We start from the raw sequence: 57,671 nt of genomic DNA, 5'->3' as shown, positions 1-57,671 counted from the left end.
CGGATTGCCGACTCAATTCTGGACGCTATCTTGGAACAAGATCCGGCGGCGCACGTTGCGGTAGAGACGTTTGTCACGACCGGGCTGGTTCATGTTATGGGTGAAGTGACGACCGAGGCTTACGTAGAGATTCCCCACATTGTGCGTCACGAGATTGCCCAGATTGGCTACACGTCCTCGGAGATTGGCTTTGATGGTCGCAGCTGCGGCGTGATGGTGTCCTTGGGGCAGCAATCCCCGGACATTGAAGCGGGCGTCAGCCATTCCCTGGAAGTACGTCAGCGGCCCGAAGCCTATGACCCCCTGGAACAGCAAGGCGCTGGTGACCAAGGGATTATGTTCGGATATGCTTGCGATGAAACTCCGGATTTGATGCCGATGCCGATTTGGTTGGCGCATAAACTGTCCCAACGCCTGGCTCAGGTGCGTAAAGAGGGGATTGTTTCCGGATTGCGTCCTGATGGCAAAACCCAGGTGTCGGTTGAGTACGAGGACGGGGTGCCACGCGCCCTGTCGACTATCGTGGTTTCAACCCAGCATGCCCCGGATCGCACCCAGGCGGAACTGCACGCCATGGTCAAAGCGGAGGTCATTCGCCCGGTACTCGACCAGTTGGATATTGAGCTGGACACGAAGGACGCGGAAATTTTGGTGAACCCCTCGGGCCAGTTCATTATCGGCGGACCCGCCGCGGACTCCGGTTTGACCGGTCGCAAGATTATTGTGGACACCTACGGGGGTATGGCGCGTCACGGGGGAGGGGCCTTTTCCGGTAAGGACGCCTCAAAGGTCGATCGTTCGGCCTCTTACGCTTTGCGTTGGATAACCAAGAATATTGTGGCGGCTGGTTTGGCAAAGCGTTGCGAGATCCAAATCGCTTATGCGATTGGACGAGCTAACCCGGTGTCCCTGTCAGTGGAAACGTTCGGGACCGGTGTCGTGCCAGATGAGGAACTGGCCGCGGCGATTCGTGAGACTTTCGATTTGCGTCCCGCCGCCATCATTCGGGATTTGGATCTGACCCGTCCGATTTTCCGCTACACCAGTAACTATGGCCATTTTGGGCGTGATGGCTTCAGTTGGGAAGAAACCAATCGGGCGCAAGCTCTCAAGGATTATTTCCAGTAAAACCGGCTGTAGGGGCTGGTTTTGGCCCCGACTTCCGGGACGAAATGGCAACTGCCGGATTTTCGTATTCGGGGTATGAGTTGTAATTAAGTCGTGTTTGCTGAACCGATATTGCCACTGGACGATTTCGCACCTCCCGGACCGCGGGCGGTGCAGGTCGATGGTGTGGAAAAGCCCGTGGCGGCGGTTCTGCTCAACACGTTTACCCCCGCTTTGTCCCGGCCTCTTGACTTCCTGATTCCCCCAAAGCTCGATGCTGCGGCCGCTCCGGGGGTGTTAGTGAAAGTGAAAGTCGGGACAAAACGCTACACCGGTGTCATTGTGGAGCGTAAAGACAGCACCGACTGGCAAAAACCGCTGCGGGAAATCGAACGCACTTTGGGCGACCTGCCCCTGTTGGACACTTCCACCTTGGAACTGCTGGAAAACGTCTCACTCTATTACGGGACTGGACCCTCCTCACTGCTGCGTTACGCCCTGCCGGAGCGGCGCGTCAAGGTGGAACAGGCCTTTTCTACCGACCCTCATCAGTGGGATACGACCGCGGTCACAGTGGCGCCACCGGAGCGAACGACCTGGGCGCGTTATGCCGGGGGCGCCGAGTTCTACTCTGAACTGTGTCGGGGACACCACCCTCGTGCCGTGGTCAGTGCGCTACCGCTGGGGAACAATCCGCATTTCCAACCATCTTCGCGGTTTCAGCCCATCGCCGAGTTAGCGGCGGCGGCCTGGGCTAACGGGGAACAATCCCTGGTGGTGATGCCCACGGTAGAGCAAGCCGATGAAGCCTACCTGTATCTGCGTGACTACTTTGCCAACTCGGACCAAGTTGTGCTGTATACCTCGGACATTCCCACTGCCGCCTCCTATGAAACGTTCTTGCGCTCCCGTTTCGGTACAGCCGCGGTGGTGGTTGGTACCCGCGGTGCGGTGTTCTTACCGTTGGCGCGTCCCGGTTTGTTTTACCTCTGGGACGACTTGGCATGGTCGCTCAGCTCGGACATGTTCCCGAACTTTTCTGCCCGGCAAGTCCTGCTGATGCGTTCCCAGCTGTGCAGCACCGCGCTGGTGTTGGCCCACTATTCGGTCAACGCGGGGGATTTGCAGCTGGTGACCCGCCACTTTGCCCGCGGTTTGGCTCCCCACCGCGATGTTTTGCGCCAGTGTTCGGGACGCTTTGAATTTCTCAGCGAGGATGCACAGCTGGCAGAAGGCATGACAGGGACGATGCTCCTGCCCAATGCCGCTTTACGCCTGGTGCGCCAGGGTTTGAAATCCGGTCCGGTTTTGGTGCTGGTGCCTCCTGATGGCGCGTTTTCGGTCGTGAGCTGTGCAAACTGCGGCGCTAACGCAGTGTGCGAAGTGTGCGGTGGACCGTTGACTTTCCAGGGTTCCCGGCTGGTTTGCACGCGCTGCGGCAACGTCCCCACCAACTATGCCTGTCCGAACTGTGCCAGTATGAAAATGCGCGGGCGACACCTCCAGTCACGCACGGTAATTGATGACATTGGGCGGTCATTTTCCGGAGTGCCAGTGTTGGTTTCCCGCCCTGGAAAAGGCCGGGTTGGCCTCATCGATGGAGCATCGCGCCTGGTCATAGCCCATCCGGGGGGCGAACCTTTCGCCGTGGGCGGGTACGAAGCCGCGGTTATCCTACGGGCTCACATGTGGGCTAATCGGACCGCCCTGTGGACTGTCCAGGAAGTCATGCGGCAATTTCTGGCAGCCGGAGCTTTGGTGAAACCTCAGGGGCGCATCTTGGTGACGAACCGGATTGACCCGCGTCTGGAACAGGCTCTGGTACGGTGGGACCCCTGGGGCTTCGCCGCCTTAGACCTGCGGGAACGCGAAACGGGACACTTTGCCCCCGCGTGGCGCACGGCTTTGTTGCAGGGGCAATCCCTGGGTGCGGTGTTGGCTTTTCTGCGCCAGAGATTTCCTGAAATCACGGTATTCGGCCCGGTTCCAGCACGGGATAACCCCGCTCTGAGCACTGCGTTCGTGTCTGTGGCGCTGCGAGACAGTCAGGATTTCGGGCGGGCGCTGCGCGTGGTGGAACTGCAAAATGCTCGGGAGCGAAAATCCGGCAGCGATGCCCTGCGCATCGTAGTAGATCCCCCAGATCCAGCCGGTCAAATCGGGTAGACCCCGCCTTCACCTCGAAAAACCCCAGTTGAACTTAGATAGGATAGTTTGTATGCGTATTGTTTTTGCTGGTTCTCCCCAGGCTGCCCTTCCCGTATTGACATACCTTGAGCAATCTGCACACGACCTGGTGGCGGTGCTATCGCGTCCCGATGCGCCCTCCGGCCGGGGTCGGAAACTAGCCCAGTCACCGGTTTCCAATTACGCGGCCCAGCATGACCTGATGCTCTATCAGCCGAAAACCCTTAAGAACAATACAGAAGCCGCCACTTTTTTGCGTGACCTCCAGCCTGATTTGGGTGTCATCGTGGCTTACGGAGCGATTTTGCCGGCTGACATTTTAGAGATTCCCAAATTCGGGTGGATTAATATCCATTTTTCCCTGCTGCCTCGGTGGCGGGGCGCCGCCCCGGTACAGCGTGCTCTCCAGGCGGGGGACACCCACACCGGTGTCACGGTCTTTCAACTCGAACCCGCTTTAGACACCGGTCCCATTTACGCGACCTGCTCTTATGTGGTGCCGGAGTCGGCGACAGCGGGAGACATATTGCTCGAACTCGCCGAACTCAGCGTCAGACCTCTGGAACAAGCCCTGACCATGATTGAACGGGGAGTAGCCCCGGAACCGCAAGCGGACACCGGTGTCACCTATGCGCCACCTTTACACCCGTCGGAAGGCGAAATCGACTGGTCCGCGCCGAACGACACGATTGCCAACCACATTAGAGGATTCACACCGTCTCCCGGCGCCTGGACGATGTGGCAGGAATCCCGCATGAAACTCGGTGTCCTGGAGTCGAATCCGCCTGTGACGATGCCTATCCCGCCTCTGGAACCCGGTCAGATTTTTACCACTCGTCACGAAGTCTGGGTCGGCACCGGTTCCGCACCCGTGTGCTTAGGCAACGTAGCTCCCGCTGGGAAAAAACCAATGCCGGCTGAGGCTTGGGCACGCGGAGCCCACCTGGAAAGTAGTGCGAGGTTTACGACTTCGCGCTCGATGGGGGGTCAGGAGTGAACCATTCAGGGGGCGCTTCCGCGGGCAAATCCGGCTCGCGACGCAACAGCGCGAAAGCCGGGGGTGCAGCTCGAAATTTTCGGAACTCCCGCACCGGTTACACCTATCGGAGCAAAGCCCGACGCGACCCCGCTCGTGACGTCGCTTTTCAAGCCTTACGCCGCGTCGACCAAGACCATGCTTACGCCAATCTGGTGTTGCCCGGATTGATTGAGCGGGCGCATTTGCATCGGCGTGACGCGGCTTTTACCACCGAGCTGGTGTACGGGACATTGCGGTTACAAGGGCGCTACGATGCCATTATCGGACTGCTCAGCGACCGGGATGTTGCGGATTTAGATCCGGAGCTGCTCACGGTGCTGCGGATGGGGATTCATCAAATTCTCCAGATGCGGGTGGAAGACTACGCCGCGGTAGACACGATGGTTGACCTGGCGCGCGACCGTCTCTCCGCCGGCCCTGCTGGGATGGTAAACGCGGTGCTGCGCAAGGTTACTGAGCACGACCTATCCTATTGGCTCGATGCCATCACCTCGGGACTGACCGAGGAAAAAGCCTTGAGCCGAGCATTTTCCTATCCGGAATGGATAGTGTGGGCACTGCGCGATGCTCTGGTCGCTAACGGCCGTGATGCTGCTGAACTACCGGGACTCCTACACGCGCAAAACCGTCCCGCTTATGTGACGCTGTGTGCCCGACCGGGTTTCATTACCGCTGATGAGCTGGCGACTGCAGCTGAGACCTATCTTGATGCCAATACTCGTTTGGGAGAACTCTCTGACTGCGCGGTGGTGCTTTCCGGAGGCGACCCGCGGCGACTGCGGGCTGTTGAGCGGGGCTTCGCCGGGGTCGAGGATGAAGGCTCGCAGCTGGTCGCCAAAGTTTTGGCTGCAGCACCGGTGCCCGGGGTGGAGCGTACTTGGGTCGATTTGTGTGCCGGACCCGGCGGGAAAACTGCGCTGCTGGCGGGGTTGGCTAGCTCGCGTAGCGTTTCCGTCATCGCTAACGAGGTTTCGCCGCACCGGGCTGAACTGGTGCGTGCCTCCACGAAAGCATTTCCGGACCAGACAGTGCAGGTTTTACAGGGCGACGGACGCGATTTTGGAGAACTTCATCCGGGCAAAGCCGATCGGGTCCTCGTGGACGCACCATGTTCGGGCTTGGGCTCGCTGCGGCGCCGTCCCGAAGCCAGATGGAATAAATCCGCCACCGACCTGAAGGACCTGACCGCCCTGCAACAAGTTCTGCTGCAATCCGCGTTACAAACGGTTAAGCCTGGGGGTGTGGTGGGATACGCGACTTGCAGCCCGCATTTGGCCGAAACTCGCCAGGTGGTGGAAAGCGTGGTAAAGAATCGCGCGGATTTGCGGGTGCTGGATGCCCCCGCCGTGGCACGAGACATTATCGTCAACCCGGAACATGACCTTGGGGCGGGGCCTTATCTACAGCTGTGGCCTGACCGTGACGGTACCGACGCCATGTTCCTGGCCCTGATTGAAAAGTTGCCTGATTCCCAGGAATAAATCCTAGTTAAAACCGTCCGAAGCTCATCGCGGAATTAGACAATAGAGGAAAGAAGGGAACCGATATGAGCCTTAAGATTTACCCCTCCGTGCTGAATTGCGACCAGATGCATTTCGCCCAGGCGCTGCAGGACATCAAGAGCGCCGACGGGGTTCACCTCGACATTATGGATAACCACTTTGTGCCCAATCTGACGTGGGGACTGCCAACCGCCACGGCGGTGTTGAACGCTACCAGACTACCGGTTGACGCCCACCTGATGATAGAAAATCCAGACCGTTGGGCTTTGGAGTACGCCAAGGCCGGCTGCGCCATTGTCTGTTTTCACCTGGAAGCCTCGAAAGCACCAGTACGAACCGCTGACGTGCTGCACAGTTTAGGCGCCAAAGCCGGGATTGCGTTGAATCCAGCCACTCCGGCCAGCTCCATCAAAGACATTTTGGGTCGTTTTGACCAGGTCACGGTCATGAGTGTGGAGCCGGGCTTCGGCGGGCAACAGTTTATCCCCGAGGTGTTGCCAAAGATTCGCAAGCTGCGCAATTATGCCGAAGATGCCCGCTTGAATCTCGATATCGAGGTTGATGGAGGCATCAACGAAGAAACCTTGCCCCTCGTGATGAAAGCCGGAGCAAACGTGGTGGTGGCCGGGTCCTACGTGTTCAAACGTAAGCCCGAACAGGCTATTGCCACGCTGCGCACCATCGGCGCTACCTCGCCCGCCCATTAGCCTCATTAACCCCCTGTGGGATTTGACCTCAGTGGGCTATCGAGGGTCTATACTGGAAGTAGCTCTGGGGGCTGTGTAATTCAGCACCGGCGGTAAAGTCCGCGACCTCGTGTCCGCACGAGTTGAATCGGTGAAATTCCGATACCGACGGTTATAGTCCGGATGGGAAGAGCCGCACGTCCACCGCGCCTGTGTATGTTTACTGAGGTGTTGGTGAGCGTTCATCTTTCTTTGCCCTGGGCTGTCCAATGAGGTGACAAACCGAAAGGGGTGAAGATGTCAATGAGTCAAAACCGGGCACCGTCAACGGTTAACGCCGTTCCTGATTCCCGGCCGCTCAATGTCATTGCCCCGCTCGCTTTGGCGCTGCTCATTGTGGCAGTCTGGTTCCTCGCGACGAGTTCTGGAAACATCCCGACCTTTATCTTGCCGCGTCCCAGTGACGTAATGCAGTCCGGTGTGGAGTTGTTGAGCGGCAAAACGTTCTGGCCTTACCTGGGCAACACGTTGCTGGCAGCGACGGGAGGAACCGTGTTGGGGCTGCTTGTGAGTGTGCCGCTTTCATTTGCGATTCATCACCTGCGTCTGCTCAACGCGGCGGTTCAACCGTTTCTGGGGGCTTCCCAAGCGGTTCCGGCGGTCGCGCTGGCGCCGCTGCTGTTGATTTGGCTGCCGACGCCGCGTCTCGCCATCGCGGTGTTGTGCGCGCTGATGGTGTTTTTCCCCATTTTGGTTTCCACCACCGTGGGTTTGCATCATTTGAACGCCAGCATTTTGGAAGCTGCCAAACTCGATGGTGCCGGAACCTGGGACTTGCTGAAATACATGGAGTTTCCGCTCGTGTTGCCATCCCTACTGGGCGGCATTCGCAACGGCGTGACCCTGTCCATCACCGGAGCGGTGGTGGGCGAGATGGTCATCGGCGGACGCGGCATGGGCACCCTGATTACCCTGCAGTCACACAACGTGGATACACCCGGCATGTTCGTGAGTTTAATCATGATCTGCACGGTGGCCGCGTTGATATATCTGGGGGTCTATCGCCTGGAGCGTCATTCCAAAACGGTAAACGCAGTTTAGCTGCGTCTCAAAGAAAGGTTCACCAGATGTCGCATCGTTTTATCAGGTCCCTAGCAGGATTGGCTGTCAGTGCCGCGGTCTTGGTCGGTTGTGCTGCCGGCTCCACTGCGGAAAAGGGGAGTTCTGCTGGGTCTGCCGGTAGTCACGCCGGGGCGGACCGGGCGGTCACAATCGGTTTGACGTATATCCCCAATGTTCAGTTTGCGCCGTTCTATGTGGCGGCCCAAGACCGGCTGTTTCGTTGGGACGGAGGTGGGGGAGTTAGTCAGCAGCCCGTTAACCTGCGTCATCACGGCGCCGATGAGGGACTGTTCAACGCTCTTTTGTCCCACAAGGAAGACTACGTGGTGGCGTTCGCTGACGAAGCGGTACAGGCGATATCCGCGGGTATGGATTTGTGTGTCACGGGTATTCTGTACCAAAAATATCCGGTGGAAGTTATCGCGACCAAGCAGTCAGGGATTACCTCCTGGCCGGATTTGAAAGGAAAAACTATAGGCGTACCGGGCCGCTTCGGTTCGAGCTGGTTTGGTTTCCAGGCGGGTTTACAGCAGGCGGGTTTGAGCCTTGATGACGTGAAAATTTCGGAAATCGGATATACCCAGCAGACTCAGATGGCCACCGGGAAAGTCGATGCGGTGGTGGGATTTTCCAATAATGACCTGGTTCAGTTCCAGTTGGCAGGGCTGGATGTGACCGAGATTCCCCTGCCGCCAAATCTGCCGTTAGTAGGTGCCGCCGTGGTGACGACTGGCGAATGGTGCAAAAACGAAGATTCCGTGAATGAGGGTGTCATAGACGCCATGGCCCAGGCCATCAACAGTATCCAACAGAATCCGGAAAAAGCAGTGGAATACACGAAAAAGTATGACCAAACGCTGAACACTGCCGCCTCCTTGCAGGCTGCCCGGAAAGTCAACTTGGCGACGCTGGAGTTGGAGCATCTGCCCAACTACGACCCGGCTGACCCCGGACGCTCAGCCGCACCTGACCCGCAAAAGTTTAAGGCGATGATTGCCCTTTTGGGTGAGGTCGGGGCGTTAGACGACAAAGTTGACCTCAGTTCTTTGGATCAGGCAGGTTTGGAAAAAATCGCTAGGCCGTGGCAATCCCTGCACGCCAAGTCGCCCGCCACAAAGTAGATTCAGGACATTTCGCGGGATTCGGGTGGTACAGACCCGAATCCCGCTCCGCATTGTTAAAATAAATCCAGAACACCGCACTCGCGTATGTAGTTAGGAAAACCTTATGACAACAATGGAACAGGACAGCGCGCAACTCCCGGCCCAACCGCCTCGTGAAACGGATAAGCAATTCCGAGCCGGGTGGACGCTGACCAAGAAATTGCTGATGAATGGGGTTATCACAATTTTTTCAGCTTGCATGGTCGCCGGTTCCACCACCGTGTTCCTGATCTTGATTGCGCGGGCTTTGCAAAAAGCCGGCGCTACAGACACAAACCAAGCCACGGTCAAAGCTCTAGCTGAAGCCCAACACCTGTTGAACATCGGAATCGTGGTGGTCATCGTCACCGTCATATTGGCCTGCATTTTCGTGATGACCCCCATCGTGGTGGTCATTATCCAGGTCACCCGACAGATTAAAACTTTGAACGCTTCGGTGGAAGCTTTGAGTGCCGGGAATTTCACCGTTTTGCCCAAAGTTATGGGCGCCGACGATTTGGCGGGAATGTCGTGGAAGCTGCGACAAGCTATCCGGGTTTTGGCGGAAACTATGGGCACGGTGAAGGCGGCCTCCGATAACGTTGATAGGGCATCGGGAGAGCTAGGCGTGACTTCCGCTGATTCCAGCCAAGTCGCGCAAAACACTTCCGAAACTTTGGAACAGGCTTTGACGAAGACCGAGATGTCACGTCAGGCTTCTGCTGGGGCTGATGAGTCCCGCATGGAGCTGCAAAAAGAGATGGTGACGATACGCCACGCCACCGAGATTGCCGCCGGTCTTTCTGACGATGCGGTGCAGGCTGTGGGGCAAGCCACCGCCTGCGTTACGGCTTTGAATCAGGCGGCCGACGAAATTTCTTCCGTGGTAAAGATAATTGCGGACATAGCCGAACAAACGAACCTGTTGGCGTTGAATGCCACCATCGAGGCGGCGCGCGCGGGAGACGCCGGGAAAGGTTTTGCCGTGGTGGCTGACCAGGTTAAGAGCCTCGCTACTGAAACCGCGGGCGCCACGCACGAGGTCGAAACGAAAGTCACCTCTATTCAAGATTCGACGGTGCAGGCGGTACAGGAGATTGAAAGCATCTCGCGGGTGGTCGAAGAGATGGCGCAGGTCCAGGTACAGATTTCCGATTCCTTGAGCGCTCAGGACACCTCCGCAACGCATCTCATGGAATCGTTGACCCAGATGAATGAATGCGTGGGACAGATGACCGAGCTGATGCACACGGCGGTGACGCTGTCCGAACAGAACGCCAGCACCGCGGGTGAGGTTTCCAGTACTGCAGCCACGTTGGCTCACCAGGCCAAGGGATTGGATACGTTGGTCGGAAAGTTTACTTACCGAACCGCCTAGGACCCTCGCGGTCAGGACAGAGATTTTTAAAACGGGGCGAGGTTGCATACTCTTAGAGAGTGAATAATTTTGAAGACCTGTACCAGATTATTGTGAGCCGAAAGAACGAGCGCCCGGAGGGGTCCCGTACTGTTGAGGAGCTCGACAGGGGAGTCCACGGCATCGGCAAAAAAATCGTTGAGGAAGCCGCCGAAGTGTGGATGGCGTGCGAATACGAATCGGACGAAGCGGCTCAGATTGAGATGTCCCAGCTCATCTATCACTTGCAGGTCATGATGGTAGCGAAAGGCTTTACGCCCCAAGACATTTATCAGCATATGTAGACCGGCGTTGCCCAAAGTCCGAATCCGGAACGACCCGGAAACCAGTCAATAACAGCTTGAGAAGAGGAAGTGTCAGCCATGTTACGAATCGCGGTGCCGAATAAAGGTTCGCTGTGTGAACCGGCGGTCACGATGTTAAAAGAAGCAGGGTATAAAGTGACCCGGCGCGGACGCGAGTTGACGATTATCGACAAGGGCAATGATGTCGAGTTCTTTTTCCTGCGTCCGCGTGATATCGCGGTTTATGTCGGTTCCGGGGTCGTGTCCTGCGGTATCACCGGGCGGGATTTGTTAATTGATTCCGGGGTCGCCGCGGTGGAATATCTTGGCTTGGATTTCGCCCGCTCTACGTTCCGGTTTGCCGGACCGGCGGGTCAGTTCCACGATTTAGCGGACATTCAGGGCAAACGGGTGGCGACCTCCTATGACCTGCTGCTGAAAAAGTTTCTCGATGAACACCAGATTTCCGGGGTTCGCGTGGTACACCTGGACGGCGCGGTGGAGTCCTCCGTCCAGTTGGGCATCGCTGATTTGATTGCTGACGTGGTCGAAACCGGTTCCACGCTACGGGCTGCCGGTTTGCAAACCTTCGGGGAGCCTTTGCTGGAGTCGGAAGCCCTGCTAATCACTGCCGCGGGCCAAGAAAACCATGCTCAACTGCAAACGTTGGCGGCTCGCCTGCGGGGTGTGATGGTGGCGCGAACCTATGTACTGATGGATTACAACGCGCCTTTCGCCCAGCTTGCAGACCTGTTGGCGATTACTCCCGGCATTGAATCCCCAACAATTTCCGATCTGGCTGAGGACACTTGGAAAGCCGTGCGGGTCATGGTGAAAGCCACAGACGTGAACCTGATTATGGATCGTCTCTATGCGGCAGGGGCGCGCGGCATCCTGGTGACTGACCTGAAAGCCTGCCGGTTGTAGGGCCGTTGCGGCGTCAGCTACGCGGAGCTCGGGTCGTCGTTTGAATTCTTCGCTTCGCGGACGGGCACGGTCGCGCCGTAGGCTCCCGCCGCCGCCGCCGCGAGGAAAGCGGCGGGGTCTTCACTGAGGGTTCGCCCCATTGTGGAAAGTTTCACGGGAAAGGCTTCCAGAGCTGCGTAAAGTCCCGTGGTGGGTTGGTCGATGACCCGATGGTGTTCTTTCAACAGGCTCAGTTGGGAAGTCACCAGGGGAGAGAACGTTCCTTTCGGGTCGGCTAGGGCCTTTTCTACGGGATTGTCGAGGTCGAAAACCGGAAGGACCACGTCCAGCGGGGGCAGCCCCATCCAGGTCAGCATGGTCAGAGAGTGGTGCGAAATGCCGTAGTGTCGGGGACGCGCGTCTCCGCTGGACATCCGCAGTACCGCAATGGGATGACCGTTTAACGCCGAAGCTGTATGCAAAAATTGCGCCCCGTCAACCCCAGAATAGCCCCAACGAGTGCCGGTACCCAGGTTGCCCGGACCTTGGGACACAATGACCGCATCGGCCTTGACCACCTCGGACGCCACGAACAGGGCGGACGGAAAACTGACAGCCTCGTAATCACCACCAAAGCACTGCCCACAGGTGATGGTGGCGGCTAAACTACCGGACTCGCGCAATTGGGCTACGGTACGGGAATACGCCAAGGGCAGAGCGCCGCCATCAGTTTGAATATAGACCAGACGGGCATGCGGGCTGTGGTGCAGGAATCCCACTACGATAGCGGGCAGAGCCGAATGTAAATCTGTCACCAAGACGGGAAGTTCATCCAGGTTATCCGCCGAACGCAACAGGGAATGATAGGGACTGTCCGGTTCATCGGCACCCAACACGACCTTTTGATGTGGGGTGTAGCGAGCCTTTACCAAGTGACCGGGATTAGGTAATTCGTCTGCCGGCAGGCGGGTTTCGTTAGCCAGAACCATAGCTTCTCCGCCGGTACCCAAGGCTTTCGCCAGAGGAGAAACTTCAATCTGGATGATATCGCCGGGCTGCGCAGCTCCGAGCAGCTCCGGGTAGCAGATGGCTCGGCATGTATCGCCAGGCTGGAAACTCACGGCGGGGCCAGTTTCCTGGCGGGGGGGAGCAGCCACGATTTCGCAGCGCAAAACCTGATGTGGGGTCTGGCGCTGCACTTCCAGAACACGTGCTTTGCGAATCATCACGCGTTAAGCATAACCGCTTCAAACTGGAGTCCAGACCAATCCCGGAAGTCCGCCGCTATAATTTTTCTATGCACCAGGCACCGAGCGAACCCGACATTTTCGATGAAGATGACGATTATGAATGGCGCGATAACCTTCTCAGTGACACAGCTCTCGCCTCCGCATCAAGGCGCTACCAGGGGCTTTTAACGATTTTCTATCGAGAAGCCCGCCCGCTCACTTATGACGAAATCTACGCTGCCTATACTGCCACCATCGGACCGTACTTCCCGGCTCGTTCCAGCGGTGATGACTCGGCGCAGTCGCATGAAAATTACAGTGTCAAAATCCGCAACGACATCAAAATCCTCAACGAAATCCTGGGCGATATCATCGTGGAAGATAAACACAATAATGTGGGAACGGAACATCGATACCTGCTCCGCCCCGATTCGTGCCGCCCCACGCTATCTTTTGATGCTACAGAATCAGTATGGGTCCACCTGGCGCTGGGATTATTAGAAGGGGACTTTACCCAAATTGATTCTCACGTCCGTTCCGTGAGCGACATCGACCCTGACAATCCACTCGAAGTCCAGTCTCAGGTGCTCATTTCGCGTGTGACCCAAGACATTTTTCGCGCTATCGCCGCGCACCAGTTCATCGAATTCGATTACCAGGCCGGCTACGGCGAATCCACGCATCGACAGGTGCGCCCCACAATGATGATGCTGTCACGCGGATTTTTTTATGTCCGCGGTTTTGACGAAAAACGCCAAGGTTTTCGAACATTCAAGCTATCCCGCCTCAGTAATCCGGTTGTGACAGAGCGAACCTTCGACGCTACGGAACACGTGGAATCTCCGCGCAACGTTTCTCTGGAGAGTCCACTGGAACAGGTTATCTTTGTTGCAGATCCCGCAAAAGCGTCGGAAGCAGTCATGAACGCGGAACTCATTTGTGAGCATTCCGATTTGCCCCGCACCGGACCGGAACTGGGCTTGACTGGGCTAGACTGGGTTCCTTCCGGATGGAATCTGTATCGGGCGAAACGACCTGATTTCTATACCTGGAGCCGTCTGGCCGCCGAAGCAATGACCTACCTGGTGGTGCTCGACCCCCCGAAACTTGTGACAGCGACCGTGCAGGCGGCTCAGAATCTCACTGAACTGAGCCTGACGGAGGGCGAGTACGAAACTGGGCGGCTCAAGTTTGACGATTTCACTCCGCGCAGTACCGGTGTTTCTATCGATAACCAGACGCGCGTGACGACCGAATCCCTGGCAGTGATGACGTTTATCTTTAATGCGAGCACGCAAGGCAACACCTGTACGGTAGATGAACTGGCTAAACACTTCGGCCTCAAACCTCAGGACATCAAAAATATTATTTGGGATTTCTTGGACTTGGACGCGGTCGCCAGCAACGATAAATCTGACTATGACAGTTTCCTGCCCTCGATACGCAAGGACGGGACTATTGAAGTCAACGGTTCGCGCAGTTGGGTGATGCCCCCGTTCTTTAGCGCTGACGAGGCGTTGTCCCTCCTGTTGGGATTGGAAGTCGCCAGTTATCTGGCCCCGTCGTCACAAGAGGCGATTGCGACCGCCCGTCTGAAGGTCGCCTCTTGGTTGGGGCAGGCGTATGAACTGACCGCTCCGCAGCTGGTGACGAACACGGTGCCGCCCTCAATCCAAAACTCTCTGGAGATGTTAAACCGTGCCATCGAACGGGGTCACACAGTCCTTTTCACCTACACGAACGCCAGCTGGGACACTGCGGAGCACCACGTGGCACCCCGGTCTGTCTATACAGACCGCTACCATGTGTATCTGGTGGGAGTGAACCTTGAAAAGAACAAGTGGCACAAGTACCGTCTGGATCGCCTCAGTGACCTGCGTGTCACCGCGGAGACAATTCCCGAAAAACTTCCGCAAAAACCGAGCTACAAGTACCAGACGATAGACCTGGAGCTGAAAAATCAGGCGAAATCCTACGTGGACACGATTCTTCACGCCCAGACGGTGGAACAATCCGCGACTACGTACCGGGTGCGTTTGAAAGTCAAAGATGCCGCCTGGCTGCAGCGGGTAATACAGATTCTCGCACCCGATATAGAAGCCATTATTGGTGGGCCCGCACAAGAGCCGGTGGTGGCGGCTGCTCGGAAGGTTGGAGCCGCGGCTTTGGTGCTCTACGCACAGGTCGACTCCGCACAGTCAGCTGAGGACAGGTAAGATTGAGCTATGAGTGTTCAGGGCATCGTGTGGCTCATCGCCGTAATTTGCGCCGTGATTATTTTTGTGGCGACTACAGTGTGGATTATTTATCGCGGGATACATCTCTATCGGACAGTTCGTGACATAGAACGGCCCGACGACGCCGCCGCGGAGTCGGTTCGCGAACCGGCCCGAAAGCCCGCACCCACGGGAGACCCCGCAACTTTGAGCGCAGCACGGGTGTCTCACGCCGAGGTGAAGCAGGCTCGCAAAGCCAACAAGCAGCGCCGTCTGAACGCCGCGCATGACCGCTGGGCGAGCTACGATTTGGTGGCGCCACGGCAGTAAACATCTGAAACTATGAGTCCCAAACGTCACCGTTACCGCGAAAGCCAGAAAGCCGCCGCGCGATTGGCGCAAACGGAAGCTAACGACGCTGCCAACCCCTCTCCTGCGCAGCGGTATCAGGCTTTCAAAGCAAACCAGCAATCCACGGAACTCTACGAGTTCCAAGCCCTGTTTGATTTCCCCCTGGACGACTTTCAAATTGAGGCTTGCCAGGTACTCGATAAGGACCAAGATGTCCTGGTCAGCGCCCCAACTTCGGCCGGGAAAACCATCGTTGGCCTGTACGGGATTTTCTTGGCTTTGCGCCAGGGCAAACGCCTGTTTTACACGACACCGATTAAGGCCTTATCTAACCAAAAGTACCTGGAACTGGTGGAGTTATTCGGTGGCGAAAATGTCGGACTGTTGACCGGCGACACCGCGATTAATGGTGACGCCGCCATTATTGTGATGACCACAGAAGTCCTGCGGAACATGATTTATGCCGCCGCACCGCTGGCAGACCTGGGATATGTCGTTATGGACGAGGTTCACTATCTCTCCGATCATTTCCGCGGGCCGGTATGGGAAGAAATCATTATTCACCTCGATGTAGCCGTGCGACTCATTTCTCTTTCCGCCACGATTTCCAACGCTAACGTGTTCGCTCAATGGCTTCAGACCCTGCGCGGTCCCACCACGGTCGTTTCGACCTCAGTCCGGCCGGTGCCGTTGAAACATTTTATGGTCAGTGCCTCGGGAGAAATCCTGCCCCTGTTCGCCAAAGGCGAGGTAGGCGGACATCTAAACCGGGCTCTGTTAGCACAAGCCGCCCAGCAGGTCATGCCGCGCCGCGGCCGCATGCCCCGCCGGATACGCGCGGACAGGCCCGCGGTAGCGCGCAGTCTGGAACAACAAGACCTGCTTCCGGCGATTGTGTTTATCTTTTCCCGGCAGGGCTGCAACGATGCTGCGGCGCAGGTGTTTGACGCCGGTTTACGCTTCACCACCAAACCGGAAGCTGACCAGATTCGCCTCGAGATAGAGACGAACCTGGCAGGTTTCAGCCAGGGCGACTTGAGCGCGATTGACGTTTCGAATTGGGAGGAAACCCTGGCCGCCGGTATCGCCCCGCACCACGCCGGGTTGCTGCCGATTCAAAAGCAGCTGACAGAATCTCTGTTCGCAAAAGGCCTGATTCGCCTGGTTTTTGCGACCGAAACACTAGCTCTCGGCATTAATATGCCCGCTCGTACCGTCGTCTTGGAATCACTAAACAAGTGGAACGGCCAGGAGCGCGCAAACCTGACGCCGGGTGAGTACACCCAGCTCACGGGTCGCGCCGGACGCCGCGGGATTGACTCGGTGGGGTACGCCCTGACCCTTATGGAAGTGAAGAATCCGCCACAGCTGCTGGCCAACCTGGCCAGTCAGCAAACTTACCCACTCCAATCAGCTTTCGTCCCGACCTTTAACATGGCAGCAAACTTGCTGGCCCGCACTACCTTGGAGGGTGCGAAGGAAACTGTCGAAAAATCTTTTGCCCAATACGTAGCGTTGGGAAGTTCGCGCAAACTGTTTTCACAGCTGCGTCGGTTTGAAGAATTGGCCGCGAATCAAGCAGGCGCGGCGAGCTGTGAGCGCGGGGATGTGCTGTCGCTATTGGACTTGATGAACGCCCTTTCCAAAACGGAAAAACAGGCCAAACAGCGGCGCCACAGTGGAGAAAACACCCCCGAGAACCAGCAAGCCGACCGCCGGGCTATCGAACAGGCCCGCGCCCAGATGAAATCCCACCCGGTCTACAGCTGTCCCGACCGAGACAAACACCTGGTGAAAGCCCGTCAGGCCGCGAAAAATCGGGAATCAGCCCAGATGACTCGCCAGAGGATTGAAAACCGCACCAAGTCCCTGGCTCGCCAGCTGGACCAAACCTGCCAAGTATTGCGCGAACTGGACTATGTTGATGATGATTTCCGTCTGCGTGACGCCGGAACCATGCTGCAATCGGTGTATAACGAGCGGGATTTATTGGTTGTGGAATGCTTGCGCCGCGGTGTCTTCGATGATTTGAATGTGGCGGATTTGGCGGGGGCGCTCTCCGTGTGCCTGGCGCAAAATCGTACCGGAGGATTGTCTCGCTTGATTCCCGCCGAGGCTTCCCCCAGCCTGGCCGCGGGCTTGGAATCCATGGCGCGGATTAACTTTGAAATCGCCACTCTGCAGCAAGAACACTACCTGGAGGCTTACCCGCCGTTGGAAACGGATTTGCTGCCCGGGGTCGTGGCCTGGGCGCGGGACGCCAACCTCGGGCAGTGTCTGGAACTGACCGGTATGAGCGCCGGGGACTTCGTGCGGGTCATTCGCCAGGTCATTGACCTCGCTGACCAGCTGCGCAAACTGAATCTCAATCCGGCCCTGCACACGAAAATCCGCAGCGTCATCAACCAGGTCAAGCGGGGAGTGGTGACGTGGGACTTCTGATAGCTCTGCCCCTGGCTTTCTTAGGGGGAGTGGCCGGAGCCCTCGCTTTTCCGCACTGGAATCTGTGGCCGTTACTGATTCCTTCCGTCATGATTCTGCTGGGCACTTTGCGCTGGCAGTACGGGCACGGCAAACTTGGGCGCCGGGTTCTGTTGGTATCCGCAGTGTGGGGGCTCGGTTTTTTCGCTCCGCAGCTGACCTGGACCGGGGTTTCCGCCGGTTCGTCCTTGCCGTGGATTGCCTTGACCATTCTCGAGACGCTGTTTATCTGTTTTTTTGCACAAGTGTGGGTGCGCGGTGAACAGGCCATCCCGCGGTTTCCCCGTTTGTTTGGGCTGGCGCGGCTGGTTTGGGCGCCGCTGGCTTGGGTCGGGGTGGAACAGCTGCGTGCCCTGCTACCTTTCGGGGGTTTTCCCTGGTCAAAACTTGCTTTTGCCCTGGTTGATACCCCGCTGTTAGCGTGGGCGCCGTGGGGCGGCAGTGCGCTGGTTAGCGGAGTCTGCGTGTTCATTGCCGCCGCCGCGCTGGAATTTCTGGGTCGACACAGCGGCTTGATGCTGCGTATTGTGTCGCTGGCCGCCCTGGTGGCTGCTGTCGTTTTTCCCACCTTGGTACACCCCGCGTTGCCCCAGATTACCGGGCATGTCACGGCTGCCGCAGTCCAAGGCAATACCCCGGGCCGTGACCCGCAAACAGCATTCGGAAAACGCTATGAAGTTCTGCAAAATCACGTGGATGAGTCTCTACGTTTGCGTCACCGGACCGCTCAACACGTCGACGTGGTGTTGTGGGCAGAAAACGCGGCAGACGTGGATCCACGCACCAGTCCTCGTGCCGCCTCGCTGGTGAACGAAGTCACCGCAGCCTTCCAGGCCCCACTTATCACCGGAACGTTGGGTGCCGGGGCGCGCGGACCGGGGGTTGCTAGCCTTGCCGGGAACGAAGTTGACACCACTTCCCTGCAGAACACCATCTTGGTGTGGGAAAACGGGGAGGCCCGAGACACTTATGCCAAGAAACACCTGGTTCCTTTCGGCGAGTATTTGCCCTGGCGCAAATTCTTTGCAACTGTCATTCCTACTTTCGCCGCCCTGGTTCCCACGGATCTGGTTGCCGGCGAAAGCGTGGCCCAGCTCGAGGTTTCGCTGTCCGGTCAAGACGTGCGCCTGGCCAGCCCGATTTGTTACGAGATTGCCGATGATGACCTGGTGCGCCAAGCGGTGACTGGCGCGAACTTCATCTACGTGCCGACATCGAATTCTTTCTTTGGTTCTTCCGATGAAGCTGACCAGCAACTTGCCATCGCCCGCTTTCGCGCCGCCGAACACGGTTTGGACACCATTCAAGTATCCACCATGGATTCCACCGCTCGGATTGATGCCCACGGCCAGATTGTAAGCCGGGTCATTCCGAACTTTACAGCCGGCAGTTTCGTTACAGATATTCCCCTGCGCAGCGGAACTACCCCCGCTACCGCCATCGGGGGACTGCTCGGGCTGGGATCGCTGGTATTGGTGGTTCTGGCTGCGGTTTTGCAAGTTTTATTAGCTCTGACAGAAAGTTGGAAACGTGGAAAACACTAATCTCAATGCGAAAACCGTTATCGCCATCCCGACTTATAACGAACGAGAAAACCTGGAATGGATTATCGAGGAAGTTTTGGCCCAAGCACCGGGGATCCACATCCTCATCGTGGATGATAACTCGCCTGACGGTACGGGTCAGCTGGCAGACGCCTTGGCCGCGGACCGCCCGCAGCTTCACGTGTTGCACCGGGCGGGCAAGGAAGGTCTGGGACCAGCGTATTTAGCGGCGTTTGCCTGGGCGGATAGTCACGGATTTACCTGGGTCGGGGAATTCGATGCCGACGGCTCGCACCGGCCTCAGGACTTACCGCGTTTGTTGGCTCTGGCTCACGGCAGCGGTCGCCCGGACCTGGTCATCGGCTCGCGCTGGCGGCGCGGGGGAGCGACCGCGGGATGGTCAAGGTCGCGCCAACTGCTGAGTCGGGCGGGCAGCTTTTATGTCAATGCGGTACTGAGGCTGGACGTAGCCGACACGACGGCGGGTTTTCGGGTCTACCGGGTCGATTTCCTAAATCGTTTACTGCAGCGTTACGTCATTGAATCAAAAGGGTATGGCTTCCAGATTGAGATGACCTGGCGGACGCGCCGGGCGGGGGGCAAGATTGTGGAAGTGCCCATCACCTTTGTGGAGCGCCGGGCAGGAACGTCGAAAATGAGCGGCTCTATCATCAAGGAAGCGTTCCTGGAAGTCGCCAAGTGGCGGATACGGGAACTGCGCAAACAGGTGTAATGTTATGTCATTTTTGTAGGGGAAAAACCACGCCATAACGAAGCAGAGAGAGCTTTAACGTCCGTAGTGCCGCCGGCCGGAGCGCAAAGCCTCCAAGCGCTCGTCCAACAAGATCTGGAGCTCTTCCTCGGTGCGCCGTTCAATGAGATGCTCCCAGTGGTTGCGCTGCGGTTTGGCGGTGTTTTCTTCTTGGAAGTCTTCCACGCCGTTTCGTACCGCGGTTTTGGAGCAAATTGGGCAATCCCAGGCGTCTGGCACCTCAGCGTCAATCGCGAAGGGAATATCGAAAGCGTGTCCTTCCGGGCAGGTGTAGTCCACGATTTGGCGCTCTACAAAAACGACGCCTTCTTCAGACTCAAGAGAATTGGAACCCATACGCATCCCGCGTAGTGCGCGATCAGCCACGATTAGTGCCTCCTTGTTTGCTTAGCGGTTTATTCTAACCGATTTAGGGGAATTTTGCTCAAGAGCGGTGCCGCAGCGTTGGTAGTGCTCTCTCGCCTGGCCACTCCAATCCGATAATATATATTATGTCATTTTGCGTTTGGCTGGTACATTGCGTTCAATCCCCTCGAGTACGTGTGCAAAAATGTCCCGGTCGGAACGCATCTCCCTAACCTCCGACCGGGACACTGTCTTGCCAAAGTTTTGGCACCGCTCTGTTGAGCGCGAAAAAATCTGTTAGCTGACTTGGCGGCGGCGTGCGCGACGCTCTGCCAGTTCATCGTGAACTACCAAGTTGTCGTCATTGATGTTCTCTACGGGCAGCTGCGCCAGCTCACCCTCAATTTCGTGCCAGACGCGTCCCACCGCGATGCCGAACACGCCCTGGCCGCCCTGCACCAAGTCGATGACTTCGTCTTGTGAAGTACAGGCGTAAACCGAAGCGCCGTCACTCATGAGGGTAATCCCCGCCAGGTCCTCTACCCCCATCTTGGACAAGGTTGCTACAGCCACGCGAATCTGTTGCAGCGAAACGCCGGTATCCAGCAGGCGCTTCACGACCTTTAGCAACAGGCAGTCCCGGAAAGAATAGAGACGCTGCGAGCCCGAACCGCGGGCGTTGCGCACGGACGGTTCTACTAAACCGGTGCGCGCCCAGTAGTCGAGCTGGCGATAAGTGATTCCGGCTGCCTTGCAGGCAGTCGGTCCGCGAAAACCGGTTTCTTCGTCGATGACCGGCAGGGTTTCACCAAACAGCATCCCCTGCTTAATCTGCGGTACTCCAGACTTGCTTGGCTTTTCCAAGGCAACCTCCGTTCAAGTGTGTTTCTATTTTAGATTATGCACCATAGAAACGTGGTCTAATGCGCGGCGCGCCCAAACCTTGCACTTAAAGTTTAAGTGCAAGGTAGGCGGGGAGACAACCAGTTCCCTCCGTTTCGGCAATGGCCTACAGTTCCTCGACTCCGACAGCCAGCAAAGCCTCGGCTAAAGCCTGCAATTGCGCCGAAAGTTCTACCGCCCGCATCTGGGCACGATCCTTGGCGGCAGCGTTATTCTTTTGCCGTTCCGGAGCCACCACCCGGTCAATCAAATCCAAAATTGCGTTGACAGCCGAATAAACGGAGCGTAAATTCCGCGGCTCGATACCCTGTTTCTCCAAAACTTCCAAGGCCTGTACCACCGCTACCGCACCGGAAGAGAACCGCGAGGAAAAATCCGGGGTAATCAGCTTGGCATTGACCGCCTTTTCTAACAGCTCCTCAGAAGCACCGGTATAAACCAGTAGTTCTCGCAACGAGAGGCGGGAATGGTTCGGCAGACGCACCTTGCCCTCCGAAGCCACGACCCGCATGACCGGCTGCACTGGTAGAGGCTCCTCCCCCAAATCCAAGAGCCGCAAATTTTCGCCAATCTGATTCAGCGGCAGGTAACTGTCACGCTGAGCTTTCAGGGCGTAGCGAATGCGCTCTAAATCGGCCAGGGAATAACCGCGGTAACCGTTGGACATCCGGGCCGGGCAAACAATCCCGTGTTTCTCAAAATTGCGCAGTTTAGCCTGAGATACCGAAGGAAATTCCTTCATGATAATCTCGTGCACTCGTCCAATGGACATAGTCGGCTCATGGCTTACCTCTGGAGGCCACGAACCGTCAACGTCATTGACTTTTCGGGCTGCCTGATTCATTGCTTAAAATTCACCGCCGGGTAGTAAGCCAATCGAAACTTGCCAATCTGGACTTCCTCCCCCGGTGTCAGCAGGTGAGACTCCACTCTTTCCCGGTCAATATAGGTACCGTTGAGTGAGCCGACATCGCGAACCAGGTAACCGTTTTCTTGACGGATAAACTCGCAATGCCGACGAGAAACCGTCACATCATCGAGGAAAATATCTGACTTGGGATGCCGCCCAGCGGTAATGCGATCCGTATCGAGCAGGAAACGCGCCCCCGCAGAAGGGCCACGCTGCACGATGAGCAGTGCCGAACCTGCAGGCAGAGCCGCTACGGCCTCCTCGTCAGCGGAGGACAAAACTCGCTTACCCAGTTCTGGTTCCGTTTCAGTAATACTGCCAATAGCTCCAAAAACTGCAGTTTCAGTAGGATCCGGTCCTGGATTCGTTTCCGACACTTCGTCCTCCTTTAAAAATCTTGGTATCTCTACTTTAGTAGAAGCGCCGAAAAAAAGTTAACCAATTTGTTACCTTCCGGTCTGTCACAAGCTCGAAGAGTATCCTAGGCCCTAAAATGGCATTTGCATGTAAGAATTCAGATAGAAACCAGGTCAAAAGGGGCAATACAGTGGCGGACGCAGCCTACCTTGAATGGGCGCTATCTCTGACTGATAAGCAGGTCGGAGTCACTCCCCTGGCGTCTCCTGCCGCCGCCCTCACTTTCCCTTTTTCCGATGATTCTCTGAACGCGACCTATCGCCAGCTGCGTGCTGGTGACACTTTCCAGCTTTCTGCCGCTTCTGGGGATGCGGATGCCCAGCTCACCACCGCTGAACACTGGCACTGGCTCCTGGCAAACCGTAGTGACGGACTGGAACTGCAGCTCGCTCTCGGTTTTTTGGTTGCGAACCGCGGTAATCTTCGCTTTCCGGTGTTTCAAGGCCGGCTGAATCCCGACCCCGACCGTCCCCTGGGATACTTACAGCTGGCAAAGGACGAAAAGCTGAATCTCAACAGCACGTTGGTACGTTTGTTGCAGCAAAAGTTTCAGATCCCTTCCCGCTGGGTTGGTGCGGGACGAAGCGCCCGTGGTCTGGACCTCGATGCCATTCTGGAGGCTTTACAGGAAGCTCTAAAAGACAGTCCCCTCCAGGACAAAATGCACCTGGAACGCCAAGCTGCCGTGGGGCTGGCGCATTGCGACTGGTCCATAGTGGCGGCCGACCTGAAAGCTCACCTTGAGGATTACCGCAGCTCCGCCCTGGTGCAGCGTTATGCCGCTAACAGCGCTCCCACTCAACTTTCCGAAGACAGCGACACCACTACCCTATCCGAAGATATTTTTGCCCCGCTGAAGGCCGACCGCAAACAGTTGCTGGTACCGAAATTCTTTGGTCAAGGCCACAGTCTCATCCTTTCTGGCGCTCCGGCGACAGGAAAAACCGATGCCGTCGTGAACGCCCTGGCACAGTCCCTTGTGCAAGAACACTCCGTTCTGGTAGTGGGCAGCCCAACCAGTCTGAAAAATCTGCGGAATCGGGTTCGTAAAGCCGGGTTTGAACACGTGTTCCTCACCCTTGACCCTCAAGTTGAAAAACGCGATGAACGCAGTCGGACACTGCTTCGGGCGGCTTGGGATCGACCGGTCAACGCTGATGCGGGATACCTTGATTCCTGCCGGGCTTCCCTGAAAACCCTGTCCCAAGATTTAGATTTGTACCTGAACCAGGTTCACGAGGTCGGCCCAAACCACGTTTCGGCATGGCAGGCCTATACCGCGCAAATCATGACTGCCGCTGAGCTGGAGCCTGAGGAACGAGTCTTGGCAGGCCGGTTGGCAGCGGCTCCGAATTTCCCCTACCTGTCCAACGACCGGTCTGCGGCGGCAAAACTTGGTAAGGAACTGGCAAATCTCGATGCCAACTCGGTTAACGGTCTCGGCGCTAATCCCTGGTCCCTCGTAGGTGAAGACGCGCGCAACGTAGACCGCACCGAACTGAAATTGGCTTTGAAAGCCTTGGAAGAAGCCATTACCCAAGCCCACCCGGCCGTGTTGGAAATCATGTCAGCCACTTCCGAGCTAGCAGCCTGGCCGATTTTTGCTCGGTGGCTGGATTTGTTAGAGATTGGATACGGTAGAGCTCCGGTGGTACTGACCGAGCCGGAACGCCGTGCGGTTACTTCCGGCATTGAGACTTTGCAACAGTCCTTGCAGGACTTGTGGGACGAGGCCACTCCCTTGTTGGACATTGCCGGTCCTGCCTATCATTCCGGCAAAGACCTGGACTTATTGATGGATGCACGCCACGCGGAAGCCTCTGGAGGGTTTACCCGTAACAGTAGGCGCAAAGCCGTTTTGGCGCAGCTGCAGCCCTACCTGACAGGACCGGTCACCCCCAATAAGGTGGCGGACTTGCTGGAGGATCTCAACGCCCTGCGAATGCGCGCCGAAGCCCTGGCATTGCGGATTGGCGCCAACCCCGTGCTGGGATTGAAAGATTTTGACGCTTTGGCTCCAGACGCCCGCGATAAATTCTCAAATCACGCCGATACGGTGCTCAGCGCGATTGAGCTGAGTCACTATCTGCCGAACCGCCGCTCAGATTTGGAATCTTTAATGCCCCTGGCTCGCCAAGGCGGCCATTTAGGTCAGCAGGTGAGGGTCATTTCCCAGGCTTTTGCTGATGTTTTGCAGTCCTTGCAGGTGGCCACCTCGGATTTGGAAACCTGGTCACAAGGCCTGCCGCCCCTGGGTCGTTACCTGCAGGTTCGTAAGGTTTGGGCGACGTCGCTCAGCTCTGAGGACTCGACACTTGACGATATTTTGGCTTTCCGGGCACTGACCCCTAAGCTGAGTGCTTTGGGTTTGGATGACCTCGTCACCTGGGTGTCTGAGGGGACGCTCAGCGGAATGGCCATTCAAGGAGTACTCGAGCACGCCCTGTCGGTTGCTGCGGTACGTGAACGCCAGCGGGCTTTGGCGCAACAGGGTTTTGATCCGGTGACCCACGCGGCCCAAGTGGAACGCCTGTCATTGAATTGCACGGAAACTCGCCGCGAAATTATCAATGAAGTCATTTCCGCGGCTGGCGAGTTCGCCCAGCGAGCCGATAAAGAGACCTTGCGCCGTTTTGGGGCACGCTTGCGTGCTGAGGACTTTTCCATCCGTCAAGCTCTACGTGAAGATTTAGAAGGTGTCCTCACTCGTACCCCGATTGTGGGCTTGACTCCCCTTGAGGTTATTACCCATCTGCCGGATTTTGTCGATGAAACCCCCCGGTTTGACGCGGTAATCATTCTTGACGCCACCGAACTGCCTTCCGGGGCCGTGGTGAAAGCCCTGGCCGGTGCCGCCCAAGCCATGTTTGTCGCTGTCCTGCCCGCGACCACCAGTTTCGCAAAAGGTCGGGCACGCAACGTTTATGAATTTGCGAAGGCTGCCGGTTTTCCTGAGTACGAACTCACCACCCGCTACGGTCGAGATTTGACCCCCACTCCCGTCCGCCTGGCGCAACTGCTGATACCTGACAAGTTAGAAACATGGCCGATAGCACAGACCCAGTCGCAACCGGTTTCAATCATGGAGTTCCCCCCGGCACTTCACCCCGTGCCCCTACACCTCGCCAACGAGAATCCCGGCTGGAGGGGCTTGGGTGCCGACTACGTGTGGTTTGAAAAGGCCGGCAATTTGTTGATGAATCTGTGCCTGAAAAACCGCGGTAAATCCGTTACGGCGCTGACCTGGACTTCCGAGCTAGCGGCGGGTATCCGCTGGTATCTCAATGAAGCGAATCGGCAGGGCGACATAAACTTGATGAATCTTCGAGTCACTCACCTGGGTGCAGTCGGCGCCGCATTTCCCCATGCGGCTACGAGCGTATCGGAACTCGGCGGAGGTTATGGCGATGGTGAAGGTGGCGCCCCCTGTGATTTATTGGTGTGTTTCCTCGGCTCCACCCCCCAGCCAGAAACTTCAAAATCAGCTCTCACACGTGACCCGTCCCTGACCTGGACCCGAATCTTGTTAGAGACTAATCGCCAGGTGCTGTTCGTAGTGAACCGCGACCTCGAACAATCCGCACTGCCCGATTTCTTGCAAGACATTTTGAACGCCCCTGGCATTTCCCGGGATACGGCTCCCGTTACCGCGGTGCGAGACTACCTCGCCCGGCTGCTAAGCCATGCGGGGCTGGAAGTTCGCACCAATTTGGGTCCGACTCCGTTACGCCTAGACCTAGCGGTTCGCGGAGACAGGGGTGCGCCTTGGCTGGGCCTGATTCTGGACAGCCCCGAGCAGCGACAGGTGCGTTCTGCGTGGGATCGCGAAGTCGGCGTACCTCAGTACCTCCTGGAACACTGCGGTTTCGGCGCTATCGAACATGTTTATTTGACTCAGCTGATGGACAACACGGATGAAGTGACCCGACGTCTCGTTTCCATAGCCTTGGACCTTGCTTTTCCAGGAGACGTTACCGATGGTTCGGTGGCTAGTGACGACCGCTACACTTCTCCCTCACGCATCGCGGCCGCTCAAAATAACCGCGGTGACGAACCTTGGGAAGTTCCCGATGAAACTGAATGGAACCTACCTCAACCCCTGCGTGAAGCCGCATCCCTTCTCCAGACCGAGGACACCTCCGCGGCTCCTGCTCAAACGGTATCCCCGGAGGAAACCGCAGTTGTGCCGCGCGAACCCCAGCCGCAGCCTCCCACGCTAACCCCGGTCGAACCGCCCTCTGCCCGTATTGAGGACCTTCCCCCGGCAGGGCAACGCAAAACCCACTCTGTGCTACCGGTCATTGCCGACATGCCGGCCGACGCTTTTACGCATCTGGACCGCGAGGAGCTCACCTCGGCCCCTGATGCCCCCACTCTCGGCGACCAACTCGGGGACCAAGAAACCGACGTTTTCATCGAACTGGCTCAAAATCCTGCTGCCAATACAGAACTCGGCAAGATTTCTAAGCCCGGTCTGGGTGCGTTTGCCCCCCTATTCGTGCCCGAAGAATCCGCCGAAGGTACCGATAAACCGGTTGCCGACCCGGTTCCGGTGACACCCCTGATGAAGCCGATACCAGAACCTTCCGAACCGATAGTGACCGAGCCTGTCATCCCCAATTTTACCGCCCAAATTCCTGCTGATACCGTTACTGCAACGGTTCCGCAACCGTTCGTACCTCGCGGTAAACCCCTGCAGAACCAGGGTTCCAAGGAAGTCCTCGATGATTTGCAGGATCCTGCCAATGCTGCTGCCGTGGCGGACGCGTTGGCACAAGTGCTCTATACGGAAGGACCTATTGGGGAGGCTCGGCTGGCTAAACTCGTCGCCGATGCGTTTGGAATGCAACGTTTGCACCCGAAACGTCGTCAAAAGATTTTAGAGTTGCTCGATCCCGAAGTTCACCAAGACGTCACCAAATTCGGTACGTTTATCTGGCCCGCCGGCACCTCTGCCCGGAACTTCACCGTGTTCCGGACCGGATCGATTTATGGCCAACGCGCTTTGGTGGACATCTGTGATGAAGAGTTCAATAACGCTTTGACCTGGGTTATTGACACACAGCAACCCCTGGAGGAGGAAACCTCTGAAGCAGTCGCACGCGTCTTGGATTTAACTCCGGCTCGCACCGATATTCGTCAGCGAATGCAAGCCGGGCTGAAATCTTTGGAACAGGCGGGTCGTCTGCGGCGCCGGGCGGGTCATCTGTGTCTGCAATAATTTTTCAAATGTTGAAACGTCCCTGCCCCTCAGGGTTTAATGGCGGTAAGTGATTGGAGTTCACAGATGTCAAAACAGAAAAAAGGTTCCTCTAAGCAGAATCTGACGGTGTCCAGGCCCGGTAATCGCTCTGGCACCGTTCTGGCTATTGTATTGGTTGCCATTGTGCTGGCCTTGGTTATCGTGTTTGTTAAGATTGCGACCACGAAACACGAGCTAGCGGCCCAGCCTGCAGATACCATTGCCGGGACGAAAACGATGATTGACTTCGCCGAACCCCAAACCTACGAAACCGGGCGGGGCATTTGGCTCAAAGCCGGCAAAGTTTTGACGAATGAAGAAATCACTGCCGAGGCGAAGAAGGGTACCAAGGTCTTGGAACTGTACTACGACTACTTGTGCAATATCTGCAATGACGTTGAAGCCCAACTCAATGATGGCCAACAGCTCAATGACTTGGTCGAGGGTGGTCAGGCTATTGTGGTGCTGCGACCGACACTGACCCACGCCCAGCAGTTAAAGTTCCCCAACATTGCTTTTTCCGCCAATAACCTCATGTACTGGACAGCGGAAAATCAGCCTGACAAGCTGTGGGAACTCAGCAAAGATTTGACCGGGTTCGCGATGAACAACTACAAGTCGGCTGATTACGAAAAGAACCAGAATAATACCGAGTGGGCGCAGACTATCCGCGAACCTGATGTCGAACTGGCTAAAATCGCGGCCGCACACGGCATCGATTACAAGTCTGTTCCTCCGGCCACCCCGGAGTCTGGCTTGCAGGCAATTAATATTCTGGCCGAACAGCGGGTCAAGAGCCTCGGACGTGACAGTGCTGGAACCCCCCTGTACATCGCCAACGGTCGAGTCGTGGACTTGACCGGTCTGGGGTCGGATGACAAGTTGCTAGAAAAAGCGACCCTCTAAAGTATCCCTCAGATTGCTGAGTCGGTTTCGGCATTCATCCTGTGTCCTCGGTCTGCGTCATCGTTCGGGTAGGCCTATACGCATTCAGCTAGTGGGACGGCGGGTCACTCCTGGGGTCGGAAACTTAGGGCCACGGAATTCATGCAAAACCGGTTGCCGGTCGGAGTTTGCGGTGCGTCCGGGAACACGTGTCCCAGGTGGGAGCCGCAGTTGGCACAGCGAACTTCGGTGCGAATCATGCCGTGAGATGTATCGGTGACTTCGCGTACCGCACCCGGCTTCGCCTCGAAAAAGCTCGGCCATCCGCATCCAGAGTCAAACTTCGTACTGGCATCGAACAGCGGCTCCCCGCACGCTCCGCAACTGTAGAGGCCGGAACGTGTTTCATAGAGTAGTTCCCCGGTGCCTGGTCGCTCCGTAGCGGCTTGCCGTAATACTGCATAAGCACGTGGGCTCAGTCGAGTTTTCCATTCCGCATCGCTGACATCTACAGTCATTTTTTGCCTTTCGGTTTCAGGATTTTTGCCAGGTATTGCCCGGTAAACGAACCGGATACCTGCGCCACAGCCTCGGGAGCACCCTCCGCGACCACTGTACCACCACCCTTACCGCCTTCCGGGCCGAGATCGATAACCCAGTCGGCGCACTTGATGACATCGAGGTTGTGTTCGATGACCACCACAGTGTTGCCTTTCTCGACCAGTCCCTGCAGGATGGCCATGAGTTTGCGGATGTCGTCGACGTGCAGACCGGTGGTCGGTTCATCGAGTACATAGATAGCGCGTCCGTTTGTGCGCTTATGCAGCTCGCTGGCCAGCTTGACTCGCTGGGCTTCCCCACCGGACAGCGTGGTTGCACTCTGGCCGAGCTTTACATATCCCAAGCCGACCGCGGTCAAAGTGTCCAGGTAGCGAGACACGCCGGGGATGGAGGAAAAGAACTGCGCGGCCTGAGAGATTGGCATATCTAAAACATCGCGCACATTTTTTCCGTGGTAGTACACTTCCAGAGTTTCCCGGTTATAGCGCGCCCCGCCGCAAACCTCACAGGGCACATAGACATCGGGCAGGAAGTTCATCTCGATTTTCAGGGTGCCGTCGCCACGGCAGGCTTCGCAGCGTCCGCCTTTGACATTGAAGGAAAACCGTCCCGGTCCATACCCGCGAATCCGCGCTTCTTCCGTCTGGGCAAACAATTTCCGAATCGCATCCCAAACGCCGGTATAAGTCGCTGGATTCGAGCGCGGGGTGCGGCCGATGGGCGATTGGTCTACGTGAATAACTTTGTCCAAATGATCGGTTCCCTCAATCTGTTTGTGACGTCCCGGAACCACGTGGGCTCGGTTCAGATCTCGGGCTAAAGCCTGATACAAAATAGAGTTAACCAGGGTGGATTTTCCAGACCCTGAAACCCCGGTAACCGCGATGAGGCAGCCCAAGGGGAATGACACGTCTATGTTTTGCAGGTTGTTTTCTCGCGCCCCCCGCACCGTCAGAATCCGCTGTGGGTCAGGTTTGCGGCGTTGACGTGGGATTTCGATAGATTTCCGTCCGGCCAAATAGTCCGCGGTCAGCGAGGACTCGTTTTTCAGTAATTCCTTCACTGTCCCGGAATGGACGATTTGTCCCCCGGATTCACCCGCTCCGGGACCGATGTCCACCACCCAGTCAGCCGACCGGATAGTGTCCTCATCGTGCTCGACCACGATGAGGGTGTTGCCCAAGTCGCGCAAACCCTTCAAGGTATCGATGAGGCGTTGATTATCGCGCTGGTGCAGACCGATGGAAGGCTCATCTAGCACATAGAGCACGCCTACCAGTCCAGATCCAATCTGGGTAGCTAAGCGAATGCGCTGCGCCTCGCCCCCGGAGAGAGTATTTGCCGCTCGCGATAGCGTCAGGTAGTTCAACCCCACGTCAATGAGGAAAGACAACCGCGCCCATACCTCTTGTAAAATCGGTTCGGCAATTATAGCTTTCATACCAGATAAAGGAATATCTCTTAAATAGGATTGAACTTCATCGATGGCCAAATCGGTCAGTTCAGAGATATTAAGCTCCCCGATACGAACCGCTAAAACTTCCGGCTTCAAGCGCTGCCCCTGACACGTCGGACAGGGCACTTCCCGCATATAGCCTTCATACTTCGCTTTGGAAAAATCAGAGTCGGTTTCATCGTAGCGACGCTGGATATAGTTCGCCGCGCCCTCGAAACCGGTGGTGTAGACCCGTTCGCGACCCCAGCGGTTGCGATACTTCACCCGTACCTTATAGTTCTTGCCCCACATCAGATATTCACGCACCTGCTCGGACAGATCCTGCCACGGAGTGTCGAGGTCAAACCCCACCTCGTCACCCAGCCCTTTTAAGATGCGTTCCATGGTGTCTTTGGAACTGGTCCAAGGGCTGACGGCACCTTCACGCAGGGTCAATTCAGGATTTGGCACCACGAGCTCGGGGTCAATGACCAAACGGGAGCCAATCCCGGAACAATCAGGACAGGCCCCGTAAGGCGCGTTAAAGGAAAACGTGCGCGGTTCGATTTCTTCCAAAGCCAGCGGATGATTATTCGGGCAGGCTCGTTTTTCCGAAAAGCGACGGCTACGTTCGGGATCCTCGGGGTCGCGGTCAACGAAATCAACCACCACCAGACCTTCTGCTAGGCCCAAGGCAGTCTCGATAGAATCCGCCACGCGAGAACGCGAACCTTCCCGGATGACCACCCGGTCAACAGACACCGAAATATCGTGTTTTAGCTGTTTTTCAAGAATCGGGGGTTCTTCCAGACGATGATTCTCGCCGTCCACCCGCATCCGGGTAAAACCCTTGGCAGCCAGTTGCGCAAACAGTTCCGAGTACTCGCCTTTACGTCCGCGAACCACCGGAGCCAAAACCTCTAGTCGTATCCCCTCCCCCAACGTGAACAGCCAGTTCACAATCTGTTCCGCGGACTGTGCCGTAATTTCCTCGCCACACACGGGACAGTATTGGGTGCCGGCTCGCGCAAACAGCAGGCGCAAATAGTCGTAAATCTCGGTGATGGTACCCACCGTAGAACGCGGATTGTGAGAGGTGGACTTTTGGTCAATCGATACCGCGGGAGACAACCCCTCGATGAAGTCGACCACGGGTTTATCCATCCGCCCCAAGAACTGCCGGGCATAGGAGGACAGGGATTCCACGTAACGGCGCTGCCCTTCGGCAAAAATCGTGTCAAAAGCCAGCGACGACTTACCCGAGCCGGACAACCCGGTGAACACCACCAAGGCATTTCGAGGGATTTCAACGTTGACTGCCTTGAGGTTATGTTCACGCGCTCCGTGGACTTTCAAAGTTTCATGCACCTGTTCAGTTTAATCCCCCCGGGAGTTTCTGACGATTCGGGCCGGTTTTCGTTGCGCATGGCACGTGCCTAGAATTGAGCTATGAGTAAAGTCGTTGTTATCTACCACTATGACCCCGCCCGTGAAGCCGACCGTGCCACGATTCGCCCAGAACATTTGGCTTACCTGGCGAACTTGGAAAAATCCGGGAAACTTCAGGCCGCAGGTGCCTGGATGAACGAAACCGAAAAACCGGGCGCACTGCTGCTGATGAACGTCGAGACCCCGGAGGAAGCGTTGACGTATCTGAAGCACGATCCCAACCAGGTTCATGGCATCGTGCAGGAAATCGAAACTCACCAATGGGAACCGGCCATCGGTTCCTAATTGCTGAATCTGCATAGTTGGTTGGCACGATTTTATGCCTTTTATCCGTTGGTTTTTTTCCTACGTAGATTGGTTTGTTTTCACCCTGCTGTTGATTATGATTGCGGGGATTTTTATCCCCCTGCCCGCCGCAGTAGTGACATTTGTGGGAACAGTTAGCCACTATGGGATTGCTGTACTGTTCTTTGTTTACGGGGCGCGCCTGAAAACTGCCGAGGTTATGGGCGGGCTTAAGAACTACCGCCTGCAGTTGGTCATCTTGGCCTCGACTTTTGTGCTCTATCCCCTGCTGGGGTTTTTGAACTATCACGTCTCCGGGTGGTTCCTGGGGCCTAGTTTTGCCTTGGGTATGTATTACACCTGCCTGCTACCTTCCACGGTGCAGTCCTCCATCGGTTTTACGTCAATCGCCGGGGGTAATGTCGCCGGGGCGGTCACGGCAGCCACTATCTCTAACCTGGTCGGGACGTTCGCAACTCCCCTGTTGGTCCTGTTGCTGCTGGGCAAGGCCGGTACCGTCTCGCTGACGACTCTGCGCGATATTGCCGTATTGATTTTGCTGCCTTTCGTGCTGGGGCAGCTCAGCGGACGCTGGACCCGCAACTGGTTGAACGCTCACCCCATCATCACGAAAACAGTCGATAAAGGCACGATTTACCTGGTGGTGGTTTCTGCGGTTTCCGGCGCGAAGCTGCATGGTTTGTGGGACACCGTGGGGGCTTTAGACTTCGTGCTGATTGGGGCGGATGCCTTCGTTATCGTTGGTATCATGCTGATTTTAACGTGGTTTGGGTGGGGAACACTCTGCGCTTTGAATCGTGCCGACCGTATCGCCGCCATGATGTGCGGCTCGAAAAAGTCCCTGGCTACCGGCCTACCGATGGCCATGATTATCTTCCCAACTTCCCTGTTTGGCGCTATCGCTGTACCCATCATGCTGCTGCACTTAGAGCAGCTCATCATGTGTTCTGTCATTGCTTCACAGCTGGGACGCGGTGCCGGTTCCCGGAAAGCTGATTTCTGAAAACCTAGCCTCGGACTGCCCAAGCTACGGCCTCACTGACAGCTCCCGACCCACCCATGACCACGGACAAACCACGGTTAGGCAGCTGTGCCAATCGGGCTGCGGCGGGTGCAGACAGGATATTGGGGTCGGTCAGCAGCAAGCAGGAGTTACGGTGTGCGGCCAAAGCCGCTCCTGCCAGACCATCGGGAAAGTTCATTCCACTGGCGACGACTGCGGAAGTGGCACCGGGAGCAAAGGCTTGGGCGACAAACTGTGCGGTTTGATATCGATCCAAACCTTGAATGGGCTGCGACTTGTATCCTGCTAATCCGGCCTGATTCCACGCCTGCACCGCTGGTCCGCCAATAGGAAATATACTTCCACCCGATTGGGCTTGGTGGTTTCGAATAAACTCAACCGTTTCCGGCGGGAGAGAACCTCCAGCGTTCAGCACCACCACGCCGTGTGTGAACGCTGCGCCCGCTCCTGAACTCAGCGCATCGGGAAAAGAAAGGCCGTCAGCCAAGAAAATTGGTGTTTGAGCGATACCGCGTTGATTCCATTCTGCAATAGTTTGGCCGGCAACCGCTGCCGCGGTACCGTATCGATTCGTGCCGTAAATGTGACTAACCTGTACCCCGCGGGCCTGTAAGGCTCCTAGCGTGGCAGGGTCAAAAGCGACCTGGCCCCCCACCAATCGCACGTCGCGAATTCCCCTGGCTTTGATTTCAGCAACTGTGCCAGGTTCTATAAATGGACCGTTCGACAGGATCAGCGGAGCGCCCAGCGCTGCGGCTAAGGGGCCGGCGCTGAGGGCATCGGGTGCTGCGGTGCCGGTGGCAATGACCAGGGAAGGGCCGGTAAATCCACCTTGATGCCAGGCAGCAATAGAGGTTGTGACCCGGTCAGATCCGAAAACTCGACCCGGTGCAGGATTGGCAGGTAGCGCAGGTTGGGGTTGCTGATTCGGCTGCTGATTAGGGGGTGTTTGAGGTTGCTGATTGGGAGCCTGATTGTGGCCGGGATTGGCGGACGGATTCGGTTGCGCCGGCACTATCCAAGGCGTGCCTTCCCAGGGAACCGCTTTGATTGACTCAAAAATCCACCTAGCGAACGCTGCGCTGGGGACAAATTTGTAGTCCTCAGGCTGCAGGTATCCCCGCGGCGCTTGCACCGCCGCGGACAGCACACCATAGACCACCCCACCGCTGACCAGAGGACCGCCGGAATCCCCGACTTCGGAAATATTGTTGCTGGCAGAACGAGCGTAAAGAAACCCATCCCCCGGGCTGCCTAGAGAACTCAACTGCCCGACTTTCAAATCAACACCGGTGCCGAAACCGTAAAACTGGGCCGCGGCACCCGAACTCAGGTTTTGGACGCTGAAGGGCAAAGTATTTTTTCCGGGGGCATTGAGTTTTACCAACGCTACGTCCAGGTAAGGGTGACCTACGATAGTGGTGACGTGGTAAGGCCAGTTGTAGTTCACGTGCGCACCCACTGAAGCATAGGCATGTTGAAGATCCGCGTTGGTTACACAGTGCTTTGCTGTCAGCACCCAGTCCGGTGTGACAAATGTACCGCTGCACTTCATCCACCCGGAATCGTTACGGTTCACGATCTGGAGAGCCACAGCCCAATCAGTTCTGGAGCCTCCGGCCAGGTTGCCCCCCTTGATAGCTTGAGCAGGAACCGGCATCGCCAAAAGGCCGGCAGAGAAAACAAGCACGGTCAGTACGGTCCACAAATGACGAAAATTTAGATGTCTGCTCACAACTGTAATTTATCGGCGAGTTTGGGAAGTATTTAGATTTCCACGTCTCTCGGGGTTAATCGCGACGCTCTTGGTTCGCCCGATGTCGGCTGACCAATAGAGAAGTCACCGTGGTAATAATCAGCACCCCGACGATGTAACCCAAAGACACGGGGATGGTCGCTTCGGGTAGTCCGGTAAAGGGCTGGCCACCGTTGATAAACGGAATTTCGTTCGTACTCAACGCGTGAATGATGAGTTTACCCCCGATAAAAGCCAGAATGGCGGCCAGTCCGTAGTGCAAGAAAATCAAGCGTTCCATCAGGCCTTCGATGAGGAAGTACAACTGGCGCAATCCCATCAAGGCAAAGGCGTTGGCAGCGAACACGATGAAGGCCTCGTTGGTGAGACCAAAAATGGCGGGAATGGAGTCAACCGCAAACATCACGTCTGCTGACCCCACCGCCACAACCACCAGGAGGAAGGGCGTGATGTGACGTTTGCCATCAATCGTCGCAAAGTATTGATGCCCCACATAGTCGGGCGTGAACGGGAAAATCCGGCGCACCCAGGCCACAAAAACGTTATCTTTGTATTCCGCCTCTTCATCGGAACTCGCGCTGCCTTCACGAATCTGTTGCACCGCGGTAAACAGCAAGAACACACCAAAAATATAGAAAATCCAGCTAAAACGCTCGATGAGGGCGGCTCCCAGCAGGATGAAAATGAGACGGAACACGAGCGCCAAAGTGATGCCGACCGCAACGATTTTTTGCTGGACCTCGCGCGGGGCCTTAAAGGCCGAAATGATGATGACAAACACAAACAAGTTATCCAGCGACAGTGACCACTCGGTGACCCAGCCGGCGAAGTATTGTCCGCCCAAATCCCAGCCCAACGTCAAACCGATGACTAACCCGGCTGCCAAAGCTATGAAGATGTAGATAGCGGTCCACGTCGCTGCTTCCTTTAGGGAGGGGAAATGGTCCTTGCGAACGTGGGCAAAAAAATCAAAGGTCAAAATGCCGATAACAACGACAAAGAGAATTATCCAAGCCAATAGGGGCACATGCATGTGTAAACGTTCCTCCGGTACGAAACTAGTTGGGTACCGAAAGTCTCTCCCCGCCTGACGTCTCGCAGGCCGATGACACCGAGTGCCGCGGTTCCGCAGTATGGACGGCGGATGGCTTCACTGTGATGACGATGCCCCCATTAGTGGGAATACTCCCTCTCGTACGTGCAATTGTATCAGGATGCGGTCACGTTTCTAAAAATAGGACTTAAGTACTATGATGTCGCTTGTCGAAGCATACGGCCCGCATTGTTGCCGGTCTAATATTTTTCAGAAAGGTTCAATATGTGCATAACTACAGTTGTACCCGCAGGAGCCGCCGGAACCACGGCTAACCCCGCGGGCATCGCCATCGCGATGATTATCTATTTCGTAGCCATGATCATGATTGGAATCTATGGCTATACGCGTTCCAAGAGCTTGGACGACTACATGCTGGGCGGGCGTGACCTGCCTCCCTTTGTAGCCGCCCTTTCCGCTGGTGCAGCAGACATGTCCGGCTGGTTGATGATGGGGCTGCCCGGAGCCATGTACCTCAGCGGGATTTTCAACGGCTGGATTGCAATTGGTTTGACCGTCGGTGCCTGGATTAACTGGCTGGTCACCGCGCCGCGCTTGCGTGCTTATACGGAAGTCGCTGGCGACTCGATTACTGTCCCCTCGTTCTTTTCCAACCGTACTCACGATGAGTCGAAAATCATACGCTACGTAGCGGGCATTATCATCGTGGTGTTCTTTACCCTGTACGTGTCCTCTGGCATGGTGGCCGGCGGTACTTTCTTTAAGTCCACCTTTGGTTGGGACTACCACGTCGGCATGGTGTTTGTGGCCGGCATCGTGATTCTCTACACCCTGGTCGGCGGCTTCCTGGCTGTGTCTTGGACAGATATGGTGCAAGGTTTGATTATGATGGTGGCCTTGGTAGCGGTGCCGATTATGGGATTGGTCGTTATTGGCGGGTTCGGTGGTGTCGCCGAAGGTCTGTCGACCACTGGCGACAACTCCCTGTTGAACCCCCTGGGCACCGGACTTGACGCCGTCGGGTGGATGGACTGGATTTCCAACGTAGCGTGGGGATTCGGTTACTTCGGGATGCCCCACATTATTGTGCGTTTCATGGCGCTGCGTTCCCCCCGTCAAGCCACTCCCGCTCGGCGCTTCTGGCTGGGGTGGATGGTGTTCTGCCTGGTCGGTACCGGCATGACCGCTATTATCGGCCGTGCCATGAGCGAAAAGGGCATGATTCCTGATTTGCTACCGAAAGAGGGCGTGGAGGGCAACCCCCAAGAAACCGTGTTCCTGGTCATGGGGACCACACTGTTCCCGGCCATTATGGCTGGCTTCATGCTGGCCGCTATCCTGGCCGCAATTATGTCCACTGTGTCCTCGCAACTGCTGGTCACGTCCTCGGCCATGGTGGAGGACATCTATCACGGGGCAACCAAGAAAGAACTCAGCGATAACAAGGGTGTTCTGCTCGGCCGTATCACAGTTCTGTTGGTGTCCGTGGTGGCGGCCTTGCTGGCTATAGATCCATCGAACTCCGTACTGGGACTGGTGTCCTTCGCCTGGGCAGGTTTCGGAGCTGCTTTTGGCCCCATCGTCATTCTGTCCCTCTATTGGAAGAAACTAACCTGGCAGGGAGCGGCTTCTGGCATGGTCGTGGGTGCCGTGGTGGCGGTGCTGTGGAACAAAGCGTTCAACAACGGCGACGCCTCGTGGATTGTCTATACACACCTGTACGAAATCGTGCCCGGATTCTTGCTGTGCCTGCTGGTAGCTTGGCTGGTTTCCAATGCGACTTGGCGGGATGACCCCCAGATTCTTGAGGAATTCGAACGTGCCGTGGCCATTGCTAAGGGTCAGCCCGATCCGAAGGGTCTGATTAAGACTCTCGAGGAAAAGCAGTCTCAATCCGTTGCGGAGAAAAAGAATTCTTGAATTTGTCTAAAATAGACGTTAAAGTCTGTGCAAAAATCCTCAGTAAATGATAGGTAAAAGGGTACGGAATTACTCTCGCGAGCAACGAGTACTCCGAGCGAAAACACAACACCAAAGGAGATAAGTTGAAACCGCTCAATGAACAAGAATTAGCTGAGTTGAGAGAAGTCGGTCAGCTAGCTGTAAAACGCGCTCAGAAGTGGATTGAGGCCTCAAAGAAATACCCGGTCGATTACGCTTCTAAACTGCTGTCACGCACTTTAAAAGATCCGCGTGGCTTGGACTTCACAGTTGCGTTTGTCGATGAAGTTGTGCGTCCGGAGGACATCAAGATTGCCGGAGATAATCTGGCAGCCCTGGTAAAAGACAATAAGCCGTCTTTCCTGCCTCCCTACCTGAAACTACCGGCTGTCTACGGTGGGGCTTTGGGTACGGTTGTTCCCGATATTGCGGTTCCGGCGGCTCGGCGGGTGTTCCGTGAACTGGTGGGCGACCTGGCGATTGACGTGACAAACAAGTCCCTGGGGCGAGCTATTGCGAAACTGCGCGCGGACGGGTCTCGGCTGAACATGAACCTTTTGGGTGAAGCTGTGTTGGGTAACAAAGAGGCCTCCCGGCGTCTGAAAGACGTGGTGGAACTGCTGCAGCGTGACGATGTGGACTACGTGTCTATCAAAGTCTCCGCCGTAACCGGACCGCACATCGCCTGGGACTACCAGAACATGGTGGCTTACGCAGTCGAAAACCTGTTGCCGCTCTATCGGGAAGCCAACAAGTTCAGCCCCAAGAAGTTCATCAACTTGGACATGGAGGAATATCACGACTTGCACATGACCATCGATGTGTTCAAGCAACTGCTGGACCGCGAGGAGTTCAAGGATCTGGAGGCCGGTATCGTGCTCCAGGCCTACTTGCCGGATTCGCTGGAAGCCATGCAAGACCTACAGGCTTGGGCCGCGAAACGCGTCGACAACGGCGGAGCTCGCGTCAAGGTGCGTGTGGTAAAAGGCGCGAACCTGTCTATGGAACACGTTGACGCCATGATACACGGCTGGCCGATGACCCCGCAGCCCTCAAAGCAGCACACTGACGCAAACTATATGCGTATCCTCAACTATGCGTTGACCCCTGAGCATACTCGGAACATTCGTATCGGCGTGGCTGGTATGAACGTATTCACCGCTGGTTTTGCTTATGAGCTGGCGAACAAGCGCGGGGTGTTCCAAAACCACGGCTGCGAGTTCGAGATGCTGACGGGCATGAACAGTTCTATGGCCCGCGCGGTCATGGAGGACACCGGTCCGCTGCTGTACTACGTTCCGGTGGTGCACCCCGAAGAGTTCGACGTCGCCATCAGCTACCTGGTGCGTCGTCTGGAAGAGATCGCCGCGGAAGAAAACTTCATGAGCGCGGCTTTTGAGCTGACCACGAACCAGGCTATGTACGAACGGGAACGCAACCGCTTCGAGAAAGCTATTTCTATGGTCAACGACCTAGAGTTCGGGCCGCGCCGTCATCAAGACCGCAGCCAGGAAACCGCTGAGGAACTGGCCAAACTAGTCCAGGACGATTCCGGTAAATGGGCGTTCCGCAATGTTCCGGATTCCGATCCGTCCTTGCCGGCCAACGTGGCTTGGGGTGAGGCGATTGCGGCCAGGATGCAAGATTCTCAGATTGGTCAGGATACAGTCGATGCCTCCAAGATCAACAACGAGGACGAATTGCAGGCCGTACTGAATCGCGCTGAGGAGGGCGGCGCGAAGTGGTGGGCGCTCGGCCCGGAGGAACGCGGCGAGATTCTGCACCGCGCCGGTGTCATCATGAGCCAACATCGCGCCGAGTTTATCGAAGTGATGGGTTCCGAAGCCGGTAAAGCCATTGACCAGGGCGATGTGGAAGTATCCGAGGCCGTTGATTACGCACACTATTACGCCAATGAGGCTATTGCCATGTCGAAGGTGGCCGGGGCGAAGTTCACTCCCGCCAAGATAACCGTGGTGACGCCGCCGTGGAACTTCCCGGTGGCTCGACCATTGCCGGTTTGGCGGCGGGTTCTCCGGTCATTTTGAAGCCGGCCACTCCCGCTCGCCGCTGTGGGGCGTTGCTCGCGGAATGCCTGTGGGAAGCCGGCGTTCCCAAGGACGTGCTGCAGCTGGTAACTCTGGCCAATCACGATCTGGGCAAGATTCTGGTCACCGATTCGCGGGTGGAACGCGTCATTCTGACCGGCGGCATCGAAACTGCCCAAATGTTCCGCTCCTGGCGTCCTGACCTGGGCCTGCTAGCCGAGACTTCCGGCAAGAACGCCATCATCGTCACCCCTTCGGCCGACCTTGACCTGGCGGTAAAGGACATTGTCACGAGTGCGTTTGGTCACGCGGGGCAAAAGTGTTCGGCCGCCTCTTTGGTCATTTTGGTTGGTACAGTTGGCAATTCCAAGCGTTTCCACAACCAGTTGATTGACGCGGTACAGTCCCTGAAAGTCGGCTACCCGTGGGATTTAGGTATCCAGATGGGCCCCGTGGTGGAAAAGCCCGGCGAAAAGCTGATGCGCGGCTTGACCCAGTTGGAGCCTGGCCAGAGTTGGGCAGTCAAGCCCAAAGAACTCGATGATTCCGGGCTGCTGTGGAGCCCTGGCGTGCGCGCTAATGTGAAACCCGGCAGTGAGTACCACATGACCGAATACTTCGGACCGATTTTGGGCGTGATGCGCTGCGACACCTTGGAAGAAGCTGTCGAGTTGCAAAACCAGGTCGAATACGGTTTGACCGGCGGTATTCACACCCTGAATCCGGACGAAATCAAGTACTGGCTCGATCACGTTCAGGTCGGTAATGCCTACATCAACCGCGGTATTACCGGTGCCATCGTGCGCCGTCAGCCATTCGGCGGCTGGAAGCGTTCGGTCGTGGGTGCCGGTTCCAAGGCCGGCGGCCCCTCCTACCTGTACGCTTTGGGTGAATGGAGCCCGGATGACGCCACCTTGAGCGACATTTCTGGTTCAGCCTCCGGCACTTTGGCGCGGGAATTGACTGCGCTGGCCGATGAAATCGGAGACCAGGACAAACTTGAGAAGTCGTTGGCTGGCGATGAAACCGCTTATGCTCAGGATTTCCAGGTTAATCGCGATCCGTCTCAGCTCGGAGTGGAACGCAACATTTTCCGTTGTCTGCCCGTTCCGGTTATCGTGCGTATCGGTGAAAACGTCAAGAACTGGGAGATTGCCCACGTGCTGCACTCCGGGTTGCTGGTGGGTTCCAAGATTACGGTTTCCACGGCCAAACCGTTGACCCCCGGCTTGGCTGGTTTTGCCTCCAAGCACGGTGTCAGTGTGATGGTCCAAGATGAAGCCGCCTGGTTGAACTGGGCTCGGAGCTGGGCTGCTCACGATGCCGGCTTTGACGGACGGATTCGCATCATCGGTGAAACCCGAACCAAGGTCTCCGAAGCTATCGATGGTTCTGTAGATATCGCCATCTGGGATCACCCGGTCACCTATTCCGGTCGGGTCGAAATGATTCCGTTCCTCCACGAACAGGCGGTTGCCTTGACGAACCACCGCTTTGGCGATCCCACGCCGATTACCAAGGGTATCCTTGAGGACCACGTGGTGGATTACTAATCCACCACGTGGGCTTTGAACTCATAACTTAATACATCCGGTGGCTGCTGAATACCAGCAGCCACCGATTTGTTCAGCTCATTTGCAAACTACAATCCCGCAAGCGGCTGGGGCACAAAGCTGGTCAAACTCGGCGAACTCGGCCGCCCTTTGTCGCTAACATAACCAGAAACACAACCCGAAAGGCTAGTTGCCCAAGGCTTTCCCCCGGCGGATTTCTTTCTTTAGGTCGGCGATTTCATCACGCAGCCGGGCAGCCAACTCAAACCGCAGCTCGCTGGCAGCCGCGTGCATCTGGTCGGTCAGTTCCGCGACCAGAGAAACTAAGTCCACAGTATCTTCATCCGCGCCATGCTGAGTTGACTGGTCCTCTGCAGCATTGGCTCGCGCTCGGCTGATGACCTCCAGTGCCGCGCGAGCTGCCGCTGCGTCCTGAGCCGCGCTGCGGGCGGCAGGTGAAGGCTTTTGATCTGGTTGGCGATAGCCCGTACCCAATAATTCCGCCGTGTCGATATCTTCGCGTGCCAACATATCGGTCACGTCAGAGATTTTCTTGCGTAGCGGCTGCGGATCAATACCGTGGGCTTCGTTATACGCAATCTGCTTATGGCGGCGCCGCTCGGTTTCATCGATGGCTTCCCGCATCGCGTCGGAAACCGCGTCGGCGTACATATGAACTTCTCCATGCACATTACGGGCGGCGCGCCCAATCGTTTGAATCAGAGACTTCGTGGAACGCAAGAACCCCTGCTTGTCGGCATCCAAGATCGAAACCAGCGACACTTCGGGCAAATCCAGACCCTCACGCAGCAGGTTGATACCTACCAGCACGTCGAACTCGCCTTGACGCAACGATCGCAGCAGTTCCACCCGGCGTAGCGTATCCACGTCGGAATGCAGGTATTCCACCCTGATACCGCGCTGAGCGAGGTATTTGGTCAAGTCCTCCGCCATGCGTTTAGTCAGCGTAGTCACCAGCACCCGCTCCTCAGCTTCGGTGCGCAGGCGAATCTGCTCCATCAGGTCATCAATCTGGCCCTCCACCGGTTTCACCACAATCTTGGGGTCGACCAGGCCGGTGGGGCGGATAATTTGTTCCACTACCCCATCGCTGAGACCCAGTTCATAGTCCCCCGGGGTGGCGGACAGATACACTGTTTGCCCGATGCGGTCCTGGAATTCCTCCCATTTCAAGGGCCGATTATCCATCGCGGAGGGCAGCCGGAATCCGAAGTCCACCAGAGTGCGTTTCCGTGACATATCACCTTCAAACATGCCGCCAATCTGGGGCACCGTGACGTGAGACTCATCAATGACCAACAGGAAATCTTCTGGAAAATAATCCAGCAAGGTGTGGGGAGGCTCTCCCGGCTGCCGGCCGTCAATATGCAGAGAATAGTTCTCAATGCCCGCACACATCCCAATCTGGCGCAGCATCTCCAAGTCGTAGGTGGTACGCATCCTGAGGCGCTGTTCTTCCAACAGTTTGCCTTGGTCGTGGAACCATTTGCAGCGCTGTTCCAGTTCACGCTCGATTCCGGCCAAAGCGCGTTCCATACGTTCAGGACCGGCGACGTAGTGCGAGGCAGGGAACACATAGATTTCGTTCACCTCGTGCAAAGTAGCCCCGGTCACGGGGTGCAGCAAAGCCAGGGCGTCAACCTCGTCGCCAAACATTTCCACCCGCACCCCGAGTTCTTCATACATGGGAATAATGTCGATGGTGTCCCCACGCACCCGAAAATTGCCCCGCGTAAACTCCACGTCATTACGGTTGTACTGCATCTGGACGAAGCGTTTGATGAGGTCTTGACGTCCAATCTGCATCCCTCGGGTCAGGTGAATGCCGCGCGACACGTATTCTTCCGGGGTACCCAAACCGTAGATGCAGGATACCGAGGAAACGACCACCACGTCCCGGCGTGTCAGCAGGGAGTTTGTGGCCGAGTGTCGCAGGCGTTCCACTTCATCGTTGATAGAGGAATCCTTTTCGATATAGGTATCGGTTTGCGGCACATAGGCTTCCGGCTGGTAGTAGTCGTAGTAGGACACGAAGTATTCCACGGCGTTTTTCGGCAGAAGTTCCCGAAACTCAGCGGTCAGCTGGGCCGCTAACGTTTTGTTCGGTTCCAGCACCAGGGTGGGACGCTGCAGTTTTTCGATGAGCCAAGCGGTGGTAGCGGTTTTGCCGGTGCCAGTCGCCCCCAACAGCACGACGTCTTTTTCACCGGCATTGATTCTCTCAGCAAGTTCGGCGATGGCTTCCGGCTGGTCGCCGGAGGGGGTGTATTCGCTGACAACTTCCAGCGAAATCGGATTTTCCACCAAATCGCGAGGCAGTGCCTTTTTTTCGGTCATAGTCCCAGTGTAGGCAAATCCGGACCACCGTGCTTTGCAAAGTCTGAAAACTCCGGCACCGGGCGGGTGGACAGAATCTTCCAGAGCGCTGCCGCGTCTGCATCGAGGTCCGCGGGTGTACCGCAGTTGTCCACCCAAAACGTCGTGATGGCCTCTCGCTGCTCCCGGCTGGCTTGGGCATCAATCCTTGCCCGAACCTGCGCCTCGGTCAACTGACGGTCTCGGGTGAGGCGGTCGAGGCGCACTTCCAGCGGGGCGTCCACCATGACGCAGCAGTCGAAACGGGTGTGGTTACCGGTTTCGGTCAACAGAGGAATCTCTGCCACCAGCACGTCCCCCGGTCCCAATTGAGCCAAAACCCGGTCCATTTCCTGCCAGACCAGGGGATGCAAGATGCTTTCCAGGCGGGCTTTTGCGGCGGGGTCGGAAAAGATGAGCTGTGCCAGGGCACCGCGATTGAGTTCACCCCCGGCACATACGGACGCGCCAAAAGTTTCCCGGATTTGTGCCGTGGCGCACCCTTGTGGACCGGTGGCGGCACGCAACACCTCATCCGCGTCAAAGCGAACTCCACCGAGAGCAGCTAAACAGTTGGTGAACGTTGTTTTCCCCGAACCGATACCGCCGCTGATACCGACTTTGAGGGCACGATGATTCGGAACGGAAAACGCACGCAACTGTTTAATCATCAAGTGCTTTCAACAAAATGTCACTGATTGCGGGATTCGCTCCCACCGTCATCAGCTGCAAGCTCAGAGTGACCGCGTCCTCCAACAAGATAGATGCTTTCTCGATGGCGGCTTTTTCACCGGTCATCGCCTGATGCATGATAGGAATAATCGCGGTGAATCCGTCCTGCAGCAAAATCTCGTGTCCCAAGCCGAGACGCGCGGTAAACGCCAAGGCAGGAATATCGTGCTGGCGAGCCAACTGTGCCACACCCCAGGGCGTCTTGCCACGTTGGGTTTGTCGGTCGAGCTGCCCTTCTCCGGTCAGCACTAGGTCGGCGTCTTCCATAGCTTCATTGAGTTTCGTTGCTTCGGCTACGATTTCGAAACCGTGGCGATTTTCCGCACCCAGAGCAAGAAAAGCGGCTCCCATACCTCCAGCGGCGCCCGCACCCTCCATGTCTGACACTTTGACGCCGGTGGTTTCCTCTAACAGTCGGCCCCAGTTTTTGAGGCAGCGATCGAGTTTACCCAACTGCAGCGGCTTGGCACCCTTTTGCGGACCGAAAGAGGCAGACGCCCCGCTGGGACCGGTCAGCGGGTTACGCACATCGTTCGCGGCCACGATCTTTACTTTGCTCAAGCGCGGATCCATCCCGGATAAATCCAGGCGGGCAGCGTTAGCCAAAACATGAACTTTCGGTTCGAGCTCTTGGCCGGCCTCGTCAAACAGTTTCGCACCGAGATTGTGCAACATACCCCAGCCGCCGTCATTGGTCGCTGAACCACCCAAACCGACCACGATAGTTTCAGGCTCCAAGTCCAACGCGGCTTTCAGCAACATCCCCACACCTTCAGTGTTGGATTCCATAATGTTGCGTTCCAGCATGGAAATGTACATAATCCCGCACGCTTCAGCGGTGTCCAGCACGACCATGCGCCGCGCTGGAATCCAGGTAAATTCGCCCTCCCGTTCGCGGCCCAGAGCGTCTACCGTCTTGGCCGTCTTAACTTCTCCGCCATAAGCATTAAGCATGACCGCGGCGGTGCCTTCCCCGCCGTCAGCCACCGGCACCGCTACCGTTTCGGCTTCGGGGAAAATTGCTTCAACCCCGCGTTTCATCGCAGCGACTGCTTCCGCGGCGGACAAAGAACCTTTAAACGAATCCGGGGCAATGACAATTTTCACGACAGTTACCTCTCTGTGCTGCGCTCAAAATTCTGGCGGTGCTTAATATTTCATCCGGTCATCAAAAACCGTAGTATTTCTCAGCTTAAGCCACACCGCTGGGAAATGTGGCCAAATGCTGGTGCAAAAATCGAGCACAAAAGTGATGCGGAGACCAAGCGGTCTCCGCATCACGGATAAAAATATTGCTGGCTGTCCAGCCGCGCGGGAAACTCAGAGAGCTTTACTCTCCGGCCAACTTGTCGCGCAGCGCCGCCAAAGCCTCGTCATCGGCCAAGGTACCTGAGGTATCGGCTTCTTCCTCGGTGGTGGAGCTGTAGGAAGTCTGTTCAGCTACGCCCTGAGCGATAGCAGCTTCCTTGTCGGCTTCCTGAGCAATCTTGACCTGTTCCTTGTGGGCTTCAAAACGAGCCTGAGCCGCGGCGTAGGAGGTTTCCCAAGCAGCGCGCTGTTCTTCGTAGCCTTCCATCCACTCGTTCGTTTCCGGATCGAAGCCCTCGGGGTACTTGTAGTTGCCCTCAGCGTCGTATTCGGCAGACATACCGTAAAGCGAAGGATCGAAGTCATCAGAAGTCACGTCCAGCCCTTCGTTGGCCTGCTTCAAGGACAGCGAGATACGGCGGCGTTCGAGGTCAATATCGATAACCTTGACAAAGATTTCATCACCAATCTTGGCGACCTGTTCGGGAACTTCCACGTGACGGGTGGCCAACTCGGACACGTGCACCAGGCCCTCGATGCCGTCCTCGACCCGGACAAACACACCAAAGGGCACCAACTTGGTGACCTTACCAGGAACGATTTGACCAATCTTGTGGGTCCGGGCGAAGGTCTGCCACGGATCTTCCTGAGTGGCCTTCAAGGACAGGGACACGCGTTCGCGATCAAAGTCAACGTCGAGTACTTCTACGGTGACTTCCTGGCCGACCTGAACGACCTCGGAGGGGTGATCAATGTGCTTCCAGGACAGTTCGGACACGTGCACCAGGCCGTCCACGCCGCCCAAATCGACGAACGCGCCGAAGTTGACGATGGAGGACACCACGCCCTTGCGAACCTGACCCTTTTGCAAAGTGGACAGGAAGGTGGTGCGCACCTCGGACTGGGTCTGTTCCAAGAAAGCGCGGCGGGACAAGACCACGTTGTTGCGGTTCTTGTCCAACTCAATGATCTTGGTTTCCAGCTGACGGCCGATGTAAGGCTGCAGGTCGCGCACGCGGCGCATTTCCACCAGGGAGGCCGGCAGGAATCCGCGCAGACCGATATCAATAATCAAGCCGCCCTTGACAACCTCGATAACGGTGCCGTTGACGACCCCGTCTTCCTGCTTCACCTTTTCGATATCGCCCCAGGCGCGTTCGTACTGAGCGCGCTTCTTGGACAGCAACAAACGGCCTTCTTTGTCTTCCTTTTGGAGGACCAGAGCTTCGATTTCGTCACCAACTTTGACTTCCGCGTCAGGATCCACGTCATGTTTAATGGACAGTTCGCGGGAAAGAATAACACCTTCGGTTTTGTAACCGATATCGAGCAAAACTTCGTCGCGATCAACTTTCACGACAGTACCGGAGACAAGATCGCCATCATTGAAGTACTTGATGGTCTTGTCGATTTCTTTGATGAGGTCCTCGGTCGAGCCGATGTCGTTAATGGCAACCTGAGGAACAGTAGTAGGGACATTAGTAGTATTGGACATTTAGTTGGTGACTCCAAGGTCAGGTAGTAGGAATAGTTACCGATGTCGAATCACTTCCGGACGGCTGAAAAACCACCTTAAAGCGATAAAACACCAAGCATCCATCTTACTGGATAGCGCTGGCCTATCCAAATTAAACCCGCTTAAAGCACTCTTCTGAATTGACTGACTGACCCTCCAGCGAGCGTAATCTGGTCATCGTCAGGTTTGCACACCCCGACTCCCGGTTAGCGGACGGAAGGCGACCGAATGAAAAGGGTATGTAAAAAGTGTGGTTTAATGCAGGAATGTAGTCTATTGTGAATATTTTCAAAAAGGGTGGCATCTTGCTCTGGGTCGTCATCGCGATTGTCCTGGGCATTATTTTTGGGCTTTTTGTTCCCAAGCCCGTCGTTGTGGTTTTCGCCACTTTCAATTCTTTGTTCGGCCAGTTCCTGAACTTCTGTATCCCGCTCATTATCATCGGGCTGGTGACCCCCGCTATTGCTGACCTCGGTTCCGGTTCAGCGAAGTGGCTGGGGTTGACCGCTTTGATTGCCTACATCTCGACGATGTATTCAGGGTTCTTGACCTACGGCATTTCTGAGAGCGTACTGCCCAACTTCTTGCGCAAGGGTTCCTTGGCTTCCGTCGCGGATCCTTCGGCATCCAACATTGCCCCGGCGGTGACATTGGAGATTCCCGCTCCGATTTCCGTGCTGGGTGCGCTCATTTTGTCCTTTATCATGGGCATCGGTTTATCTATGGTGTCCCGCGGCACGCTGCGCCGTGCTTTCGTGGAGTTCCGCGCCATCATCATCAAGTTGATTGAAAAAGTCATTATCCCCCTATTGCCGATTCACATCTTCGGTATCTTCCTCAATATGACAAAGACCGGTGAGGTCTACAACGTTATCGCCGTCCTGACAGTGGTGGTCATCCTGGTTTTGGTACTGGAGGTCATTATCCTGGTCAGTCTGTACCTGGTCGGTGGTTTGGCCTTCGGGGTCAATCCGTTCAAGGCTCTGGTGACGATGCTGCCCGCCTACGCAACCGCTTTGGGGACATCCTCGTCTGCCGCTACGATTCCGGTGACATTGCGTCAGGTCAAGAAGATTGGTGTTCCCGACGCAGTCGCTTCGTTCACGGTGCCGCTGTGCGCCACCATTCACCTGGCAGGATCAACCTCGAAGATCACCGCTTTTGCGTTGGCCATCATTATGACCTCCGATATTAAGGTTAGTGTCGCCCAGTTCGTCGGGTTTATCTTTATGCTGGGTGTCACGATGGTCGCAGCTCCGGGCGTTCCCGGCGGTGCGATTATGGCGGCGACTGGTATCTTGTCCTCCATGCTCGGATTCAACGATGCACAAGTTGCGTTGATGATTGCGTCCTACATTGCCCTCGATCCGTTCGGGACAGCCACGAACGTGACTGGTGACGGAGCTATCGCTATGCTGATGGCTCGTTTCTCTAGCGGCAAGATTGACGACAACGACAAGGAAATCGCCCAGAGCTTTGCCGGTGAAAACCACTTCGACTCCGATAAGTATCTCGAAGACGTAAAGTAGGCGTTGCCAAACTTACTGCGGGGCAAGTATCTCGGTGCCGGTCCGTGCGTTTTTAGTGGGCTGCGGCTCTCCAATTGGGTCCGATGCCCACCGAGACTTCCAGCGGGACCCGCAGTTTTGCGATACCCGTCATAGCTTTACGTACTAACGTTTCCAAACGTTCCTCTTCGCCAGGAGCCACCTCCAAGACTAGTTCGTCATGAACTTGCAGCAGGACACGAGACTGCAGATGGTCGCGCCGCAAGTCAGCATCTACCTGGAGCATGGCTTCTTTCATGAGGTCGGCCGCGCTGCCTTGGATGGGGGCGTTGAGAGCCGCGCGTCGCGCATTATCAGCCACGTTACGATTAGTAGAACGCAATTCCGGCAGGTAGCGGCGCCGGCCGCGCATAGTTTCGGTGTAACCAACCTTGGTGGCGGTGGCGACAATGGAATTCAAATAGTCCCTCACCTTTCCGAATCGTTCAAAATAGGTATCCATCAGCTGCTTGGCTTCTTTTTGAGAGATATTGAGCTGACCGGCTAAGCCGAAAGCGCTCAATCCATAGGCCAAGCCGTAGGAAGTCGCCTTGACGTGGGAGCGCTGGATGGAAGTCACTTCATCGGGCGTCACTCCATAAACCAACGCCGCCACGGAACGGTGCAGGTCCTCGCCGGAGGCAAACGCCGCCAGCAGTCCCTCATCGCCGGACAGATGGGCCATAATCCGCATCTCAATCTGGGAATAATCCGCTGTCATCAAGGCGATATACGGTTCTTGAGGCACGAACGCTTCCCGAATCTTTTGCCCGTCCGTGGTACGCGCCGGAATGTTTTGCAAGTTCGGATCAATAGAGGACAACCGTCCGGTTGCCGCCACAGTTTGCCCAAAGGTGGTATGAATCCTGCCGTCATCCCCTACCCGGTCACGCAGATTGCGCACAATCTGTAAAAGTTTTATCCGGTCACGATGGTATAAAAGTGCATCGAGGAAAGGATGCGGGTTGTACCGCGCAAGTTCCTCCAAAGCCTTCGCATCCGTTGTATACCCTGTTTTGGTCTTTTTTGTTTTAGGTAGCTCCAGCTGGGTAAACAGCACATCTTGCAGCTGCTTCGGGGAAGACAGATTGACCTCGCGGCCAATGGAGTCAAAAGCGGATTGCTGAGCCATCTCGACATCAGATTGCAGACTCTGCGCGTAATCATCCAGGCAAATCGTGTCAATACCAATACCGGTATATTCCATTTTTTCCAAAACGAAGGAAAGCGGGTTTTCCAGTTCCAATAACCCGTCTACCCGGCGGAAACGCGCCAGTTGTTGGAGCATGGGCTGCATCTGTAGCAGGGCGTAAGCATAGATGCCTTGATTAATCAGCGTTTGGGGCCACGGCTGAGCCGGGGACTCCCCGTCCAGCTCCAGACCTAAATCCAAAGTCATCTGTTCACTGATTTTGCTGACGTCGGAGGGCTTCTCCTCAATCTCCCAACCCAGCAGACGCTTCGTCACCCCGGCGAATTTAGTGCGATTCCCATCGGGATTGACCAGGTAATCGAGCATATTCACGTCCGTGACCGCACCGCGCAACTCCCAACCGTGGGCACGTAACGCATGGCGCACCGATTTCGCGTCATACACGGTTTTATTTCGACTTCCCGCCAAAGTATCGCGCAGTAAATGATCCATTTCCGGCGTGAGCTCATCAGGAACAATCAACACACACTGCCCCTGGGGAGTTTCATCTGCAGCCAACAACAGCCAGTCAATCCGTGGATTAGTCACGCCGATGTTACCGACTGCCCAAATTCCTAAACTCTGGCTTTCCGTGCGTTGCAGCCACTGGGCAAACTGTGCCGGTGTGAAATCCTTTCCCAGATGAAACCGCTCCGGATCTGGTATCACTCCGAAACCATCCGCGTCTTGCGGCTCCGGTTCCATCGCAGGGCTGTTCGCCTCGCTGGATGACGCGGCGTTGGCGGAGGCAATACCGAGAGTCTGACCGAGTTTCAGAATCTGGGAGCGCATCTGATTAAACTCCAGCTCATTACAAACCGCCTGAACCTCCTGTGGATCGAATCCGGTCCAATGCAAGTCCTCCACACCAACGGGAAGCTGCAGGTCGGTGCGCAACCGATTCAACTGACGATTCCGCAGGACGTCATCTACGTGCTGACGCAAATTCTCCCCGCGTTTGCCGGTGAGTTCACCACGATGCTCCAACAAAGTATCGAGTGAACCGTATTCATTCAGCCACGCGGCGGCAACTTTTTCCCCAACCAAAGGCACGCCTGGCAAATTATCGGCTTTCTCTCCGACCAGGGCGGCAATTTCCGGATACTGCTGAGGCCAGACGTCGTATTTGTCTTTTACCGCTTGGGGAGTCATACGTTTGGTGTCCGAGATGCTACGTCCTGGATACAGAACGGTAACTTCGTCGGAGATGAGCTGAAAAGTGTCGCGGTCCCCTGATGAAACCAACACCTCCATGCCATTTTTGGTTCCTTTTGCCGTCAAAGTGGCCAAAATGTCATCCGCCTCGACATTGGGTTCCGTCAACCACTTAATCCCCATCGCACTCAGTAACTTTTGGATATTTTCAACTTGTCCGATAAATTCCGGTGGCGTTTCGGAACGGCCTCCTTTGTAGTCCGGATAGATGTCAGTGCGAAAGGAATGACGAGAAAGGTCGAAAGCTGCCCCGATATGAGTGGGTTTCTCAGTGCGAATCATCGTCAGCAGCATAGACAAAAATCCGTGTACCGCATTAGTATAGACACCGGTGGAGGTGCGGAAGTGTTCCGGGTCACGGCTAAAGAAAGCCCGAAAAGCCAAGGAATGCCCATCCAATACCAGTAAACGTCTTTTACTCATGTCTGTAGGTTATCAAGAACCCCGGAGGTAAGAATGGATTGGGATAATCTGGGCCCTGCTATAGAGAAAATGGGCATTACGTTTTCCGAGCTCAGCGCCGAACATGCGGTCGGTATCATGCCGCTGGAAGGTAATACCCAACCGTTTGGGATACTGCACGGCGGAGCCGCGGCTCTCCTGGCGGAGTCTGTCGCGTCTTTTGCTGCTTACCAGTGGGCTAAACAGTTCGGCAAAAGCGCCGTGGGAGCGCATCTGGACATCACCCATATCAAACCGGGAATCAGCGGCCGCATCATCTGTACCGCCGATGCGGTTCACCTGGGACGACGCACCGCGGTTTATCGTTTTGACAATACCAGCGAGGACACCGGCAAGATTATCTCGACCGGCATCATGACCTGTTACTTGGTGGAACAGCCGAATTAATCGCCGAGCTGGTCAATCACCGCATCCGCAACTTCGCGCATGGACAAACGGCGATCCATCGACGTTTTTTGAATCCACCGGAACGCTTCCGGTTCGGTCAGTTCCATCTTTTCCATCAAGAGACCTTTGGCGCGGTCTACCTTTTTGCGGGTGCTGAGCCGGTCTTGCAGGTCAGCAATAGAATCTTCCAAAGAAAGTAGCTCCTGGTGGCGTGACAGAGCGACCTCTACGGCGGGCAATAAATCCTTGGGGTCAAACGGTTTTACCAGGTAAGCCATAGTACCGGCATCCTTGGCGCGTTCGATGAGTTCCTTGTCGGAAAAAGCGGTGAGCATCACGATGGCACAAGGGGCTTCCTTCATGATTTTTTCGGAGGCCGTAATACCATCGAGCTTCGGCATTTTGATGTCCATGACTATCAAGTCAGGTTCCAATTCCAGAGCCAAGGTTACGGCTTCCTCGCCATCGGCAGCTTCGCCGACCACTTCGAAATCGTTTTCTTTCATAGTTTCGACAATGTCGAGTCGGATTAAGGCCTCGTCTTCGGCCACAATTACTCGCCGGTGCTCTTTAGTGTCCTTTGCTGCAGATGCCGTCTTCGCCATCTCTTCAGATCCCCCTTGTAAGTGGACTCGATTTGCTTTTCTCGTTAGATACTTTAGTATATATGAAGTCTTTGCGGCGGTTATTTACCTAACCTTCACAGAGAATGCCCTGGTAGCCCAACTGGTAGAGGCGGTCGGCTCAAACCCGGCTTGTTAAGGGTTCGAATCCCTTCCGGGGTACTACACGTTTCGTTGCAGTACCAACAAAAACCAGACATTGCTTCTTTACTAATCGATTTTTTGCTGATGTAGGCGGATACCCAGCGGATAAGCAAAACAGAGTCGGTACCTTACTCACCCATAATGGTGATTTCGTCAGGTTTCTGGGGTAGGACTTTGCGGATGTAGGAGTCGATGGCTTCATGTAAACTGACCCGCTTCCCGCGGTTTTCCGACAGGTACCAGCGGTGATCCAGAATCTCATGAAACACCTGAGCTGGCTCCAGCTTAGACAGCAACTCCTCGGGAAGAGCCGCCAAGATTGGCTCGTATACTTTCGTCAGCCACCGGTGCGCCACCACGTCAAGCGGTACGTTTTCGAGATGATTGAGCATACGGAAAGTCTGCATATCGTTAATCATGCGCCGCCCCTGATTTTCCTGAACATCGAGGCCGGTCAGGCGCATCACCTGGCGATGGTAGTGTCCAGAATCCACAACCTTAGGCTGAATCAGCAGTTGGCGAGCTCCGTCCGCGGTGTCGGTCTTCATCTTAAGTTCCCCTACATCAAAGCCCAGATCATTCAAACGACGAATGCGATCCTCGATACGCCAGGTTTCATCCGCATCGAAAGTCTCTACAGAGGTCAGTTCATCCCACAAGGCGTCGTAGCGGTCTTGGAGCAGGTTACCGATTTCAACGGTGTCAGCGGCTTCGTCAAGAGTGCCCCCGGCCTGGAGATCCATCAGCTCACCGATGATGTTCACCCGAGCTATTTCGACATCGTAGGAACGTTGCCCATAGGTCAAGCCCTCAGGATGCAACTCCCCGGTTTCCGCGTCGACCAGGTAAGCGGCAAATGCTCCGGCGTCACGCCGAAATAGTGTGTTCGAAAGAGAGACATCTCCCCAATAGAACCCCAGCAGATGCAACCTGACCAGCAGCACCGCCAGAGAATCGATGAGGCGAGTGGCGGTCTCGGGACTCATGTTCGCGTTGAACAAAGTCCGGTAAGGCAGGGAAAACGGCAGGTGAGAGGTCACCAGGGCACTATTGAGTTCTTCCCCGGCTGCGTCGGTACGGTGGGTGACGTGAGCTAGCGGTTGCACCACCGGCTGTTCCAAACGCACCAAATCGCGCAACAGGGAATACTCGTGACGTGCCTTTTCCTCTGAAATTTCTTTCACCGCGAGGATTCGCGGTCCGAGGTTCACAAAACGCACAACGTGTCGTGAAATTCCATGCGGGAAAGAGGCGATATAGCGCTCTGGCCATTCCTCCAAGGGTAATTCCCAAGGCAAATCCAGTAAAGCGGGTTCCGCGGTGGCCGCGGTCACTGAGAACGTCACTCCCCTAGTGTAAGCTAAGACAATAAATAATTATTGATTCCAAACTGAATTTATCTGAGAAAGTGAAGTATTTGATGAGCCGAAAAATTGGGTTTGACCACGACTTATACATCAAAATGCAGTCCAAACACATCGCGGAGCGTCGCCAGGAAATCGGGGGTCGGCTCTACCTGGAGATGGGTGGCAAGCTCTACGACGATATGCACGCCTCCAGAGTCCTGCCGGGGTTCACACCGGACAACAAAATTTCGATGCTACGCCAGTTAAAGGACGAAATTGAGATTTTGGTTTGTGTCAGTGCCTTGGATTTACAGCGGCAAAAACGGCGTGCTGATTTGGATATTACTTACGAAGATGACGTGCTGCGGCTCATTGACGTGTTTCGCGAAGGCGGTTTCCTGGTCGAAAACGTGGTGATGACCCAACTCGCGGACGACAACGCCCTGGCTTTCGCGTTCAAGGAGCGCCTGGAAAGACTGGGGTTGAAAGTTGCTCGACACCGCATTATCGAGGGGTATCCCTCTAATACAAAGTTGGTTTTGTCCGAGGACGGTTTTGGTCGGAATGACTATGTGGAGGTCAGCCGCGACCTCATCGTCGTTACCGCCCCCGGTCCGGGTTCCGGCAAACTGGCAACCTGCCTCTCTCAGGTCTACCACGACAATAAACGCGGTATCGAAGCCGGCTACGCCAAGTTTGAAACCTTCCCAATTTGGAACCTGCCGTTGGAACATCCGGTGAACTTGGCTTACCAAGCCGCCACCGCGGACTTGGAGGACATCAACCTCATCGACCCCTACCATTTGGCGGCACACGGCGTGCAGGTCACTAGCTACAACCGCGATACAGAAACGTTCCCGCTACTGAAAACCATGTTGGAACAGCTCACCGGTAAATCTCCCTACCAAAGCCCTACTGACATGGGAGTTAATATGGCGGGCTACTGCATCAGTGACGACGCGGTGTGTCAGGAAGCCGCGCGTCAAGAAATTATCCGGCGCTACTATAAAGCGCTGGTTGAACAAGCCCGGGACGGCCGGGATTCCGAAGAATCCACCCGTATCGCGGTATTAATGGCGAAAGCGGGCACCTCCACTTGGGAACGTCACGTGGTAGGTGCCGCCCTGGAAGTTGAAGCCGCCACCAACCAACCCGGCAGCGCTATTGAACTGCACGATGGCACGATTATCACCGGCAAGACCTCTGCCTTGCTAGGCTGTTCCGCAGCGATGCTACTGAACGCGTTGAAATATCTGGCAGACATCGATCCGGAGCTGGACCTGCTGTCTCGCGAGTCGATTGAGCCCATCCAAACCTTAAAGACCCAGCATTTGGGCTCGCGCAATCCCCGCCTGCACACCGATGAAGTGCTGATTGCCCTGTCCGTTTCCGCCGGGACTTCTGCCGAAGCCCGCGCCGCCCTGGGTATGCTCAAGGAACTCGATGGCACGAACGTACACACGACCACTATCTTGGGGTCGGTGGACGAAGGAATCTTTAGAAACCTTGGAATCCAAGTCACTTCGGAACCCAAGTTCCAGCGCAAGCGCCTGTACCGTAAACGCTAGACCTGCCCTAACCGCGGTTACCGCTGGCTTACAGAAAGCAATTCCGGGTGAGCCCATGCAGACTCACCCGGAATTGCGAACGGCTCTGTTTCAGCGTTTAGAACTCGGTGATGACCGAACGAATGACCTCACCGCGCATGAGCTGTTCATACGCTTCGGTAATCTGGTCCAAACGGATGCGCTGCGTGACGATGTCGTGCATATTAAGCCGTCCGTCCACCGCCAAGTCCGCATAGTAGGGAATGTCGTGCTTCGGGTTTGTCGCGCCCATCCACACGCCCTTGAAACCGCGCTGCATAAACAGCAGGTTGATGGGGTCAATCTCCAAGGAAACCGTGGCGTCTGGTTTCGCCAAGCCGATGCAGTAGGCGGTGCCGCCCTGGGCCAGCATATCCCAGCACTGTTTCATAGTTTCCGCAAACCCGATGGCCTCAAAGGACTTGTCCACCCCACCGCCGGTGATGCGGCGCACGGCCTCAACCGGATCTTCTTTCTTGGCATTGACCACGTGGGTGGCGCCGAACTTCTTGGCGAATTCGAGCTTGTTGTCGAACACGTCGATGGCAATGATGGTGCGAGCGCCGCACACCCGCGCCCCGGAGATTACATTCAGTCCGATACCGCCGGTGCCGATGACCGCAACCAAATCTCCCGGCTGTACTTTTGCCGAGTTCTTTGCCGCCCCGAAGCCGGTGATGGTGGCGCAGCCGATGCAGGCCGCTTCAGCCATATCTACCTGATTATTCACCACCGCCAACTGATTTTGGTGAATCAGGGACTTGGAAGCGAAGCCGCCAATCCCCAGCGCTTGGGTAATCGGACGCCCATCAGGGAACTTGAGACGCGGCGGCTCCCCCGGCTGGCGCACACATTCTTCCTGGTGACGGCAGGAATGCGCTTTTCCTCCCATACACTTATCGCAATGACCGCAAATTTGCTCCAACGTGGCCACCACGCGATCTCCCGGTTTAATCCCCACGACTTCCGGGCCGACGGCTTCTACCGTACCGGCGACTTCGTGGCCTAATACAGCCGGAAATTCAAACATTTTGTCGTCGTCTTCCACCAGGTGCAAGTCTGAGTGGCACAGACCGGAAGCCTCGATATTGACCAGCACTTCGGCTTTGATGGGATCATCGAGGATGAGTTCTTCGGGCTTAGAAAACCCTTTACCAACACCATACGCGATGGAGGCGCGAATCTTTTGAGGCATGACTTTCTCCTTTGATAGTCCGGTGAGCACTCGATTGGAATCTCCAACCTCACCACCAATTCTTGCGTCCCTCCGCTTATTTTCAAGGGACCGGGGTCCCATTTTTATCAATTGATTTAACTACATTTCGTAAATAAGGATTAACTCGCTCATTTTCTCCGCTTTTGCGTAGCTGTATTAGTGCACCAGGGCCAGCTCGGACCAGTGCGTAGTGCCGCGGTTAGATAG

At 56.1% G+C, this 57,671-nt stretch carries 41 protein-coding genes, 1 tRNA gene, 1 pseudogene and 1 riboswitch (2 of these 44 running past the window's edge); of the genes and pseudogenes, 25 read left to right on the top strand and 18 right to left on the bottom strand.

Annotated features, from left to right (window positions below; translation table 11 throughout):
* From metK to hisG, 10 genes are all read left to right on the top strand, one after another.
* Positions 1-1,128, top strand: the 3' portion of a protein-coding gene (metK, locus tag SPI05_RS03220; RefSeq protein WP_321076124.1) for a methionine adenosyltransferase. The gene continues 66 nt to the left of window position 1, outside the view; the window shows 1,128 of its 1,194 coding nt (coding positions 67-1,194); the start codon falls outside the window, past its left edge; its stop codon occupies positions 1,126-1,128.
* A 111-nt stretch (positions 1,129-1,239) separates the two neighbouring features.
* Positions 1,240-3,273 (top strand): primosomal protein DnaI, encoded by a 2,034-nt coding sequence (locus SPI05_RS03215; protein WP_321076119.1) that lies wholly within the window; start codon positions 1,240-1,242, stop codon positions 3,271-3,273.
* 52 nt (positions 3,274-3,325) lie between these two features.
* On the top strand, positions 3,326-4,291 hold the full coding sequence (fmt, locus tag SPI05_RS03210; RefSeq protein ID WP_321076116.1) for a methionyl-tRNA formyltransferase: 966 nt from the start codon (positions 3,326-3,328) through the stop codon (positions 4,289-4,291).
* The gene (locus SPI05_RS03205) at positions 4,288-5,814 is read left to right on the top strand and encodes an RsmB/NOP family class I SAM-dependent RNA methyltransferase (protein WP_321076113.1); all 1,527 of its coding nucleotides are present in this window, start codon (positions 4,288-4,290) and stop codon (positions 5,812-5,814) included. Before fmt ends, SPI05_RS03205 begins: the two co-directional genes overlap by 4 nt.
* A 65-nt stretch (positions 5,815-5,879) precedes the next feature.
* Complete coding sequence (rpe, locus tag SPI05_RS03200; RefSeq protein ID WP_321076111.1) at positions 5,880-6,542, top strand: ribulose-phosphate 3-epimerase; 663 nt, start codon at positions 5,880-5,882, stop codon at positions 6,540-6,542.
* A 56-nt stretch (positions 6,543-6,598) separates the two neighbouring features.
* Positions 6,599-6,720, top strand: a riboswitch (FMN riboswitch).
* 98 nt (positions 6,721-6,818) lie between these two features.
* On the top strand, positions 6,819-7,622 hold the full coding sequence (locus SPI05_RS03195) for an ABC transporter permease (protein ID WP_321076109.1): 804 nt from the start codon (positions 6,819-6,821) through the stop codon (positions 7,620-7,622).
* A 26-nt stretch (positions 7,623-7,648) separates the two neighbouring features.
* Positions 7,649-8,764, top strand: a complete 1,116-nt coding sequence (locus SPI05_RS03190) for an ABC transporter substrate-binding protein (protein ID WP_321076107.1) — start codon at positions 7,649-7,651, stop codon at positions 8,762-8,764.
* Positions 8,765-8,870: 106 nt separating this feature from the next.
* A complete protein-coding gene (locus tag SPI05_RS03185; protein ID WP_321076105.1) occupies positions 8,871-10,163 on the top strand; it encodes a methyl-accepting chemotaxis protein in 1,293 nt (430 codons plus the stop codon).
* A gap of 59 nt (positions 10,164-10,222) precedes the next feature.
* Positions 10,223-10,486, top strand: coding sequence for a phosphoribosyl-ATP diphosphatase (locus SPI05_RS03180; RefSeq protein WP_321076103.1), 264 nt, complete (start codon positions 10,223-10,225; stop codon positions 10,484-10,486).
* A 78-nt stretch (positions 10,487-10,564) separates the two neighbouring features.
* A complete protein-coding gene (gene hisG / locus SPI05_RS03175) occupies positions 10,565-11,413 on the top strand; it encodes an ATP phosphoribosyltransferase (protein ID WP_321076265.1) in 849 nt (282 codons plus the stop codon).
* A gap of 17 nt (positions 11,414-11,430) precedes the next feature.
* Here the strand turns inward: hisG and SPI05_RS03170 are convergent, their stop codons facing one another.
* The gene (locus tag SPI05_RS03170; RefSeq protein WP_321076101.1) at positions 11,431-12,621 is read right to left on the bottom strand and encodes a DUF3866 family protein; all 1,191 of its coding nucleotides are present in this window, start codon (positions 12,619-12,621) and stop codon (positions 11,431-11,433) included.
* Between the two features lie 68 nt (positions 12,622-12,689).
* Here SPI05_RS03170 and SPI05_RS03165 point away from each other — a divergent pair, with 68 nt between their 5' ends.
* From SPI05_RS03165 to SPI05_RS03145, 5 genes are read left to right on the top strand one after another with little or no spacing between them, the layout of a single operon-like run.
* Positions 12,690-14,837, top strand: coding sequence for a WYL domain-containing protein (locus tag SPI05_RS03165; RefSeq protein WP_321076099.1), 2,148 nt, complete (start codon positions 12,690-12,692; stop codon positions 14,835-14,837).
* A gap of 9 nt (positions 14,838-14,846) precedes the next feature.
* On the top strand, positions 14,847-15,167 hold the full coding sequence (locus SPI05_RS03160) for a histidine kinase (RefSeq protein WP_295026731.1): 321 nt from the start codon (positions 14,847-14,849) through the stop codon (positions 15,165-15,167).
* A gap of 12 nt (positions 15,168-15,179) precedes the next feature.
* Positions 15,180-17,630 (top strand): DEAD/DEAH box helicase, encoded by a 2,451-nt coding sequence (locus SPI05_RS03155; protein WP_321076095.1) that lies wholly within the window; start codon positions 15,180-15,182, stop codon positions 17,628-17,630.
* Positions 17,618-19,213 (top strand): apolipoprotein N-acyltransferase, encoded by a 1,596-nt coding sequence (gene lnt, locus SPI05_RS03150; protein WP_321076093.1) that lies wholly within the window; start codon positions 17,618-17,620, stop codon positions 19,211-19,213. Before SPI05_RS03155 ends, lnt begins: the two co-directional genes overlap by 13 nt.
* Positions 19,200-19,946: a polyprenol monophosphomannose synthase gene (locus tag SPI05_RS03145; RefSeq protein WP_321076092.1), complete on the top strand. Its 747-nt coding sequence runs from the start codon at positions 19,200-19,202 to the stop codon at positions 19,944-19,946. The genes lnt and SPI05_RS03145 overlap by 14 nt, the downstream gene beginning before the upstream one ends.
* 54 nt (positions 19,947-20,000) lie before the next feature.
* Here SPI05_RS03145 and SPI05_RS03140 read toward each other — a convergent pair whose 3' ends face one another.
* The 4 genes from SPI05_RS03140 to SPI05_RS03125 form a co-directional block, all read right to left on the bottom strand.
* Entirely contained in the window at positions 20,001-20,351 is a 351-nt protein-coding gene (locus SPI05_RS03140; protein ID WP_321076089.1) for an RNA polymerase-binding protein RbpA, read from the bottom strand.
* Between the two features lie 276 nt (positions 20,352-20,627).
* Positions 20,628-21,149, bottom strand: coding sequence for a MerR family transcriptional regulator (locus SPI05_RS03135; RefSeq protein WP_050748356.1), 522 nt, complete (start codon positions 21,147-21,149; stop codon positions 20,628-20,630).
* Between the two features lie 190 nt (positions 21,150-21,339).
* The gene (locus SPI05_RS03130; RefSeq protein WP_321076087.1) at positions 21,340-22,005 is read right to left on the bottom strand and encodes a MerR family transcriptional regulator; all 666 of its coding nucleotides are present in this window, start codon (positions 22,003-22,005) and stop codon (positions 21,340-21,342) included.
* A gap of 68 nt (positions 22,006-22,073) precedes the next feature.
* Positions 22,074-22,520: an FHA domain-containing protein gene (locus SPI05_RS03125; RefSeq protein ID WP_282921577.1), complete on the bottom strand. Its 447-nt coding sequence runs from the start codon at positions 22,518-22,520 to the stop codon at positions 22,074-22,076.
* Positions 22,521-22,690: 170 nt separating this feature from the next.
* Here SPI05_RS03125 and SPI05_RS03120 point away from each other — a divergent pair, with 170 nt between their 5' ends.
* Together SPI05_RS03120 and SPI05_RS03115 are read left to right on the top strand one after the other, a co-directional pair.
* Positions 22,691-27,781: a DUF3320 domain-containing protein gene (locus tag SPI05_RS03120; protein WP_321076085.1), complete on the top strand. Its 5,091-nt coding sequence runs from the start codon at positions 22,691-22,693 to the stop codon at positions 27,779-27,781.
* Between the two features lie 66 nt (positions 27,782-27,847).
* Positions 27,848-28,708 carry a hypothetical protein gene (locus SPI05_RS03115; protein ID WP_321076083.1) on the top strand — a complete coding sequence of 287 codons (861 nt, stop codon included), beginning with the start codon at positions 27,848-27,850 and terminating at the stop codon, positions 28,706-28,708.
* Between the two features lie 104 nt (positions 28,709-28,812).
* On the opposite strand, the gene msrB is transcribed toward SPI05_RS03115, so the two are convergent.
* Positions 28,813-29,205, bottom strand: coding sequence for a peptide-methionine (R)-S-oxide reductase MsrB (gene msrB, locus SPI05_RS03110; protein WP_321076082.1), 393 nt, complete (start codon positions 29,203-29,205; stop codon positions 28,813-28,815).
* Positions 29,202-32,051 carry an excinuclease ABC subunit UvrA gene (gene uvrA / locus SPI05_RS03105; RefSeq protein ID WP_321076081.1) on the bottom strand — a complete coding sequence of 950 codons (2,850 nt, stop codon included), beginning with the start codon at positions 32,049-32,051 and terminating at the stop codon, positions 29,202-29,204. Before uvrA ends, msrB begins: the two co-directional genes overlap by 4 nt.
* An 81-nt stretch (positions 32,052-32,132) precedes the next feature.
* On the opposite strand from uvrA, the gene SPI05_RS03100 reads away from it, so the two are divergent.
* Together SPI05_RS03100 and SPI05_RS03095 are read left to right on the top strand one after the other, a co-directional pair.
* Positions 32,133-32,417 carry a YciI family protein gene (locus SPI05_RS03100; RefSeq protein ID WP_321076079.1) on the top strand — a complete coding sequence of 95 codons (285 nt, stop codon included), beginning with the start codon at positions 32,133-32,135 and terminating at the stop codon, positions 32,415-32,417.
* 34 nt (positions 32,418-32,451) lie between these two features.
* Positions 32,452-33,441, top strand: coding sequence for a bile acid:sodium symporter family protein (locus SPI05_RS03095; protein ID WP_321076078.1), 990 nt, complete (start codon positions 32,452-32,454; stop codon positions 33,439-33,441).
* Between the two features lie 4 nt (positions 33,442-33,445).
* Here the strand turns inward: SPI05_RS03095 and SPI05_RS03090 are convergent, their stop codons facing one another.
* Complete coding sequence (locus SPI05_RS03090) at positions 33,446-35,152, bottom strand: cell wall-binding repeat-containing protein (RefSeq protein WP_321076077.1); 1,707 nt, start codon at positions 35,150-35,152, stop codon at positions 33,446-33,448.
* Between the two features lie 100 nt (positions 35,153-35,252).
* On the bottom strand, positions 35,253-36,251 hold the full coding sequence (locus SPI05_RS03085; protein WP_321076072.1) for a TerC family protein: 999 nt from the start codon (positions 36,249-36,251) through the stop codon (positions 35,253-35,255).
* Between the two features lie 285 nt (positions 36,252-36,536).
* Between SPI05_RS03085 and putP the strand changes: the two genes are divergently transcribed.
* A complete protein-coding gene (gene putP / locus SPI05_RS03080; RefSeq protein ID WP_321076071.1) occupies positions 36,537-38,192 on the top strand; it encodes a sodium/proline symporter PutP in 1,656 nt (551 codons plus the stop codon).
* Positions 38,193-38,317: 125 nt separating this feature from the next.
* Positions 38,318-41,814 (top strand): annotated as a pseudogene (locus SPI05_RS03075) (bifunctional proline dehydrogenase/L-glutamate gamma-semialdehyde dehydrogenase).
* A 186-nt stretch (positions 41,815-42,000) separates the two neighbouring features.
* Here SPI05_RS03075 and uvrB read toward each other — a convergent pair.
* The 4 genes from uvrB to rpsA all read right to left on the bottom strand — a co-directional run bounded on the left by uvrB (position 42,001) and on the right by rpsA (position 47,725).
* Positions 42,001-44,172 carry an excinuclease ABC subunit UvrB gene (uvrB, locus tag SPI05_RS03070; protein WP_321076069.1) on the bottom strand — a complete coding sequence of 724 codons (2,172 nt, stop codon included), beginning with the start codon at positions 44,170-44,172 and terminating at the stop codon, positions 42,001-42,003.
* The gene (coaE, locus tag SPI05_RS03065) at positions 44,169-44,861 is read right to left on the bottom strand and encodes a dephospho-CoA kinase (protein WP_321076067.1); all 693 of its coding nucleotides are present in this window, start codon (positions 44,859-44,861) and stop codon (positions 44,169-44,171) included. The genes uvrB and coaE overlap by 4 nt, the downstream gene beginning before the upstream one ends.
* The gene (locus SPI05_RS03060; protein ID WP_321076065.1) at positions 44,854-46,029 is read right to left on the bottom strand and encodes a glycerate kinase; all 1,176 of its coding nucleotides are present in this window, start codon (positions 46,027-46,029) and stop codon (positions 44,854-44,856) included. Before SPI05_RS03060 ends, coaE begins: the two co-directional genes overlap by 8 nt.
* Positions 46,030-46,252: 223 nt before the next feature.
* Entirely contained in the window at positions 46,253-47,725 is a 1,473-nt protein-coding gene (gene rpsA / locus SPI05_RS03055; RefSeq protein WP_295026694.1) for a 30S ribosomal protein S1, read from the bottom strand.
* A 296-nt stretch (positions 47,726-48,021) separates the two neighbouring features.
* Between rpsA and SPI05_RS03050 the strand changes: the two genes are divergently transcribed.
* The gene (locus tag SPI05_RS03050) at positions 48,022-49,275 is read left to right on the top strand and encodes a dicarboxylate/amino acid:cation symporter (protein ID WP_321076261.1); all 1,254 of its coding nucleotides are present in this window, start codon (positions 48,022-48,024) and stop codon (positions 49,273-49,275) included.
* A 52-nt stretch (positions 49,276-49,327) separates the two neighbouring features.
* Here SPI05_RS03050 and polA read toward each other — a convergent pair whose 3' ends face one another.
* Positions 49,328-52,123, bottom strand: a complete 2,796-nt coding sequence (gene polA, locus SPI05_RS03045; protein WP_321076063.1) for a DNA polymerase I — start codon at positions 52,121-52,123, stop codon at positions 49,328-49,330.
* 33 nt (positions 52,124-52,156) lie between these two features.
* On the opposite strand from polA, the gene SPI05_RS03040 reads away from it, so the two are divergent.
* Complete coding sequence (locus SPI05_RS03040) at positions 52,157-52,549, top strand: PaaI family thioesterase (protein ID WP_321076061.1); 393 nt, start codon at positions 52,157-52,159, stop codon at positions 52,547-52,549.
* Here the strand turns inward: SPI05_RS03040 and SPI05_RS03035 are convergent.
* Complete coding sequence (locus SPI05_RS03035; RefSeq protein ID WP_321076059.1) at positions 52,546-53,154, bottom strand: ANTAR domain-containing response regulator; 609 nt, start codon at positions 53,152-53,154, stop codon at positions 52,546-52,548. The genes SPI05_RS03040 and SPI05_RS03035 overlap by 4 nt on opposite strands.
* Before the next feature lie 106 nt (positions 53,155-53,260).
* Here SPI05_RS03035 and SPI05_RS03030 point away from each other — a divergent pair.
* Positions 53,261-53,334: transfer RNA gene (locus SPI05_RS03030), tRNA-Leu, on the top strand.
* Positions 53,335-53,444: 110 nt separating this feature from the next.
* Here SPI05_RS03030 and SPI05_RS03025 read toward each other — a convergent pair.
* Positions 53,445-54,662, bottom strand: a complete 1,218-nt coding sequence (locus SPI05_RS03025; RefSeq protein WP_321076057.1) for a DUF4032 domain-containing protein — start codon at positions 54,660-54,662, stop codon at positions 53,445-53,447.
* Positions 54,663-54,736: 74 nt separating this feature from the next.
* Here SPI05_RS03025 and SPI05_RS03020 point away from each other — a divergent pair, with 74 nt between their 5' ends.
* Entirely contained in the window at positions 54,737-56,230 is a 1,494-nt protein-coding gene (locus SPI05_RS03020) for a DUF1846 domain-containing protein (RefSeq protein ID WP_321076055.1), read from the top strand.
* A gap of 97 nt (positions 56,231-56,327) precedes the next feature.
* Here the strand turns inward: SPI05_RS03020 and SPI05_RS03015 are convergent, their stop codons facing one another.
* Positions 56,328-57,443: a Zn-dependent alcohol dehydrogenase gene (locus SPI05_RS03015; protein WP_295026684.1), complete on the bottom strand. Its 1,116-nt coding sequence runs from the start codon at positions 57,441-57,443 to the stop codon at positions 56,328-56,330.
* Between the two features lie 177 nt (positions 57,444-57,620).
* Positions 57,621-57,671: the 3' end of a Y-family DNA polymerase gene (locus SPI05_RS03010; RefSeq protein ID WP_321076051.1), read on the bottom strand. Its footprint extends 1,320 nt past the window's final position; 51 of the gene's 1,371 nt are visible here — the last part of the coding sequence; its start codon lies off the right edge, out of view; it ends in the stop codon at positions 57,621-57,623.

This window comes from Mobiluncus sp. (assembly GCF_034180645.1).
Taxonomy (GTDB): domain Bacteria; phylum Actinomycetota; class Actinomycetes; order Actinomycetales; family Actinomycetaceae; genus Mobiluncus.
This window is presented reverse-complemented; position numbering and strand designations above follow the sequence as displayed.

What these genes read in the sequence shown, in the direction of transcription:
- fmt (WP_321076116.1), top strand. Translation starts at nt 3,326, where the DNA reads ATGCGTATTGTTTTTGCTGGTTCTCCCCAGGCTGCCCTTCCCGTATTG.
- rpe (WP_321076111.1), top strand. Translation starts at nt 5,880, where the DNA reads ATGAGCCTTAAGATTTACCCCTCCGTGCTGAATTGCGACCAGATGCAT.
- SPI05_RS03195 (WP_321076109.1), top strand. Translation starts at nt 6,819, where the DNA reads ATGTCAATGAGTCAAAACCGGGCACCGTCAACGGTTAACGCCGTTCCT.
- SPI05_RS03190 (WP_321076107.1), top strand. Translation starts at nt 7,649, where the DNA reads ATGTCGCATCGTTTTATCAGGTCCCTAGCAGGATTGGCTGTCAGTGCC.
- SPI05_RS03185 (WP_321076105.1), top strand. Translation starts at nt 8,871, where the DNA reads ATGACAACAATGGAACAGGACAGCGCGCAACTCCCGGCCCAACCGCCT.
- hisG (WP_321076265.1), top strand. Translation starts at nt 10,565, where the DNA reads ATGTTACGAATCGCGGTGCCGAATAAAGGTTCGCTGTGTGAACCGGCG.
- SPI05_RS03165 (WP_321076099.1), top strand. Translation starts at nt 12,690, where the DNA reads ATGCACCAGGCACCGAGCGAACCCGACATTTTCGATGAAGATGACGAT.
- SPI05_RS03160 (WP_295026731.1), top strand. Translation starts at nt 14,847, where the DNA reads ATGAGTGTTCAGGGCATCGTGTGGCTCATCGCCGTAATTTGCGCCGTG.
- SPI05_RS03155 (WP_321076095.1), top strand. Translation starts at nt 15,180, where the DNA reads ATGAGTCCCAAACGTCACCGTTACCGCGAAAGCCAGAAAGCCGCCGCG.
- SPI05_RS03135 (WP_050748356.1), bottom strand. Translation starts at nt 21,149, where the DNA reads ATGCTGTTTGGTGAAACCCTGCCGGTCATCGACGAAGAAACCGGTTTT.
- SPI05_RS03130 (WP_321076087.1), bottom strand. Translation starts at nt 22,005, where the DNA reads ATGTCCATTGGACGAGTGCACGAGATTATCATGAAGGAATTTCCTTCG.
- SPI05_RS03115 (WP_321076083.1), top strand. Translation starts at nt 27,848, where the DNA reads ATGTCAAAACAGAAAAAAGGTTCCTCTAAGCAGAATCTGACGGTGTCC.
- msrB (WP_321076082.1), bottom strand. Translation starts at nt 29,205, where the DNA reads ATGACTGTAGATGTCAGCGATGCGGAATGGAAAACTCGACTGAGCCCA.
- SPI05_RS03100 (WP_321076079.1), top strand. Translation starts at nt 32,133, where the DNA reads ATGAGTAAAGTCGTTGTTATCTACCACTATGACCCCGCCCGTGAAGCC.
- SPI05_RS03095 (WP_321076078.1), top strand. Translation starts at nt 32,452, where the DNA reads ATGCCTTTTATCCGTTGGTTTTTTTCCTACGTAGATTGGTTTGTTTTC.
- SPI05_RS03085 (WP_321076072.1), bottom strand. Translation starts at nt 36,251, where the DNA reads ATGCATGTGCCCCTATTGGCTTGGATAATTCTCTTTGTCGTTGTTATC.
- putP (WP_321076071.1), top strand. Translation starts at nt 36,537, where the DNA reads ATGTGCATAACTACAGTTGTACCCGCAGGAGCCGCCGGAACCACGGCT.
- uvrB (WP_321076069.1), bottom strand. Translation starts at nt 44,172, where the DNA reads ATGACCGAAAAAAAGGCACTGCCTCGCGATTTGGTGGAAAATCCGATT.
- coaE (WP_321076067.1), bottom strand. Translation starts at nt 44,861, where the DNA reads ATGATTAAACAGTTGCGTGCGTTTTCCGTTCCGAATCATCGTGCCCTC.
- rpsA (WP_295026694.1), bottom strand. Translation starts at nt 47,725, where the DNA reads ATGTCCAATACTACTAATGTCCCTACTACTGTTCCTCAGGTTGCCATT.
- polA (WP_321076063.1), bottom strand. Translation starts at nt 52,123, where the DNA reads ATGAGTAAAAGACGTTTACTGGTATTGGATGGGCATTCCTTGGCTTTT.
- SPI05_RS03040 (WP_321076061.1), top strand. Translation starts at nt 52,157, where the DNA reads ATGGATTGGGATAATCTGGGCCCTGCTATAGAGAAAATGGGCATTACG.
- SPI05_RS03035 (WP_321076059.1), bottom strand. Translation starts at nt 53,154, where the DNA reads ATGGCGAAGACGGCATCTGCAGCAAAGGACACTAAAGAGCACCGGCGA.
- SPI05_RS03020 (WP_321076055.1), top strand. Translation starts at nt 54,737, where the DNA reads ATGAGCCGAAAAATTGGGTTTGACCACGACTTATACATCAAAATGCAG.
- SPI05_RS03015 (WP_295026684.1), bottom strand. Translation starts at nt 57,443, where the DNA reads ATGCCTCAAAAGATTCGCGCCTCCATCGCGTATGGTGTTGGTAAAGGG.